General features: G+C 60.3%; 50 protein-coding genes, 1 tRNA gene, 3 pseudogenes and 1 riboswitch (1 of these 55 running past the window's edge). Of the genes and pseudogenes, 35 read left to right on the top strand and 19 right to left on the bottom strand.

Annotated elements, in window-relative coordinates:
• A protein-coding gene (gene aroA / locus AC0TOF_RS05245; protein WP_473767443.1) for a 3-phosphoshikimate 1-carboxyvinyltransferase crosses the window boundary here: on the bottom strand, positions 1-314 show its 5' end (the start). The gene continues 1,036 nt to the left of window position 1, outside the view; the window shows 314 of its 1,350 coding nt (coding positions 1-314); it begins with the start codon at positions 312-314; its stop codon lies beyond the left edge, outside the window.
• Between the two features lie 330 nt (positions 315-644).
• On the opposite strand from aroA, the gene AC0TOF_RS05240 reads away from it, so the two are divergent.
• From AC0TOF_RS05240 to AC0TOF_RS05230, 3 genes are all read left to right on the top strand, one after another.
• On the top strand, positions 645-1,034 hold the full coding sequence (locus AC0TOF_RS05240) for a TIGR02300 family protein (RefSeq protein ID WP_006471224.1): 390 nt from the start codon (positions 645-647) through the stop codon (positions 1,032-1,034).
• Between the two features lie 223 nt (positions 1,035-1,257).
• Positions 1,258-1,333: transfer RNA gene (locus tag AC0TOF_RS05235), tRNA-Ala, on the top strand.
• 186 nt (positions 1,334-1,519) lie between these two features.
• The gene (locus AC0TOF_RS05230) at positions 1,520-2,650 is read left to right on the top strand and encodes an acyltransferase family protein (RefSeq protein WP_473767442.1); all 1,131 of its coding nucleotides are present in this window, start codon (positions 1,520-1,522) and stop codon (positions 2,648-2,650) included.
• 18 nt (positions 2,651-2,668) lie between these two features.
• Here the strand turns inward: AC0TOF_RS05230 and AC0TOF_RS05225 are convergent, their stop codons facing one another.
• On the bottom strand, positions 2,669-3,580 hold the full coding sequence (locus AC0TOF_RS05225; RefSeq protein WP_473767441.1) for a DMT family transporter: 912 nt from the start codon (positions 3,578-3,580) through the stop codon (positions 2,669-2,671).
• Positions 3,581-3,675: 95 nt separating this feature from the next.
• Positions 3,676-3,827, bottom strand: a riboswitch (FMN riboswitch).
• 239 nt (positions 3,828-4,066) lie between these two features.
• Between AC0TOF_RS05225 and AC0TOF_RS05220 the strand changes: the two genes are divergently transcribed.
• The 7 genes from AC0TOF_RS05220 (at position 4,067) to AC0TOF_RS05190 (ending at position 14,202) form a co-directional block, all read left to right on the top strand.
• Positions 4,067-6,055, top strand: a complete 1,989-nt coding sequence (locus AC0TOF_RS05220; protein ID WP_473767440.1) for an acetoacetate--CoA ligase — start codon at positions 4,067-4,069, stop codon at positions 6,053-6,055.
• A 188-nt stretch (positions 6,056-6,243) separates the two neighbouring features.
• Positions 6,244-7,392, top strand: coding sequence for an isovaleryl-CoA dehydrogenase (locus tag AC0TOF_RS05215; protein WP_473767510.1), 1,149 nt, complete (start codon positions 6,244-6,246; stop codon positions 7,390-7,392).
• A complete protein-coding gene (locus AC0TOF_RS05210; protein WP_473767439.1) occupies positions 7,392-8,999 on the top strand; it encodes a carboxyl transferase domain-containing protein in 1,608 nt (535 codons plus the stop codon). Before AC0TOF_RS05215 ends, AC0TOF_RS05210 begins: the two co-directional genes overlap by 1 nt.
• Positions 9,000-9,062: 63 nt before the next feature.
• Positions 9,063-11,021 (top strand): acetyl/propionyl/methylcrotonyl-CoA carboxylase subunit alpha, encoded by a 1,959-nt coding sequence (locus AC0TOF_RS05205; RefSeq protein ID WP_473767509.1) that lies wholly within the window; start codon positions 9,063-9,065, stop codon positions 11,019-11,021.
• Position 11,022: 1 nt separating this feature from the next.
• Complete coding sequence (locus tag AC0TOF_RS05200) at positions 11,023-11,886, top strand: hydroxymethylglutaryl-CoA lyase (RefSeq protein WP_473767438.1); 864 nt, start codon at positions 11,023-11,025, stop codon at positions 11,884-11,886.
• Between the two features lie 8 nt (positions 11,887-11,894).
• A complete protein-coding gene (locus tag AC0TOF_RS05195; RefSeq protein ID WP_473767437.1) occupies positions 11,895-12,698 on the top strand; it encodes a crotonase/enoyl-CoA hydratase family protein in 804 nt (267 codons plus the stop codon).
• 397 nt (positions 12,699-13,095) lie between these two features.
• Positions 13,096-14,202 (top strand): branched-chain amino acid ABC transporter substrate-binding protein, encoded by a 1,107-nt coding sequence (locus tag AC0TOF_RS05190; RefSeq protein WP_122002955.1) that lies wholly within the window; start codon positions 13,096-13,098, stop codon positions 14,200-14,202.
• 122 nt (positions 14,203-14,324) lie between these two features.
• On the opposite strand, the gene AC0TOF_RS05185 is transcribed toward AC0TOF_RS05190, so the two are convergent.
• A complete protein-coding gene (locus tag AC0TOF_RS05185; protein WP_473767436.1) occupies positions 14,325-14,918 on the bottom strand; it encodes a tyrosine-protein phosphatase in 594 nt (197 codons plus the stop codon).
• Between the two features lie 301 nt (positions 14,919-15,219).
• Between AC0TOF_RS05185 and AC0TOF_RS05180 the strand changes: the two genes are divergently transcribed.
• The 3 genes and pseudogenes from AC0TOF_RS05180 to AC0TOF_RS05170 all read left to right on the top strand — a co-directional run.
• Positions 15,220-15,420, top strand: a complete 201-nt coding sequence (locus tag AC0TOF_RS05180; protein ID WP_151660294.1) for a hypothetical protein — start codon at positions 15,220-15,222, stop codon at positions 15,418-15,420.
• 375 nt (positions 15,421-15,795) lie between these two features.
• Positions 15,796-16,104 (top strand): Dabb family protein, encoded by a 309-nt coding sequence (locus AC0TOF_RS05175; RefSeq protein WP_122002958.1) that lies wholly within the window; start codon positions 15,796-15,798, stop codon positions 16,102-16,104.
• Positions 16,101-16,245: pseudogene (locus AC0TOF_RS05170) on the top strand (flagellar basal body P-ring protein FlgI); the annotation flags it as partial. The gene AC0TOF_RS05175 and the pseudogene AC0TOF_RS05170, both read left to right, overlap by 4 nt.
• A gap of 24 nt (positions 16,246-16,269) precedes the next feature.
• Here the strand turns inward: AC0TOF_RS05170 and AC0TOF_RS05165 are convergent.
• On the bottom strand, positions 16,270-17,229 hold the full coding sequence (locus AC0TOF_RS05165; RefSeq protein ID WP_473767435.1) for a molybdopterin-binding protein: 960 nt from the start codon (positions 17,227-17,229) through the stop codon (positions 16,270-16,272).
• A gap of 555 nt (positions 17,230-17,784) precedes the next feature.
• Between AC0TOF_RS05165 and cyoA the strand changes: the two genes are divergently transcribed.
• The 8 genes from cyoA to AC0TOF_RS05125 all read left to right on the top strand — a co-directional run bounded on the left by cyoA (position 17,785) and on the right by AC0TOF_RS05125 (position 31,058).
• Positions 17,785-18,792 (top strand): ubiquinol oxidase subunit II, encoded by a 1,008-nt coding sequence (gene cyoA / locus AC0TOF_RS05160; RefSeq protein WP_473767434.1) that lies wholly within the window; start codon positions 17,785-17,787, stop codon positions 18,790-18,792.
• A 127-nt stretch (positions 18,793-18,919) separates the two neighbouring features.
• Positions 18,920-20,899, top strand: a complete 1,980-nt coding sequence (gene cyoB / locus AC0TOF_RS05155) for a cytochrome o ubiquinol oxidase subunit I (RefSeq protein ID WP_122002961.1) — start codon at positions 18,920-18,922, stop codon at positions 20,897-20,899.
• A 5-nt stretch (positions 20,900-20,904) separates the two neighbouring features.
• Positions 20,905-21,546 (top strand): cytochrome o ubiquinol oxidase subunit III, encoded by a 642-nt coding sequence (gene cyoC, locus AC0TOF_RS05150; protein WP_122002962.1) that lies wholly within the window; start codon positions 20,905-20,907, stop codon positions 21,544-21,546.
• Positions 21,546-21,914, top strand: coding sequence for a cytochrome o ubiquinol oxidase subunit IV (locus AC0TOF_RS05145; RefSeq protein WP_122002963.1), 369 nt, complete (start codon positions 21,546-21,548; stop codon positions 21,912-21,914). The genes cyoC and AC0TOF_RS05145 overlap by 1 nt, the downstream gene beginning before the upstream one ends.
• A gap of 400 nt (positions 21,915-22,314) precedes the next feature.
• A complete protein-coding gene (locus AC0TOF_RS05140) occupies positions 22,315-23,004 on the top strand; it encodes an SH3 domain-containing protein (RefSeq protein ID WP_473767433.1) in 690 nt (229 codons plus the stop codon).
• Between the two features lie 322 nt (positions 23,005-23,326).
• A complete protein-coding gene (locus tag AC0TOF_RS05135) occupies positions 23,327-25,288 on the top strand; it encodes an autotransporter assembly complex protein TamA (RefSeq protein ID WP_473767432.1) in 1,962 nt (653 codons plus the stop codon).
• Positions 25,285-30,021 (top strand): translocation/assembly module TamB domain-containing protein, encoded by a 4,737-nt coding sequence (locus AC0TOF_RS05130; protein WP_473767431.1) that lies wholly within the window; start codon positions 25,285-25,287, stop codon positions 30,019-30,021. Before AC0TOF_RS05135 ends, AC0TOF_RS05130 begins: the two co-directional genes overlap by 4 nt.
• A 311-nt stretch (positions 30,022-30,332) precedes the next feature.
• On the top strand, positions 30,333-31,058 hold the full coding sequence (locus AC0TOF_RS05125; RefSeq protein WP_473767430.1) for a L,D-transpeptidase: 726 nt from the start codon (positions 30,333-30,335) through the stop codon (positions 31,056-31,058).
• Positions 31,059-31,131: 73 nt separating this feature from the next.
• Here the strand turns inward: AC0TOF_RS05125 and AC0TOF_RS05120 are convergent, their stop codons facing one another.
• From AC0TOF_RS05120 to AC0TOF_RS05090, 7 genes are all read right to left on the bottom strand, one after another.
• Positions 31,132-31,347, bottom strand: coding sequence for a hypothetical protein (locus tag AC0TOF_RS05120; protein ID WP_122002968.1), 216 nt, complete (start codon positions 31,345-31,347; stop codon positions 31,132-31,134).
• An 88-nt stretch (positions 31,348-31,435) separates the two neighbouring features.
• Entirely contained in the window at positions 31,436-31,945 is a 510-nt protein-coding gene (locus AC0TOF_RS05115) for a hypothetical protein (protein ID WP_473767429.1), read from the bottom strand.
• 480 nt (positions 31,946-32,425) lie between these two features.
• Positions 32,426-33,430, bottom strand: a complete 1,005-nt coding sequence (locus AC0TOF_RS05110; RefSeq protein ID WP_473767428.1) for a DUF1775 domain-containing protein — start codon at positions 33,428-33,430, stop codon at positions 32,426-32,428.
• Positions 33,431-33,527: 97 nt separating this feature from the next.
• Positions 33,528-33,926, bottom strand: coding sequence for a hypothetical protein (locus AC0TOF_RS05105; RefSeq protein WP_473767427.1), 399 nt, complete (start codon positions 33,924-33,926; stop codon positions 33,528-33,530).
• Positions 33,927-34,051: 125 nt separating this feature from the next.
• The gene (locus AC0TOF_RS05100) at positions 34,052-35,623 is read right to left on the bottom strand and encodes a GMC family oxidoreductase (RefSeq protein WP_473767426.1); all 1,572 of its coding nucleotides are present in this window, start codon (positions 35,621-35,623) and stop codon (positions 34,052-34,054) included.
• 94 nt (positions 35,624-35,717) lie between these two features.
• Entirely contained in the window at positions 35,718-36,272 is a 555-nt protein-coding gene (locus tag AC0TOF_RS05095; protein WP_473767425.1) for a gluconate 2-dehydrogenase subunit 3 family protein, read from the bottom strand.
• Between the two features lie 136 nt (positions 36,273-36,408).
• Positions 36,409-36,804, bottom strand: a complete 396-nt coding sequence (locus AC0TOF_RS05090) for a VOC family protein (RefSeq protein ID WP_122002972.1) — start codon at positions 36,802-36,804, stop codon at positions 36,409-36,411.
• A 142-nt stretch (positions 36,805-36,946) separates the two neighbouring features.
• Here AC0TOF_RS05090 and AC0TOF_RS05085 point away from each other — a divergent pair, with 142 nt between their 5' ends.
• Both AC0TOF_RS05085 and apbC read left to right on the top strand, forming a co-directional pair.
• Positions 36,947-37,240 (top strand): ribbon-helix-helix domain-containing protein, encoded by a 294-nt coding sequence (locus tag AC0TOF_RS05085; RefSeq protein ID WP_122002973.1) that lies wholly within the window; start codon positions 36,947-36,949, stop codon positions 37,238-37,240.
• A gap of 142 nt (positions 37,241-37,382) precedes the next feature.
• Positions 37,383-38,558: an iron-sulfur cluster carrier protein ApbC gene (gene apbC, locus AC0TOF_RS05080; protein ID WP_473767424.1), complete on the top strand. Its 1,176-nt coding sequence runs from the start codon at positions 37,383-37,385 to the stop codon at positions 38,556-38,558.
• Between the two features lie 161 nt (positions 38,559-38,719).
• Here apbC and AC0TOF_RS05075 read toward each other — a convergent pair whose 3' ends face one another.
• On the bottom strand, positions 38,720-40,351 hold the full coding sequence (locus AC0TOF_RS05075; protein WP_473767423.1) for an alpha-D-glucose phosphate-specific phosphoglucomutase: 1,632 nt from the start codon (positions 40,349-40,351) through the stop codon (positions 38,720-38,722).
• A gap of 223 nt (positions 40,352-40,574) precedes the next feature.
• Between AC0TOF_RS05075 and AC0TOF_RS05070 the strand changes: the two genes are divergently transcribed.
• Together AC0TOF_RS05070 and AC0TOF_RS05065 are read left to right on the top strand one after the other, a co-directional pair.
• On the top strand, positions 40,575-41,435 hold the full coding sequence (locus AC0TOF_RS05070; protein ID WP_473767422.1) for an AraC family transcriptional regulator: 861 nt from the start codon (positions 40,575-40,577) through the stop codon (positions 41,433-41,435).
• Positions 41,436-41,462: 27 nt separating this feature from the next.
• Positions 41,463-41,870 carry a DUF2000 family protein gene (locus AC0TOF_RS05065; protein ID WP_473767421.1) on the top strand — a complete coding sequence of 136 codons (408 nt, stop codon included), beginning with the start codon at positions 41,463-41,465 and terminating at the stop codon, positions 41,868-41,870.
• On the opposite strand, the pseudogene AC0TOF_RS05060 reads toward AC0TOF_RS05065, so the two are convergent.
• Positions 41,858-41,965: pseudogene (locus tag AC0TOF_RS05060) on the bottom strand (PaaI family thioesterase); the annotation flags it as partial. The gene AC0TOF_RS05065 and the pseudogene AC0TOF_RS05060 sit on opposite strands and share 13 nt — an antisense overlap.
• A 159-nt stretch (positions 41,966-42,124) precedes the next feature.
• A complete protein-coding gene (locus AC0TOF_RS05055) occupies positions 42,125-43,492 on the bottom strand; it encodes an ROK family transcriptional regulator (RefSeq protein ID WP_473767420.1) in 1,368 nt (455 codons plus the stop codon).
• A 313-nt stretch (positions 43,493-43,805) separates the two neighbouring features.
• On the opposite strand from AC0TOF_RS05055, the gene AC0TOF_RS05050 reads away from it, so the two are divergent.
• From AC0TOF_RS05050 to trhA, 10 genes are all read left to right on the top strand, one after another.
• Positions 43,806-44,837 carry a substrate-binding domain-containing protein gene (locus AC0TOF_RS05050; protein WP_473767419.1) on the top strand — a complete coding sequence of 344 codons (1,032 nt, stop codon included), beginning with the start codon at positions 43,806-43,808 and terminating at the stop codon, positions 44,835-44,837.
• 69 nt (positions 44,838-44,906) lie between these two features.
• On the top strand, positions 44,907-46,001 hold the full coding sequence (locus AC0TOF_RS05045) for an ABC transporter permease (RefSeq protein WP_122002979.1): 1,095 nt from the start codon (positions 44,907-44,909) through the stop codon (positions 45,999-46,001).
• Positions 45,998-46,777: an ATP-binding cassette domain-containing protein gene (locus AC0TOF_RS05040; protein ID WP_122002980.1), complete on the top strand. Its 780-nt coding sequence runs from the start codon at positions 45,998-46,000 to the stop codon at positions 46,775-46,777. Before AC0TOF_RS05045 ends, AC0TOF_RS05040 begins: the two co-directional genes overlap by 4 nt.
• A gap of 40 nt (positions 46,778-46,817) precedes the next feature.
• Positions 46,818-47,447, top strand: coding sequence for a nucleoside/nucleotide kinase family protein (locus AC0TOF_RS05035; RefSeq protein ID WP_473767418.1), 630 nt, complete (start codon positions 46,818-46,820; stop codon positions 47,445-47,447).
• Positions 47,448-47,538: 91 nt separating this feature from the next.
• Positions 47,539-48,228 (top strand): fumarylacetoacetate hydrolase family protein, encoded by a 690-nt coding sequence (locus AC0TOF_RS05030; RefSeq protein WP_473767417.1) that lies wholly within the window; start codon positions 47,539-47,541, stop codon positions 48,226-48,228.
• 18 nt (positions 48,229-48,246) lie between these two features.
• Complete coding sequence (locus AC0TOF_RS05025; protein WP_121981378.1) at positions 48,247-48,438, top strand: ribbon-helix-helix domain-containing protein; 192 nt, start codon at positions 48,247-48,249, stop codon at positions 48,436-48,438.
• Between the two features lie 18 nt (positions 48,439-48,456).
• Positions 48,457-48,669 (top strand): hypothetical protein, encoded by a 213-nt coding sequence (locus tag AC0TOF_RS05020; RefSeq protein ID WP_122002983.1) that lies wholly within the window; start codon positions 48,457-48,459, stop codon positions 48,667-48,669.
• 164 nt (positions 48,670-48,833) lie between these two features.
• A complete protein-coding gene (locus tag AC0TOF_RS05015) occupies positions 48,834-49,022 on the top strand; it encodes a hypothetical protein (protein WP_006472952.1) in 189 nt (62 codons plus the stop codon).
• 14 nt (positions 49,023-49,036) lie between these two features.
• Positions 49,037-49,933 (top strand): transglycosylase SLT domain-containing protein, encoded by an 897-nt coding sequence (locus AC0TOF_RS05010; protein ID WP_473767416.1) that lies wholly within the window; start codon positions 49,037-49,039, stop codon positions 49,931-49,933.
• A 180-nt stretch (positions 49,934-50,113) separates the two neighbouring features.
• Positions 50,114-50,770 (top strand): PAQR family membrane homeostasis protein TrhA, encoded by a 657-nt coding sequence (gene trhA / locus AC0TOF_RS05005; RefSeq protein WP_473767415.1) that lies wholly within the window; start codon positions 50,114-50,116, stop codon positions 50,768-50,770.
• 3 nt (positions 50,771-50,773) lie between these two features.
• Here trhA and AC0TOF_RS05000 read toward each other — a convergent pair whose 3' ends face one another.
• The 5 genes and pseudogenes from AC0TOF_RS05000 to AC0TOF_RS04980 all read right to left on the bottom strand — a co-directional run.
• Positions 50,774-54,007 (bottom strand): error-prone DNA polymerase, encoded by a 3,234-nt coding sequence (locus AC0TOF_RS05000; protein WP_473767508.1) that lies wholly within the window; start codon positions 54,005-54,007, stop codon positions 50,774-50,776.
• Positions 54,007-55,458, bottom strand: coding sequence for a Y-family DNA polymerase (locus AC0TOF_RS04995; RefSeq protein WP_473767507.1), 1,452 nt, complete (start codon positions 55,456-55,458; stop codon positions 54,007-54,009). Before AC0TOF_RS04995 ends, AC0TOF_RS05000 begins: the two co-directional genes overlap by 1 nt.
• A 25-nt stretch (positions 55,459-55,483) precedes the next feature.
• Positions 55,484-56,347 carry an ImuA family protein gene (locus tag AC0TOF_RS04990; protein ID WP_473767414.1) on the bottom strand — a complete coding sequence of 288 codons (864 nt, stop codon included), beginning with the start codon at positions 56,345-56,347 and terminating at the stop codon, positions 55,484-55,486.
• A gap of 234 nt (positions 56,348-56,581) precedes the next feature.
• Complete coding sequence (locus tag AC0TOF_RS04985) at positions 56,582-56,938, bottom strand: DUF6616 family protein (RefSeq protein ID WP_473767413.1); 357 nt, start codon at positions 56,936-56,938, stop codon at positions 56,582-56,584.
• Between the two features lie 11 nt (positions 56,939-56,949).
• Positions 56,950-57,057, bottom strand: a pseudogene (locus tag AC0TOF_RS04980) (PaaI family thioesterase); the annotation flags it as partial.
• Between the last annotated feature and the right edge of the window lie 32 nt (positions 57,058-57,089).

The raw sequence follows: 57,089 nt of genomic DNA, 5'->3' as shown, positions 1-57,089 counted from the left end.
AGGCGCGCGCCGGTTCCGGCATTGCCGAAATCGAGCGCGGCTTCTGGCTGCAGCAGGCAGCCATTGCCGACGCCATTGATGATCCAGACATCGCCCTCTTTACGGATTTTCGCGCCCATGGCCTGCATGGCGCGGCCGGTATTGATGACGTCTTCGCCTTCCAGAAGGCCGGTGATGCGGGTCTCACCCGAAGCCAGACCGCCGAACATGAAGGAGCGGTGCGAGATGGACTTGTCGCCCGGAATGCGGATTTCGCCCGTAAGTGCCTCCGAGCGGCGGGCGGTTGCTGGTTTCGGGGATGCAGAATGGGACATGGATTTTTCACAGTCACATTTTTGGCGCGGACACGCGCCGGGATTGAGAGATAAGCGGGGCTTCCCTAGCATAGTAATATTGTGCGGTCATCCGCGAATACGCGGCGCGGGCGACACGGAGGCGGAAGAGTCTGCGTATGCGCGTGCGTTTGGCTTTGACAAACGCGCCAAATTGCGTTTATGCACCGGACAACACTATAAACGCGCTTAAGACTTGCCCCTTGCCATATGGTTCAGTGAGCAGCATGGTGATGGGCTGTATGCTTCGAGGCAGGCATCCCGGCGCGATATTATGAATTTGTGTCCCCGTGCAAATTAACGAGGCTAGACGTGGCAAAAGCTGAACTTGGTACCAAGCGTATCGACCCGGAAACGGGCAAGAAATTTTACGATCTCAATCGTGATCCGATCGTTTCGCCTTACACCGGCATTTCCTATCCGCGTTCCTATTTCGATTCCACGCTTGAAAGCCGTGTCGTTGAAGAGGAAACCGAAGAGGAAGAACTGGATACGGCACTGGAAAAGCCGGATTTCGTCTCGCTCGAGGATGCTGACGACGAAACCAAGGGCGGCGGCGACGATCTGCCGGATATCGACGACGACGATGTCGATCTGGGCGATGACGATGACGACACCTTCCTCGAAGAAGAGGAAGACGAGGACGACGATATGTCGGGCATCCTCGGCGGTGGCGTCGGCGGCGACGACGAAGAAGGCTGATCCATTCAGCCGCTCCGGATATGATGCTTTTGCGAGGCGGCCTTCGGGCCGCCTCGTTTCGTTTGGGCGCGTCTCGCGTGGAAGACTGACGCGATCTGTGAATTATTTTTGGCAGATGTGAAAAGAGTTGCGATTTAGCTCTTGATCTTCTCGCGAACGCCATTTAATAAGCCGCCACACCGGGCAGCAAGTCCTGCCTGGCCCACCTCGAAAGAGGTCTGATGGGGCCATAGCTCAGCTGGGAGAGCGCCTGCATGGCATGCAGGAGGTCAGCGGTTCGATCCCGCTTGGCTCCACCAAATCCTTCCTGAAATTCCAGAAGACATACCCCTATCCATCGACGCGATATCTGTCCTCGGACAGACGTGTTCGTGCGTCAAAATGATCTCGGTGACATTTAACCGGGTTTTTCGGGCATATGCGCTCGACAAATCCCAAAAAGTTGGTAAGTGAATTTCCAAAGTATTTCAGCATGGCTATTTCGAATGAGCAGGCTTCCTGATTTCGATGGGCTGCGGTTTTTATTGTGTATCGGAATCGCCGTCTTTCATTTTTCTTTCCGCGTTCCGGTGAAGAATGAAGTGTTGACTGAATTTATATTAGCTTTTTCTTATTTTACCGATATCTTCTTTATCGTTTCCGGGCTTTTTCTGGCAAGACGGCGAAATTATCTCTGGAGCTGGCCCCGATATGTTGCCTTTGTCGGAAAGCGGCTGGCGCGGATTTATCCGCTGCATGTGGCTGCTTTCTCGTGTTTCGCGCTGCTGTCCGCCCTCACGGCAGCGGGAATCCTGCGTCCCCAGATTGAGCCCAGCATGAGCTGGCGCGATGGGCTGACCCAGCTCCTGCTGGTCCATAATTGGGGATTGGGACATACCTTGTCCTATAATTATGTCAGCTGGTCGCTGAGTGCTCTTTTCGCCATGTATCTGGCCTTTCCGCTGTTCGACCTGCTTTGCAGGCGGTTCGGAAGCTGGGTCCTTGTCGGCGTCATCGTTGCTGCTGTCGGTGGTGAATATCTGGCGCAAAGGCTTGGCGTGTTGTCGCTGACCCGCATTCAATTGTCCGATTTGGGCGTCTTCCGGGCCTTGCCTTCCTTTCTCTTCGGAATGTGGCTCGCCCGGCGGGAACACCCCGTAATGCCCGGCGCGGTCATCAAGACCTTGCTTGCCGTCTGCCTGATCGCCTTCCTGTTCTGTCATCCCGAAAATGGGCCGGGTGAACCCAATACGCTTGAAGGTCCATGGCGGCTCGCCTTCCTTTATGCGTGTATCTATGTACTTTATGCCGCGTCCAGTCAGGGCATCTACACCCCGCTGCAATGGCGAGGATTCACGAAGCTTTCCCGTTACAGCTTTGGCATATTCATTCTGCATCCGTTAGTGGGCATGATTTTCTTCAAGTTGACTGCGGATCGGTGGGGTGGCACGACGGCGGGCGCGGTTCTGGTCATTTGTGGGGCTGCTGTTGCCAGCGTATTGATTGCGGCCGCCGCCTATCACCTGTTCGAGAATCCGCTTCACCGCTGGCTGGTGAAAAGAATTGACACCTGGCTCGGCAGATACGAGCGCGGCTCTGCCGAAACCACGCAGGGCTGCCTGCCTGTCGTTCGATAGACAGCCCTGCAGGGTCGGTCAGGCGGTGCGCGTCGTGCCGCTATCCTGCCGCATCAGATAGAGCGATGCACCGACGATGAGGGCCGCTCCCGGCCAGAAGTTGATGCCGGGCGTGGCGGCAAACACGATCCAGCCGAAAACAACATTGATCGGCAGTCGCAGATCGTCGAACGGCTGCAGATAAACCGCATCCGCGATCGAATAGGCGGCAATCTGGAAATATTGCGCCAGGGCAGTGAAAGCGCCGATGACGATCAATATGGACCAGATCTCGACGCCGGGTGCGGTGATTGCCGACATGCTGAGGCCCGATGCCAGCCAGAGCGCCGCATTGATGGGGGTGAGCAGCACCAGCATATAGGCCGAAATGCTGGCGGGCTTTTCAAAACGGGTCAGATATTTGGTCATCACCGAATAGCCGGCCCAGAGCGCTGCGGCGAGGATCGGCAGCAGCGAGTAGACCGTATAGGAATCCGACCACGGCGCGATGATGATCAGCGCGCCGACAAATCCGGCGAAGGTGGTGAGCAGGCGCGCCGGTGTCACCTTTTCCCGCAGAAACAGCCGCGCGCACAGAATGACGAAGAAGGGTGATGTCATGGATAGCGCAACCACCTGCCAGATCGGCACGTGGGCCAGCGCGTAAATCCATACCTGCACGCCAGCGGCGGCCAGTGCGACACGCACGACGTGGAAGCCGAGGCGGCTGGTGCGCAAGGCCCTTGCGCCATCGCGAATGAGCAGGGGCAATGTCAGCACCAGGGCGATCACATATTGCCAGAAGGCAATGATGACCGATGGAATGCCGGTGCGCGTTCCAGCCCATTGGGTGGCGACATTGACTGCGGCATAGGCCGAACAGGCCGCGACCATCAGCGCCGCGCCGCGCACGGTGGGTTTCAAAGTTGGGGCAGAGGCAAGTTGGCTCAACGGTTTCTTCCCTTTTTCAAGCCTGCTACCTCAGGGTACGGGAAGAAAAACTGCAGGACGAAGACGGTAAGCCGTCCAGCCAGGCATGATTCCAACCTCGTTCTCTCTCATCCGGACTATGACCGTCGGCTTCGGATTTGCACCGAATCTGCTGACCCTGATACGTTTTCGTGTCAGGCGCTCGCGGGCTTCGGGTGTTTCACCCGTTACCGCCGGTGGGGAATTTCACCCCGCCCTGAGAACTGGATATTTCTTTTGCACCGGATGGCATGAAGTTGCATCCGATGCTGGCAATAAATAGGCCCCGTTTTTTCGCAAGGCAAGATACTCACTGCTCGTGCGGCAATGATGCGCCCTGATGCCTTTTGCTGCGCCCTTGAGTGCCATGCCATGGAAAAGCATGGACGGATCGGAAACTCTCTTTTAGAAATCCGTGACGGAGTTGATCGGGTGAGGGTCCGGCTCCGCCTGGTTCTGGGAGGAATGATGAGCACCAACGCAGTCCCCACGCAGTTTTCGCATGACCGCCCCCTGTGGCAGCCGGATGCGGGGCGCATCGCCGCCAGCAATCTGGAGCAGTTCCGCATTCGCGCCGAACAGCGGTCGGGCCTCAGCCTGCCGGATTATGCCGCGCTGCATCGCTGGTCGGTGGAGGATCGTGCCGGATTCTGGACGCTCATCTGGGATTTTTGCGACGTCATCGGCGACCGCGGCGGCAAGGCGCTGATCGATGAAGGTCATATGCGCGAGGCGCGGTTCTTTCCGCAGGCGAAGCTCAATTTCGCCGAGAATCTTTTGCGTTACAAAGGCGATGGCGAGGCGATTGTCTTTCGCGGAGAGGACAAGGTCGAGCGCCGCCTGACATGGGACGATCTCCACGCGCTGGTCTCCAAACTCCAGCAATTCATGCTGACCGAAGGCGTACAACCCGGCGACCGTGTAGCGGGCATGATGCCCAATATGCCGGAAGCGGTGGCGCTGATGCTGGCGGCAAGCTCGATTGGCGCGGTCTGGTCATCCTGTTCGCCGGATTTTGGTGTGCAAGGCGTGCTGGATCGTTTCGGCCAGATAGAGCCGAAGCTCTTCTTCGCCTGCGACGGCTACTGGTATAACGGCAAGCGCATCGACGTGGCCGACAAGGTTGCCGAAGTGACGGCAAAACTGCCGGGGTTGAAGCGGGCTGTCATCGTCACCTATCTGGGTGAAGCGGACGCTGTCGCCGACAAGGCGGAAAAGGCTATTGCGCTCGATGCGGCCCTTGAGCCGTTCCGGGCGAAAGACGTCGAGTTCACCCGACTGCCTTTCGATCACCCGCTCTATATCCTGTTTTCCTCGGGCACGACGGGCATTCCGAAATGCATCGTGCATCGGGCGGGCGGCGTGCTGTTGCAGCATTTGAAGGAACACAGCCTTCATGCGGACTTACGCGAGGGCGACCGTTTTTTCTATTTCACCACCTGCGGCTGGATGATGTGGAACTGGCTGGCGTCAGGCATTGCCTCCGGCGCAACGCTTTTGCTTTATGACGGTTCGCCCTTCTATCCCGATGGCAATGCGCTGTTCGACTATGCGCAGGCCGAAGGCATGACCTATTTCGGCACTTCGGCGAAATTCATCGATGCAGTGCTGAAAGCCGGGCTGAAACCGGGGCAGGTGCATGATCTGTCGGCGCTGCGCACGATTTCGTCCACCGGTTCGCCCTTGTCGCCGGAAGGTTTTGCTTTCGTTTACGAAGCGATCAAGCCGGATGTGCATCTCGCCTCGATTTCCGGCGGCACGGATATTGTCTCCTGCTTCGTTCTGGGCGTGCCGACCGAGCCGGTCTGGCAGGGCGAGATTCAAGGCGCGGGCCTTGGCATGGCCGTCGATGTCTGGGATGATGACGGCAAGCCGGTGCGCGGGCAAAAGGGCGAACTCGTCTGCACGAAGGCTTTCCCCTGCATGCCGTTGCAATTCTGGAACGATCCGGGCGACGCAAAATATCAGGCGGCTTATTTCGAGCGCTTCGACAATATCTGGTGCCATGGCGATTTTGCCGAATGGACCGGGCATGACGGCATCGTCATTCATGGGCGTTCGGATGCCACGCTCAATCCGGGCGGCGTGCGCATCGGCACGGCGGAGATCTACAATCAGGTCGAGCAGATGCCGGAAGTGGCCGAGGCGCTGTGCATCGGGCAGGATTGGGACAATGATGTGCGTGTGGTGCTGTTCGTGCGGCTTGCCGAAGGTGTCGCGCTGGACGATGATCTCAAGGCGCGCATCAAGGCCAAAATCCGCACCGGCGCGACGCCGCGTCATGTGCCTGCAAAGATCGTTGCCGTATCGGATATTCCGCGCACCAAGTCGGGAAAGATCGTGGAACTGGCCGTGCGCGACATTGTGCATGGACGCGAGGTGAAGAACCGCGAGGCGCTGGCCAACCCGCAAGCACTGGAGCTTTATCGCGATCTGGCAGAACTTCAGGAAAACTGATGCTCAAAACATCGCGAAATAAAATTTCGTCAAGCGGCAATAAATAGCCACAGAACGCCGCGCAACCCCATTGCCTATTTGACCGCCACGGGACACTCTGCCTTCAACATAAGCCATCTTGGTAAAAGATGGTCGCCGGGCAGAACTTGTGGAGGACGAGTATGTTTGCTTTGGGCCAAAATGGGGGCATAAACTTCGGTCTTGGCGAGGAGATCGAAGCCCTTCGCGATACGGTGCGCCGTTTCGCGGACGAGCGCATTGCGCCGCTTGCCGCCGAAACCGACCGCAATAACGCATTTCCCATGCATCTTTGGCGTGAACTGGGTGAGCTTGGCGTGCTCGGTATTACCGCGCCAGAAGACTATGGCGGTGCTGGCATGGGCTATCTGGCGCATTGCATCGCGATGGAGGAGATCAGCCGCGCTTCCGCCTCCATTGGGCTGAGCTATGGCGCGCATTCCAATCTCTGCGTCAATCAGATCACCCGCAATGGTTCGCCCGCACAGCGCGCAAAATATCTGCCGAAGCTTATTTCCGGCGAGCATGTCGGCGCGCTGGCCATGTCCGAGCCGGGGGCCGGTTCCGACGTCGTGTCGATGAAGCTTGAGGCGCAAAAGCGGGGCGACCGCTATGTTCTCAACGGCAACAAGATGTGGATCACCAATGGCCCCGATGCCGACGTACTGGTGGTCTATGCCAAGACCGATCCGGCGGCAGGCCCACGCGGCATCAGCGCCTTCATCGTCGAAAAAGGCTTCAAAGGGTTTTCGACCGCGCAAAAACTCGACAAGCTCGGCATGCGCGGCTCCAACACCTGTGAACTGGTGTTTCAGGATTGCGAAGTGCCAGCCGAAAACCTGCTTGGAACCGAGGGCAAGGGCGTCAATGTGCTGATGTCCGGCCTTGACTACGAGCGCGTGGTGCTGGCGGGCGGTCCGCTCGGCATCATGGCGGCCTGTCTCGATGTCGTGGTGCCCTATGTGCATGAGCGCAAGCAGTTCGATCAGCCTATTGGCGAGTTCCAGCTCATGCAGGGCAAGCTTGCCGACATGTATGTGATCTTCAACGCCTCGCGCGCCTATACCTATGCGGTAGCAGCAGCCTGCGACCGGGGCGAGACGACGCGCAAGGATGCGGCGGGCTGCATTCTCTATACGGCGGAAAACGCCACCCAGATGGCCTTGCAGGCGATACAGGCGCTGGGCGGCAATGGTTATATAAACGACTACCCGACCGGACGCCTGTTGCGTGACGCCAAGCTTTATGAAATCGGCGCAGGCACATCGGAAATCCGGCGCATGCTGATCGGACGGGAACTCTTTCAGGAGACCCGTTGATGGCGGTCCTGAAATCGGAAATCTCGACGCGCAGCGCCAGCTTCGAGGCCAACCGCAAGGCAATGCTGGCGGCTATCGACGTGGTGGGCGATGCTGCCCGTATTGCGCTGGATGGCGGCGGCGAGAAGGCGCGTGAACGCCATGTTTCGCGCGGAAAACTGCTGCCGCGTGAGCGTGTCTCGCAGTTGCTCGATCCGGGTTCGCCCTTTCTGGAAGTGGGGCTAACGGCCGGCCATGGCATGTATGGCGGGGCAGCACCGTCCGGCGGCATCATCACCGGCATCGGGCGCGTGTCGGGCCGCGATTGCATGATCGTCTGCAACGATGCGACGGTGAAGGGCGGCACCTATTATCCGGTCACGGTGAAAAAACACCTGCGCGCGCAGGAGATTGCAGGCGAAAATCGTCTGCCTTGCATCTATCTGGTCGATTCCGGTGGCGCGAACCTGCCCAATCAGGATGAGGTTTTCCCGGATCGCGACCATTTCGGGCGCATTTTTTACAATCAGGCGCAAATGTCGGCGGCGGGCATTCCGCAGGTCGCCGTGGTCATGGGATCGTGCACGGCAGGCGGCGCTTATGTGCCGGCCATGAGCGACGAAACGGTGATCGTACGCAATCAGGGCACCATCTTTCTGGCGGGGCCTCCTTTGGTGAAAGCCGCGACCGGCGAAGTGGTGAGCGCGGAGGATCTTGGCGGCGGCGATGTCCATACGCGGCTTTCGGGCGTCGCCGATCATCTGGCCAATGACGATGCTCATGCCTTGCAAATCGCGCGCGCGATTGCCGCCAATCTCAACAGCGAAAAACGTTCGTTTATCCCAAGAGGCGATGGCGCCGCGCCGCTTTACGACCCGGAAGAAATTCTGGGCGTTGTCTCGGCCGATACGCGCATTCCTTATGATGTGCGCGAGGTGATTGCGCGCCTTGTCGATGGTTCGGTTTTCGATGAGTTCAAGGCGCGGTTCGGCACCACCTTGGTCTGCGGTTTTGCCAGTGTCTACGGCATGCCAGTCGGCATCATCGCCAATAATGGGGTCTTGTTTTCGGAAGCGGCGCTGAAGGGCGCGCATTTCATCGAGCTTTGCTGCCAGCGCAACATTCCGCTGGTGTTTTTGCAGAACATCACCGGCTTCATGGTGGGGCGTAAATATGAGGCCGAAGGCATTGCCAAGCACGGCGCCAAGCTGGTGACGGCGGTGGCGACGGCCAATGTGCCGAAGATCACCATGTTGATCGGCGCATCCTATGGCGCGGGCAATTACGGCATGGCCGGGCGGGCGTACTCGCCGCGCTTCCTGTGGACATGGCCGAACAGCCGCATCGCCGTGATGGGCGGCGAGCAGGCGGCGGGTGTGCTGGCGACCGTCAAGCGCGATGGGATCGAGCGCACCGGCGGCACATGGTCGGCGGAAGAAGAGGCGGAATTCAAGCGCCCGACGCTCGAAATGTTCGAGCGCCAGAGCCACCCGCTCTATGCATCTGCAAGGCTGTGGGATGATGGCATTGTCGATCCGCGCAAGAGCCGCGAGGTGCTGGGCCTGTCGCTTTCCGCCACGCTGAACGCGCCGGTCGAGCCGACGCGTTTCGGCTTGTTTAGAATGTGAGGGGCGCGGGATGAGGAAAAGTGTGAAGCGGTTTTCCGCCCGCATCCCGCGAGGGCAGGAATGATGTTCAAAAAGATACTGATTGCCAATCGCGGAGAAATCGCCTGCCGGGTCATTCGGACGGCGCGCAAGCTCGGCATTGCCACGGTCGCGATTTATTCCGATGCGGATGCCCATGCGCTGCATATGGAGATGGCCGACGAGGCGGTGCGTGTCGGCCCGGCCATTTCGGCGCAAAGCTATCTGAATGTCGATGCGATCATCAAGGCTGCGAAGGAAACCGGCGCAGAGGCCATCCATCCGGGCTATGGCTTTCTCTCCGAAAATGCAGGCTTTGTGGATGCGGTGGAGGCCGCGGGACTTGTCTTCATCGGTCCATCGGCCAAAGCCATTCGCGCCATGGGGCTGAAGGATGCCGCCAAGGCGCTGATGGAAAAAGCAGGCGTGCCTGTCGTGCCGGGCTATCACGGTGACAATCAGGATGGCGCCTTTCTCAAAAGCGAGGCCGACCGGATCACCTATCCGGTGCTCATCAAGGCGCGGGCGGGCGGCGGCGGCAAGGGCATGCGCCGGGTCGATCAGGCTTCCGATTTCGCCGCAGCACTCGAAAGCGCGCGGCGCGAGGCGGAAGCCTCGTTTGGCGATGGCGCGGTGCTGGTCGAAAAATACATGGCGAAGCCGCGTCATATCGAGGTGCAGGTTTTTGGCGACAAGCACGGCAATGCCGTGCATCTTTTCGAGCGCGATTGCTCGCTGCAACGCCGCCATCAGAAGGTGATCGAGGAAGCGCCTGCGCCCGGTATGACGCCGGATATGCGCGCCGCCATGGGCGAGGCGGCGGTAAAGGCGGCGCTGGCGATTGGTTACTCCGGCGCGGGTACGGTGGAGTTCATCGCCGATGTGTCGGAAGGGCTGCGGTCCGACCGCTTCTTCTTCATGGAAATGAACACGCGCCTGCAAGTGGAGCATCCGGTGACGGAAGCGATCACCGGGCTCGATCTGGTCGAATGGCAATTGCGCGTGGCTACCGGCGAGGCGCTGCCGAAGCGCCAGGACGAACTTTCCATAAACGGCTGGGCGTTTGAGGCGCGGCTTTATGCGGAAGACCCGGTGCGGGATTTTTTGCCCGCGACCGGCAAGCTTGCGCTCTTTGCCCCGCCGGAAAATGCGCGCGTCGATTCCGGCGTGCGCACCGGCGACACGATCACGCCGTTCTACGATCCGATGATCGCCAAGATCATCAGCCATGGCGCAACGCGTGACGAGGCGCTGAACCGGCTCGATGCGGCGCTTGGCAAGACCCGCATTGCAGGGCTGGTCACCAACCGCCAGTTCCTGTCAGCGCTCTGCAATCTCGACGCTTTCCGCACCGGCGATGTCGATACCGGGCTGATCGGACGCGAGACGGCAGCGCTTTTCACCGAAAAGCAGCCTTCGGATATCGCTTTTGCGCTGGCCGCGCTTGGTGCGCTCGATCTCCTGAATGCGCCTGAAACAGGCGACCCATGGTCTGGCCTGCGCGGGTTCCGCCTGTGGGGCGAGGCATCGCGCTCGGTTCTGCTCGATCATCACGGCGAGCGTCACACGATAAACCTCGCGGCCAGGGGCGGCAACCGTTTCAGCTTTGCTTTCGGCGAACTGGAAATCCGTGCCCATGAAAACGGTCTCGTCCGTTTCGCCCTCGATGGTCGCGTATCAGAGGCGTCGGTCTCGCGCATCGGACATGATGTGACGGTGCAATTCGAAGGTCGCGACACCATATTTCATCATGTGCAGTCGATAGGCGCGGAGGAGGATGCCTCGAGCGAAAGCCGCATCCTGTCGCCGATGCCGGGGCTGGTGCGGCTGGTTTCCGTCGTGGAAGGTGCGAGCGTCGCCAAGGGCGATCCGCTGGTGACGATGGAAGCAATGAAGATGGAACTGTCACTGACGGCGCCGCGCGACGGCAAGGTCGCATCCGTAACCGTTACGGCGGGCGATCAGGTCAGTGAAGGCGCATTGCTGGTCGAGCTGGAGGAGTAACATGGCTGAACACGTTGAAATCGTCGAAATGGCAGCGCGTGACGGCCTGCAAAACGAAAAGCGTTTTGTGCCGACAGCCGACAAGATCGCATTGATCGACCGCCTGTCCGAGTGTGGCTATTCGCGCATCGAGGCAACGAGTTTCGTCAGCCCCAAATGGGTGCCGCAACTGGCGGATAGCCGGGAAGTCATGGCCGGGATCAGGCGCGCCGACAGCGTGCGTTATTCGGCTCTGGTACCCAATATGAAGGGCTATGAAGCCGCTGCTGCCGCCAATGTCGACGAAATAGCGGTTTTCATTTCCGCCTCGGAAGGCTTTTCCAAAGCCAATATCAATTGCACGATTGCCGAAAGCATCGAGCGCCTGTCGCCTGTCATCGGTGCCGCGATCAATGACGGCCTGGCCATTCGCGGCTATGTGAGCTGCGTGGTCGAATGCCCCTATGACGGGCCGGTTACCCCACAGGCAGTTGCCGATGTGACCGAGCAGCTGTTTTCGCTCGGCTGTCACGAGGTGAGCCTTGGCGATACCATCGGGCGCGGCACGCCGGACAAGGTTGCGGCCATGCTGGACGCGGTGCTGGCCATCGCCCCGGCGCACAGCCTTGCCGGTCATTATCATGACACTGGCGGGCGGGCGCTCGACAATATCCGCGTTAGTCTGGAGAAGGGCCTGCGCGTGTTCGATGCTTCCGTCGGCGGGCTTGGCGGCTGTCCATTCGCGCCGGGTGCGAAGGGCAATGTCGATACGGTGCTGGTCGCTGAAATGCTGCATGATCTTGGTTTCGAAACCGGTCTCGATATTCAAAAACTGAGATCGGCGGCACTTTTTGCGCAAGCGCTGCGTCAGGATAAGGCGGCCTAGGAGCAATTATGAGCGACTTCGAAACCATCCAGATTGCGGTCGACCCACGTGGCGTGGCCACGCTCACGCTGAACCGGCCCGAACAGCACAATGCGCTGTCGGGCTTGATGATCGATGAGCTAACCACCGCAGCGCTGCATCTGGGCGATAACGAAGCCATACGCATCGTGATCCTGACCGGCGCAGGCATGAGCTTTTGCGCGGGCGGCGATCTGGGCTGGATGCAGGAGCAGGTCAAGGCCACGCGTGAACGGCGCATTGAGGAAGCGCGCAAGCTTGCCCTCATGCTGAAAGCGCTGCGCGATCTGCCAAAGCCATTGATCGGGCGCATCAACGGGCAGGCCTATGGCGGCGGGGTCGGTCTCATCAGCGTGTGCGATGCGGCGATTGGCGTTTGCGATGCGCGTTTTGGCCTGACAGAGACAAGGCTCGGGCTTATTCCCGCAACCATCAGCCCCTATGTCGTGGCGCGTATCGGGCAGGCCAATGCGCTGCGCACATTCACCTCGGCGCGGCTGTTCGATGCCCGGGAGGGGCGGCGGATCGGCCTTTTGCATGATGTGGTCGAGGTGGAGCGTCTCGATGCGGCGGTGGAGGAGGAGATAAAACCTTACTTTTCCACCGCGCCCGCAGCCGTCGCCGCATCCAAGCGGCTGGTCCATGCGCTGGGCGCGCCGATAGACGAGGCGGTGATCGACATGACGCTCACCCGCCTTGCCGATACATGGGAGACACCGGAGGCCGCGGAAGGGATCGCGGCCTTTTTTGCGAAGCGATCACCGACATGGAAAAAAGAGGGAGGAACGACTTAGGAGGAGGCGGTTTTTCGTTGTAGTTGCGGGTACTTGGCGCTTGCAATCGAAAGCCGGAAATGCATTCTTATTATATCATGAAAGCGCGCTCCCGTTCTGGAGCATGATTCCGAAAGGGCGGATGCAATTTCGGATAATATTATGGCTCTGGCCTCTTCGAGGCGGCGGTGTGGTGTGCTTTTGAGCGCATCCCGAAACGTGTGAAACGGTTTTCGGGCAAGATGCGCATTGATGCATATGATTTGGAGCGTCTGGCGCTCTAAATCGACCCTTTGAGATCATGCGATGAACAAAAGGGAGGGCCCGGCAATTCGGCAGCGCAGATGCGCTGAGATTTGACCGGCATGGGTTGTCTCGGGGCCGTCGGAGGACGCCGCCCCACCAAAGGAGAAAAAGAATGAACCTGAAACTTCTTTCCAGCGTGGCTTTCGCAGCCACTCTCGGCTTTGCCAGCGCCGCTTATGCAGACATCACCATCGGCGTGGTTGCACCGCTGACGGGTCCTGTCGCCGCTTTCGGCGATCAGGTGAAGAAGGGCGCGGAAACCGCCGTGGAAGTCATCAACAAGGCGGGCGGCATCAAGGGCGAGAAAGTCGTCCTGAAATTTGCCGACGATGCCGGTGAGCCGAAGCAGGGCGTTTCCGCCGCCAACCAGATCGTTGGCGACGGCGTCAAGTTCGTCGTCGGCCCGGTCACGACCGGCGTCGCCATTCCGGTTTCCGACGTGTTTTCGGAAAACGGCGTGCTGATGGTCACCCCGACCGCCACCGGTCCTGATCTGACTGCTCGCAAGCTGGAAAACGTGTTCCGCACCTGCGGTCGCGACGACCAGCAGGCTGAAGTCATGGCCGATTACGTCCTGAAGAACTTCAAGGACAAGAAGGTTGCCGTGATCCACGACAAGGGTGCTTACGGCAAGGGTCTGGCCGACGCTTTCAAGGCGGCGCTCAACAAGGGCGGCGTCACGGAAGTCCATTATGATTCCGTCACGCCCGGCGACAAGGATTTTTCCGCGCTCGTCACCAAGCTGAAGTCTGCCGGTGCTGACATCGTCTATTTCGGCGGCTACCATGCCGAAGGCGGCCTGCTGTCGCGTCAGCTGCATGATGCCGGTCTCCAGGCCCTGGTTCTCGGCGGCGAAGGCCTGTCCAATACCGAATATTGGGCAATCGGCGGCACCAACGCGCAGGGCACACTCTTCACCAACGCCAAGGACGCCACCAAGAACCCGGCCTCCAAGGATGCCATCGAAGCCCTGAAGGCCAAGAACATCCCGGCTGAAGCCTTCACCATGAACGCCTATGCCGCCGTTGAAGTCATCAAGGCCGGCATTGAACGCGCCGGTTCCGCCGACGACTCGGCAGCCGTCGCCAAGGCGCTGCATGACGGCAAGCCGATCGAAACCGCCATCGGCACGCTGACCTACGGCGAAAACGGCGATCTCAGCTCGCCGAGCTTCGACATCTTCAAGTGGGATGGCGGCAAGATCGTCGGCCTCGAATAAGGTCGTTGCCTGATAGGGAGCGCATCCCGAAACGTGGAAAACGGTTTTCGGATAAGATGCGCGGTTCAAATAAACAGAAAAACGCCGGGGTTTGGCCCCGGCGTTTTGCGTTTGTGGTGTGGTCAGGACCCGGTAAAGCCGAGTTCGGCTTCGATAGCCTCAAATGTCTTGTCCATCGCGTAGGTGGGGCTCAGCGGAAAACCGAAATGCCCGTAGGCGATGGACAGCTGCCGTTCCGCTTTTCTTTCGCTGTCCTTGGCGATTGCCGCGACATAGAGCGCTGCGGCGAAGCCGGTGCGGTCGGCGCCGGATTTGCAATGGATGAGCACCGGCTTTTCCGCATTCTGCATGAGGGCAATCAGCTCTCTGGTTTGTGCAAGGTCCAGCGCCCGTCGCGATGACATGCCGAAATTGACGTGATTGATACCAAGTGTCGCTGCGGCTGCAATTTCTTCATCATACCATTTCGAACCGGGTTCGGCGCCGCGCAGATTGATGATGGTCTTGATGCCGTAAAGCTTCTGCAACGAAGCGATGCGCGCCGGGTCGGGCTGGTTGGAACGATAGGCCTGCCCGGCAACGACGGCGTGGACATTGCCCTTATATTGCAGCGTATAAAGATAACCGCCCATGACGCTTGCGCCGATAAGCAATCCAAGCGCGACAAGCCGGACACGAGTAAAGGACCAATCCATATATCTGCGAAAGAACGACATAGAGCCTCATTCGAATGAAATAATATAATAAAATAAACCGTCTGGAAATTTTCTACTTGGTTTTTGCGGGAAATATACTAAGAATTTGTCTTAATCTTGTCCGTGCAGACAAGAGTTTGATGTTTCTGTTTAAGTTATTTTTTAATTAGGGTCTCGCAGATGTGCGCGGGAAATTGTTGGAGCAAGCGTCTGTGCGGGTGTGGGCGTCGGTGGAACGGGCGGTTTTTCGTGGGCTTAAGCTTCGGTTAACCATGTCTGTTTAATCTGTGACCATGGATGGGGCAGTTAGCGGAGCAGGTTTATGCAGCGCTACAGATTTGACGATAAAAGAATTCTGATCGAGGCAATTGTCGAGTTGCTCAACCGGGGTGTTGAGCCTGACGAACTCGATCTCGTGCTGAGCCGGATCGGTCCAGTCGATCTCGATTTGATGCGGCAATGCCTGATCGAGGTATGGGACTACAATCATCCGGAACTGGCCGAAGCGCCGATGGCGGCCTGACGGCAAGTTCTGTGGGGCAGGCTTGAGGCATCGGACCGCCGAGCGGGATGGATGCCGAAGGAATTGGGCGCGACGCGGCGCTCACATGAGAATACGGCGGTTGCAGGCAACGGTTTGTGGGCCGAAACTGTCGGGGCAGGGCCGGGTTGAGCCGGTTTTGGAGCGATCTGGCCGCTGCCCGCAATGTCATATTCCTGAAACGTAGACAGATTATATCCATATGCGTATCGGGAATTCACTTGGGATCGTGACCACGGATGTACTGGCGCAACTCAGGTGAAAGCGGAAGGTCGGGTTCAGCCCGGCCTTTTTCGCGTTAGTGCCTGCCGCCATTTCCGGCGGCTGCGCGATCTTCTTCAATCACGGAAGACATCCATGATACGCCACATCGTTCTCATCAAATTCAGGCCAGAACTCGAAGCCGCGCAGATCGACGAGAGATTGCAGTCCGTCGTCGCGCTCAAGGACAAGATCGGCGGCATCCTGTCCATCACGGCTGGCGAAAACAACAGTCCTGAAAATCTCGAAAGGGGATTTCGCCACGGCTTCGTGGTGGATTTCACGGACGGCGCGGCGCGTGACGCCTATCTTCCGCATCCCGAACACGCGAAAGTCGGCAAAAGCCTCGTCGAAGCGGCCGATGGCGGCATAGAAGGCATACTGGTTTTCGACTACGCGATCTGAGAGCTTGTTCCAAAACTCGCCATGCCGGTCTTCAAATGGTGGCTTTCTGCGTTCCGGTGCTCACGTACCGTTAAGTACGCTCCGCTCCGGTACTCGAAGATCGCCATTTTCCACGCGGCCTGCCGCTTTTTGATTCAGGCTCCGGGATTGCTGCACCGATGCAGCCTACAATACCAGCCCACCCACGCCCATGCGGGAAAGATCATCGGCGGAAAGCGCAATTCCTGCCATCAGGCGATCCAGAACGTGGTCGAGGCTGTTTTCGCGGGCGCTGCGGGCCGATCCGGGCGCGGCGACGATATATTTTCCGCCGTGTCGTCCCAGGACCAGCAGGTTGCCGGGATCGACCGGCATGCCGATGCGCAGGATTTCGCCGCCCGAAATACGGATCGACTGCGGCACGACATCCGCTTCGTCGGCAACCGCCGAAGCGCTGAAAATCACGATGATGTCGCAGGCCTTGCCCACATCCGCGATTGCCGCAGCCAGCGCCGCCTGATCGTGCGCGACGCGCTTTTCGCAAACAAGCGTCCCGCCGTTCCGGGCCGCGCGCTTTTCCATCAGTTCGCGGGTCTTCTCCAGAACCGTCTCGCGGATCGAGGGGAGGCGCGACTGGATCAGGCCGACCCGCGCGCCATTGAAGGGATAGACATGCAGCGCGGGCCGCGCATCAAGGCTGATTTCATGCAGCAGGGTCTGCGGCACGGCAAAAGGAATGATCTTGACGGTGGCGATCATCTGCCCGGCTTCCACCCGCACATGGTCGCGCAGCGTCGCGATGGAAATGCGCGCATCATGCGCGTTGATGGCATCGATACGGCCTGCATCGGCTGAAAACACGCCATTCTTCCGGGCATGCAGGTTGACGCGCCCGGTGGTGGCATTGCCGATTTCCACATCAGCGGACGCGACTATGCGCGCGATGGCAAGTGCCGCCTCGTCCTCGCCGATATCACCCTGTTCCAGACGCGCGGCCAGAACCGAACTGACACCCGCCTCCCGCAGCAGGGCGAGGTTGAGCGCATCAAGAACCGTGCCCTTGCGCAAGGTGAGCGCACCCGCGGTCGTCGCATAGCCAAGGATTGCACCTTCGGCTTCATCGAGCGGCATTTCGGCAAATATCATCTCTACCCCCAATTCCCTCGCGAATATCCAATAAAACATAAACCGGGTAGAGCGAACCCCGGACGATCAGGATTATGCATTGGAGGGCGCCTGTTAAACCCGCGTTGCGATTGAGCATTTTCAAGAATTCGGTGAGAAACACGTAGGGGCCCGTCTGCGGCGGATTCGGTAAAATCCCATCACAATCCCGTTTATTCAACGGAAAAACAGTGGTTTTCACCTTGCAAACCCCGTGCGTTGGGCCTATTGGCACCGCGCATCCGATGGCCAGCGCCCCAGCCGGCCGATCCGTCGGAACATCGGTCCCTGATCGGGAGATCGATCATTGCACCAGACATTGCCTGACAAGTGGCGCGCATCAGCGTCAGCCTCGATTATTCATACAAAATGCCCGTTTTTGGGCGCGACATTACGATCCAGCACAATTTTCGTCAGACACGTGACAAACGCGGTTATTCGTTATAACGGTACTTTTGGAAATTTCAGAATTTACCGAAAACTAGGAAATGACGCATGCGCCGGAGATGACACTCTGCGCGCAGGATGGAAAGACAAATGAAACACGGCACCCCCCGGACGATCGTTTCGTTCGCCGTCATGGCCCTCACGGCGTTTCTCGCAGGCTGCGAGAACCAGGTCCTGCTTTCTCCGAAAGGGGAAATAGGCATGGCAGAACGCGATCTCATCTTCTTTGCGACCGGCATCATGCTGCTTGTCGTGCTTCCCGTCATCTTCATGACGCTTTACTTCGCATGGAAGTACCGCGCCTCGAATGAAAAGGCGGATTACCAGCCCGACTGGCATCACTCGACCAAGATCGAGCTTGCCGTCTGGCTCATCCCGATGGCGATCATTGTCGTTCTGGGCACGGTCACCTGGATCAGCACGCACAAGCTCGACCCGTATCGTCCGCTGGAATCGAACGCGAAGCCGATCAATGTCGAGGTCGTCGCGCTCGACTGGAAATGGCTTTTCATCTATCCCGATCAGGGCATAGCCACCGTCAACGAAATGGCAATGCCGGTCGATGTGCCGGTCAACTTCAAGCTGACCTCCAGCAACATCATGAATTCCTTCTTCATTCCGCAGCTCGGCAGCCAGGTCTACACCATGCCGAGCATGCAGACGAAGCTGCATCTGGTTGCCAATCATGAAGGCGAATTCGACGGCATCTCGGCCAATTACAGCGGCCAGGGCTTTGCCCAGATGCGCTTCAAGGCGCATGCCTACAATCAGGCCGACTTCGACAAGTGGGTTGCCGACGTGAAGGCCAAGGCAAACGGCGAGGAACTGAACGGCACGCGCTACGGTTCGCTGGTGCAGCCGAGCGAAAAGCATCCGGTGCAGTTCTTCACCTATAATGACAAGGCGCTGTTCCACAACATCGTCAACCGCTGCTGGGACGGCAAGTCCGTCTGCCTCGACGATGAAATGCATCGCCAGCAGATGATCCGCGAAGCGCGCGCCAATCTGCGCAAGTCTTCGCCTGTCGATTTCAGCCAGTGGGCGAACGACATCATCTGCGCCGTGCAGCCGCAGCGCCTGTCGCAGCTAGCAAACTGATTTGCCGATGGCGCCGTGACCCCGCAGGGGTCGCGGCCATCCGCATTCAATCCCTTGTTTCACGCGGTTCCGGAAAGATGGCGCTCTTGCGCCGCCCCGGAATTGCTCCAATCGAAGCGTGATAAAAATGTTCGGAAAACTTACGCTCGAAGCGATACCCTATCACGAGCCAATCATCATGGTCACTTTGGCCGCGGTGGCTGGCGGGGGGCTCGCTCTTCTTGCAGCCATAACCTACTACCGCAAATGGGCGCCGCTCTGGAACGACTGGCTCACCTCCGTCGACCACAAGCGCATTGGCGTGATGTATATCATTCTGGCGCTGGTGATGCTGTTCCGCGGCTTCTCGGATGCGGTGATGATGCGCGCCCAGCAGGCGCTTGCCTCCGGCGCCAATGAAGGCTTCCTGCCGCCGCACCACTACGACCAGATCTTCACCGCCCATGGCGTGATCATGATCTTCTTCGTGGCGATGCCCTTCATCGTCGGCCTGATGAACTTTGCCGTGCCGCTTCAGATCGGCGCGCGCGACGTGGCTTTCCCCTACCTCAACTCGCTCAGCTTCTGGCTGACGGTTGCCGGTGCGATCCTCATCAACATCTCGCTCGGCGTCGGCGAATTCGCCAAGACCGGCTGGCTGGCCTATCCGCCGCTTTCCGGCAAGGAGTTCAGCCCGGATGTCGGGGTGGATTACTATATCTGGGCCTTGCAGATTTCCGGCATGGGCACGCTGCTTTCCGGCGTCAACCTCATCACCACCATCATCAAGATGCGCGCGCCCGGCATGGGCATGATGCAGGTTCCGGTCTTCACCTGGACCGCGCTTTGCTCCAACGTGCTGATCGTTGCGGCCTTCCCGATCCTCACCGTCACGCTGGCGCTTCTGTCGCTCGACCGCTATCTGGATTTCCACTTCTTCACCAATGATGCCGGTGGCAATCCGATGATGTATGTGAACCTCATCTGGATCTGGGGCCACCCGGAAGTCTATATTCTGGTTCTGCCGTGCTTCGGCATCTTCTCGGAAATCGTGGCAACCTTCTCCGGCAAGCGCCTGTTCGGTTACAAGTCGATGGTTTACGCCACCGTTGCCATCACCATCCTGTCGTTCCTGGTCTGGGTCCACCACTTCTTCACCATGGGTGGCGGCGCCAATGTCAACGCCTTCTTCGGCGTGGCAACCATGATCATCTCCATCCCGACAGGGGCGAAGGTCTTCAACTGGCTCTTCACCATGTATAAGGGCCGCGTGCGCATGGAAACGCCGATCATGTGGACCATCGGCTTCATGTGCACCTTCGTCGTCGGCGGCATGACGGGCGTTCTGCTCGCTGTTCCTCCGGCAGACTTCGTGCTGCACAACTCGGTGTTCCTGATCGCCCACTTCCACAATGTGATCATTTCGGGCGTCCTGTTCGGCTGTTTTGCCGGTGTCGTCTACTGGTGGCCGAAGGCTTTCGGCTTCAAGCTGAACGAACGTCTGGGCAAGAACGCCTTCTGGTGCTGGCTCGTCGGCTTCATCCTTGCCTTCATGCCGCTCTACGTGCTCGGCCTGATGGGCATGACCCGTCGTCTGAACCACACCGAAAACCCGGCATGGCACATCTACCTCATCGTTGCCGCCGTCGGCGTTGCGATCATCCTTTGCGGCATCGTGTTCCAGGTTCTGCAGATCGCCATTTCGATCCGCGACCGCGAAAAGCTGCGCGATACCAATGGCGACAGCTGGGGCACGGGCCGCACGCTGGAATGGTCGCTGGCTTCGCCGCCTGCCTTCTACAACTTCGCCGAAGTTCCGCATGTGCGCGATCACGACAGCTGGTGGGATATGAAGCAGAACGGCTATGTGCGCCGCACCGAAAAGTTCGCGCGCATTCATATGCCGAAGAACACCGGCACCGGCTTCATCATCGGCATGCTGAACATTCCGCTCGGCTTTGCCCTGGTCTGGCACATCTGGTGGCTGGCAATCGCCTCCGCCCTCGCTGTGCTGGCCGTTGCCATCGCTCACTCCTTCAATAATGACAGGGACTTTTACGTCTCGGCCGAAGAGGTGCAGGAAGTCGAAGACCTCCGTACCCGGCAACTGACTGCTCAGGAGGCCTGATTCCGATGAGCGCAAGCATTTCAACCGCCGCTCCCTCCGTTGCTCCGTTCAGGGGCGGAAACGAGCACCCCGCTCACGAGGATCATCACGATGCAGGGTCGACCACGCTGGTCGGCTTCTGGATCTACCTGATGAGCGACTGCGTCCTGTTCTCGGGGCTGTTTGCAACCTATGCCGTTCTGGCGCATCAGTTCGCGGGCGGCCCGACCGGCCGTGAACTGTTCGATCTGAACTTCGTTCTGATCGAAACCATGCTGCTCCTGGTGTCGTCGCTGACCTATGGTCTGGCCACGCTGTCGATGTTCAAGAAGAACCGCGCTGGCCTTCTGTTCTGGCTGGGCGTGACCTTCCTGCTCGGCGCTGCCTTCCTCGCGATGGAAGTCTATGAGTTCAATCACCTGATCCACGAAGGTGCCGGACCGGGCCGCAGCGCGTTCCTCTCCGCCTTCTTCGCGCTGGTGGGAACCCATGGTCTTCACATCACGTCGGGCCTCATCTGGATCCTGGTGCTTTCCGGCCAGCTTCTGCGTGATGGCCTGACCGAAAAGAACCAGACGCGCGTGATGTGCCTCAGCCTCTTCTGGCACTTCCTGGACATCATCTGGATCGGCGTCTTTACTCTTGTCTATCTGCTGGGTGTACTGTGATGAGCTCTGCACACGAAACACACGACCACGGCGCAAGCCACGGCAGCCTGAAGTCCTATCTGATCGGCTTCGTGCTGGCGGTCGCCCTTACCGTCGTTCCATTCATGATGGCCATGAATGGCTACTTCACGCCGGGAACCACCGCTGCCATCGTGCTCGGTCTCGCCGTCGTCCAGATCCTGGTGCATCTGGTCTACTTCCTGCACCTCGATCCGAGGTCGGAAGGTGGCTGGAACATTCTGGCGCTCATCTTCACGGTCATCATTCTGGCCATCGTGCTTGCCGGCTCCATCTGGGTCATGCATCACCTCGATACCAATATGATGCCGATGTACATGTCGCCGGAAGACGTGCGCAACCTGCCATAAGCTTCGTCAAGGGCATTCCCTGCATCGCAACGCCTGCGGGGAATGCTTCTGTGAGCTTCGTGAAACAACTGGCCTGACGGCCCGTGATCGCGGCTTTATCCTCCCTCTCTCCCCCCAAAGCCGCGTGGCGCCCCGGTTCATTCCGGGGCGCTTTTCTTTGTGCGGTGGGGTGCCGGAATGCATTCGATAAAATTTTAGTAAAATTTATGTAAAATAGATTGGTAAACCGGTAGGTCTAAGTCTAGATGGCGCTAATTAAAGTGTAGAAAATGATAATATAAGGCCTAAATTTACCATCGCAGGCACAGTAATTTGCATTTTGTGCTAGATTATATATATTCGCTATTGTGTTTGATACTTTAATGCGTCTCTGGTTGTTCGCAAATCTGGAGTATATGCGATGTCGTTATTTAAGAGAGTGCTTACTAAAAATCGTTTTCTCGGCGTCGCTGTTGCGGCGGCGTTTCTGGTCGCGCCCGCTGTTTCTTCCGCGGCCACGGCCTATGTTTCGGCTGCGGTGAATGTCCGTTCGGGGCCGGGCGCCAATTATGCCCGTGTTGCCGCACTTCCCGCCGGGGCGAGCGTGAATGCCGGTTCCTGCCGCAATGGCTGGTGCCAGATTTATAGTGGCGGCAGCGTCGGCTTTGTGTCGGCACGCTATGTCCGTTTCGGTTCCTATGCTGCGCCGTCCACCGCTGTCATCGTCGATAATGGCTACTATGATGGCTGGGCGCCGGGCTTTGGCGCCGGTCTCGGCATCGGCTGGGCAACCGGCGGCTATTGGGGGCCCGGCTATCGGGGATATGGCTATCGGGGATATGGCTGGCGCGGCGGTCCGAACTATTACAACGGCTGCATCGGCCGCAACTGCCAGTCCTGGCGCGGCGGTCGCAATCACTGGAACCCGCACTGGGGCGTCGGCCCCGCATGGCGGACCCGACAGGCTGGCCACTATTGGGGGCCGGGGCCGGTAAGGCCGCGCTTCAACGGCGGCGGCTTCAATCGGCCCGCATATAACCGGCCTGCATTCAATCACGGCTTTGGCGGCGGCCATTTCGGCGATATGCGCCCGATCCACTCCGGCCGCTGACAGCCGGAACACTTCGTCAGGTCATCCTCCTCCCTCCTCCCGTGACCTGATGGGCGGCCCGCCGACACCCCGCCGGCGGGCCGCGCTTTTGGGGAATTTTCGATAATCATCAGAAAATGCATGGGCGCGCTCCGCTCAACCTGCGCGAGCGACCGGGAGAGTGTGGTAACGTTAATACTCCGTTGACTGAAATGGTCCATATCTAGCGTTGTCGCTTGGAGTTCCGCTCTCCCCATGGTAATCCCTGAATCGTCCTGGGCTGGGGATGATGATCGGGACGCTGCCAGGCGACCGCATAGACAGAAACCGGACAGTAACGCGTATGACTTGGAGTAACAGGACGATACAGGGAAGAAGCATCGCCGTGCTTTTGCTGGCGGCGCATTTTTCCTCGTTCACGGTGTCGCCTGCGCTGGCATTCGAGTTGTTCGGAATCCATCTGTGGGGCGAAGCCAAGAAGGAAGACCCGGATATCATCGACCCGAAGACCTATACGGTCGAGGTCACGACCACGGGCGACCGCAAGAATGCGGACGGCACGGAAGCCGACCTGAAATCCACCATTGAAGGCGCGTCGGGCCTCGTCACCGATCAGGAGAAGCCTGCCTCGGGCTCCGCTGGCCTGCTGGCCAAGGCGCGCGGCGATTATCGCCGCATTCTGGCGGCACTTTATGGCGAGGGCCGTTATGGCGGCACCATATCCATCCTTGTCGATGGCCGCGAGGCGAACGACATTCCGCCGGACGCGGACATTCCCGACAATGCGAAGGTCGCGATCACTGTCGATCCCGGCCCGCAATTCCTGTTTTCCCGCACCGCGATTTCCAATATCGCGCCGCCGCCGGCCGACAAGCGCGATCACGTGCAGTCGCCGGAAGACGCCGGTTTCGCGCCGGGACAGGTGGCGCGTTCGGGCACGGTCATCAAGGCCGAGCGTCTTGCCGTCGAGGCATGGCGCCAGCAGGGTTATGCCAAGGCGCGTGTGACTGGCGAGGACATCGTCGCCGATCATGACGGTAACCGCGTTTCCGCCGACGTGTCGCTGGATCCCGGCCAGAAGGCGCATTACGGCCCGGTCAGCGTGCTTGGTACGGCGCGCATGGACCCGCAATTCGTTGCCTGGATGACTGGTCTTAAAGAAGGCCAGGAATACGACCCCGACGATATCGAAAAGGCCAAGAAGCGTCTTGGCCGCATGGAAGTGTTCCGGGCGATGAGCTTCGAGGAAGCCGAAAAGATCGAGCCGGACGGCAGCTTGCCGATGACGCTCAACGTGCAGGAGCGCAAGCCGCGCCGATTCGGCTTCGGTGCCGAATATTCGACCATCGACGGCTTCGGCCTCACCGGCTACTGGATGCACCGCAACCTGTTCGGGCGCGGCGAGCGCCTGCGTTTCGACGCCAAGGTCAGCGGCATTGGCGGCACGCAGGACAATTCCTTCGATCCGCAGAACTTCACCTATCTTCTGGGCACCAGCTTCACCAAGCCCGGCGTCTATACGCCGGATACGGATTTTGTAGCTTCCCTTGATGCCAAGCGTGAGGTGCTGGACGCCTATACCGAAACGTCGGTCAATGCGAAGACCGGCTTCACGCAGATATTCAGCGACGAACTGTCGGGCGCGCTTTACGCGAAGGCCAGCCATGGCCGCTTCAACGACGACGTGTTCGGCGACCGCACTTTCACCACGGCGGGTCTTGAGGGCAACCTTCTCTATGACAGCCGCAACAACAAGCCGGACCCGAGTTCGGGCTTCTATCTGGAAGGCAATATCCAGCCCTTCTATGAATTCCAGTACGGCAATTTCGCCACCCGCTTCACCGCCGAAGGCCGCACCTATTACGGCTTGGGCGAAAAGGACCGGGTGATTCTCGCGGGCCGCCTGAAGGTCGGTTCGATAGTCGGCGCGTCCATCGAGGACCTGCCGCCGAGCCAGCTCTTCCTCGCGGGCGGCGGCGGCTCGGTTCGCGGTTACGGCTATCGCAATATCGGCGTCAGCGCCGGCAATGGCGAGATCGTCGGCGGGCGTTCGCTCGTCGAGGCCAATGGCGAAGTGCGCGCCCGCATCACCGATTCCATCGGCGCGGTGGCGTTCGTCGACGCCGGTTATGTCGGCGAAAAATCATTTCCCGATTTCTCGGAACAGATGCGTGTCGGTGTCGGTGGCGGTCTGCGCTACCTGACCGGCCTCGGGCCGATCCGCCTTGATGTCGCCGTTCCGCTCAACCGCCGCTCGGGCGATCCGAGCTATGGCTTGTACGTAGGTATAGGACAGGCGTTTTGACCAGATTTCTCGCAATTATCGCCTTCATCGCTTTCGCCGCCACGGCAGTCATCTTCGGCTGGCCGGAGCGGGAGACGCCGGTGCTGGCCCCAGCGCAGGCAAATGCTCAGGCTAACGCGCAAGCGCAACAGCCTGACAGCGCGCAGGCAGAGCCGGAAGAAGAGAAGTCCTATTTCCTGTCCTTCGTGGAAAGCCAGCTTTCCGCGCCCAACCGCCGCATCTCCATTTCAGGCATCAGCGGCGTTCTGTCTTCGGAAGCAACCGTCGGCTCGATCACCATCGCCGACCGCGAAGGCGTGTGGCTGCGCATCGAGAATGCCAAGCTGAACTGGAGCCGCACCGCCCTTCTGGTCGGGCGTCTCAGCATCCAGTCGCTGGCCGCCGAGCGCATCGACGTCATTCGCAAGCCATTGCCGGACAACAGCCTGCCATCGCCGGAATCGTCCAGCTTCAGCCTGCCGGAACTGCCGATTTCGATCAATCTCGACCAGCTTGCCATAGCGCGCCTGCATTTCGGGCCTGACATTTTCGGCCTCGAATCGGAAGTGTCGGCCAATGGCCGCCTGTCGCTTGCCGATGGCTCGCTGGATTCCAGTTTCGACATCAAGCGCCTCGACGGTCCGGGCGGCACTTTCGCGCTTCGCGCGGCCTATGCCAATGCCGACCAGAAGGTCGATCTCGACCTGAAAGTCTCCGAACCGGCCAATGGCATCGTCGCCAACCTGTTGAACATTGACGGTCATCCGCCGGTCGATCTCACCTTGACCGGCGCCGGTCCGCTCGACGGATTGAAGGTTGATCTGGCGCTCGACACCAATGGCAGCCGCACGCTGACGGGCGAGTTTACCCTGAACCGGCAAGGTCAGGCGCCCGATGGCGGCCGCGTTTTCTCCGCCCGTTTCAACGGTCCGATTGCGGTTCTGGTGCCGCCGGTATTCCGCGATTTCTTCGGTGCCGAAACGGTGCTCTCCGCCGATGGCTTCCTCAAGGATGCAGGGGGGGTCCGCCTCGACGATCTGGCGCTGAACAGCGCCGCCTTGAAGCTCAAGGCTTCCGCCGAAACCGGCAATGACCGCTTCCTGAACAGGCTGCGTGTTGACGCTTCTATTGCCGATGAAAGTAAGGGCCGCGTTCTCCTGCCGGTCAAGGGCGCTGAAACCTATATCGACAACGCAAAATTCCAGATCGCCTACGGTGATCGCCCGACCAATGACTGGACGGGTACGCTTGCCGTTGCCGGTCTCAAGAACGCAACGATTTCTGCCCGCAACATCGCGCTCGACATGGGCGGCGTTGCCGAGAACCTGAACGATGCCGCCAATCGCCATATCACCTTCAAGGTCAATGGCGGGATGGATGGCATTTCGGCGGAACGCGCCGAAATCGCCGAGGCGCTCGGAAACAGGATCGCACTCGCTGTCGACGGCGCATGGCGCGCCGGTTCGCCGGTCGAGCTTGCACAGGCCAATATTTCCGGCAATGGCCTCAGCCTCGATCTCAAGGGCAATATTGACGACTTCGCCTTCAATGGCGACATCGCCGCCAAGGTAGCAAGCCTTGCGCCTTTCGGCGCTCTGGCTGGCCGTGACCTCGCGGGCAGCATCGATGTCAACGCGAAGGGCATCGTGCGCCCGATCAGCGGCGCTTTCCAGCTTGACCTCAATGGCACGGCGCAGAACATGCGCACCGGCACGCAAGCCGTCGACCGCATTCTCGACGGTGCGGTTACGCTGGGCGGCGCGCTTGGCCGCAGCAGCGAAGGGTTTTCGGCGCGTGATTTCCGCATCGGCAACGAGTTGAGCGAAATCACCGCAAACGGTTCCTTTGCGTCCGACAAGGCCAATTTCGATTTCGGCGTCATGCTGTCCGATCTCAAGCTTCTCTCCGATCAGGCATCGGGCCGGATGACGGTCAAGGGCAGCGCGCGCGGCGACGACAAGCTGATCGCGCTGGCGCTTCGCGCCGACGCGCCGCAGGGCACATTGGCCGGGCGCAAGCTTTCCGAAGGCGGTCTCGACTTCAACGCCATGCTCGACGGCAATGCAACGACAGGGGCTGCCCTTTCCGGCAAGCTTGCCGGCAGCGCATTCCTCAATGGTCAGCGCATCGATATGGGGACCGTGATCGATATCGTCAATGACGAGAAGCGCCTGACCGACCTCGTCTTCAATGCGGGCGGCGCGCATCTTTCCGGCAATGTCACCCAGAGCGCGAAGGGCCTTTTCACCGGCGCGCTGAAACTGGATGCGCCGGATATTTCCACGGCCGCGGCCCTGGCGCTTGCGCAAGCAACCGGCGCGGCCAATGCCGATATCACGCTCGACGCCAGCGACGGTCGCCAGAATGCATCGGTCACCGCCAATGCCAAGGGCATCAAGGTCAATGGCAACCACATCACCTCGGCGGATATTGCTCTGACGGCAAGGGATCTGTTCGGTGTGCCGGTGGTCGACGGCAATGCCGCGGCGCGCGACATTCTTGTCGGCACGTTCGGCATCGACAGTTTTGACGCCAAGGCCAATGCGACCGGGTCGAAGACCGATTTCACGGCCAATACCAAATTGAAGATCGGCACGGTTGCCAGCGCTGCCGGTTCGCTTGAGCCGAAGGATGGCGGTTTTGAACTGGGTCTCGCCTCGGCCAATGTGAAGCAGGGCACGCTCAGCGCCAATCTGGCCGCGCCGGCCACCATTTCCATGAAGGGCGAGGAAATCTCCTTCGGCGATATCATCGTCAATACGGGCGCGGATGCCAGCGCGGGTCAGGTCAAGGTCAACGGTGTCGTCGATGGCCGTCTCGATCTTTCAGTCGCGCTTTCCAATCTGCCGCTGGCGCTCGCCAATACGTTCAAGCCGGAACTGGGGCTTGGCGGTACGGTCAACGGCACGGCCCGCATCACCGGCACGAAAGATGCGCCCAATGTCGCCTTCGACATGGCGGCGCGCGGCGTGACGGCAGCCGAGCTCAAGAAGCAGGGCATCGCCGCCCTCAACGCCGATGCCAAGGGGACTTCCGCCAATAACCGGCTCAATGTCGATGCGCATGTCACGGGAGGGGGCGGCATTGATGTTCGCGCCAATGGCGGCGTGCCGCTTGGCAAAGGTGATCTGGCGGTCGATGTCAATCTCGCCAATCTTCCGCTGACGGCGCTGAACGGTGCGGTCAAGGGACAGGGCCTCGCTGGCAATGTCACCGGCACGGCGCGTGTCACCGGGCCGCTCACCAATCCGGCCGCGACCTTCAACCTGCGTGGCACCGGCCTTGCGGCCAAGCCGCTGCGCGACAACGGGCTCGCGCCGCTCACCTTGCAGGCTGCGGGCAGCTATGCAGCCATGGCCATCGACTTTTCGTCGGTGACCGTCGATGGTCCGCGCGGCCTCAATGTCACCGCCAATGGCAAGGTGCCGTTTTCGGGGCAGGGGCTTGGCGTCAATGTCAACGGCAGCGTTCCGCTGGCGCTCGCCAACCGCTTCCTGGCTGATCGCGGCGCACAGGCAAACGGCACGCTGACGCTGACGGCCAGCATTTCGGGCGGCTTCAACCGTCCGCAATTGCGCGGCATGTTCTCCACCAATGGGGCAACCTTTGTCGATCCCGATACGAATGTCCGCCTGAACAATATCAATGTCATGGGCAGCATGGATGGGGAAACCATCACGCTGCGCCAGGTCAATGCCGCGCTTGGCAGCGGTGGAGCAGTTTCCGCCAGCGGCACGATTTCGACCAATGCCGAGGCGAATTTCCCGGCCAATATCGAAATCAAGCTGGATCGCGCCCGCTATGCCGATGGCAAGCTGGTGGTGGCGACGGTTAATGGCGGGATCACGATCAATGGGCCGCTGATGCGCGACCCGCTGATTTCAGGCCGGATCGACGTCGACCGGGCCGAAATCTCGGTGCCGGAAAATCTTGGCGGCGGCGCGGCCTATGTGCCGGTGCAGCACAAGAATACGCCGAAAAACGTTCAGGCCACGCTTGATCGCGCCAAGGTCGAAACGCGCAAGAGCAAGGTGCCGACACCAACGTCGCGCCCGACCGTGCCGCGCCTTGATGTTCTTATCAGCGCACCCAACCAGATTTTCGTGCGCGGTCGCGGCCTTGACACGGAACTGGGCGGACGCCTTCGCCTGACCGGACCTGTGACCGACATCAAGCCGGTCGGCTCCTTCGACATGATCCGTGGCCGCATCGGCATTCTCGGCCAGCGCATCACCTTCGACGAGGGCCATGTCACGCTGGTGGGCGATCTCAACCCGCAGCTCAATTTCGTTGCCCGTTCCGAAGGCAATGAAATCACCGCAATCGTGACGGTGACGGGCACGGTCGATAATCTCGACATCAAGTTCTCCTCGACGCCGGAACTGCCGCAGGATGAAGTGCTGGCGCAGCTGATCTTCAAGCGCTCCATCGGTGAATTGTCGGCATTCCAGATCGCGCAGCTTGCCGCCGCAGCAGCCGAACTTGCGGGCGGTTCCAACAACTCGCTGATGAACAAGCTGCGCGCCGGGACAGGTCTCGACGATCTCGATGTGGTGACGGATGAAAAGGGCCAGACGGCAGTTCGCGCCGGACGCTATATCCGCGACAATATTTATCTCGGCGTGGAAGCAGGGTCGGGCGGCTCGACCAAGGGCACCATCAATCTCGACATTACCCGCAACCTGAAAGCCAAGGGCGCCCTTGGTGCGGAAGGCGATTCCAGCGGCGGCATCTTCTACGAAAAAGATTATTGACCGCCGCAAACAATGAGCGACAAAGGCCGGGTTTTGCGACCCGGCCTTTGTCATCGCAATACAATCAAAAATAGCAAAAATCATAATTTTGCCATGAAAAGGCCGTTAATGACACATCTTCGCCGCATCTGCCTTGATTTTTAAATCGATTTAATGCGGATCATTGCTGCAATTTTAGCTTTAAACTGCAATTTTCAGACACGTTCGCGCGAGTTGTTTAACCGTTCTTCAACCATAAGAACGCAAATTGCTGTCATGTATTGGCGGTCGCTTGACGGCTGTGTTTCAACCCTTGAGTCCGGGTAATCTGCATGACCAAGTTCACTGACGATCTGAGCCGCCGCCATTTCCTTTTCGGCACCGGAGCCATCCTCCTCACCGGTGCCGCCGGGTGCAGTCAGACGATGGACATGTCGGCCTTCCAGATGAATGTCGACCCGATGTCGACGGGCGGGATCACGCCGATGCGTCCGCAGATCAGCGTCGACCGCGATATCACCACGCCGGATGTGATGTATGCCGCCGTGCAGGAAGGGCCGTATTCGCTGCCGGCAATTCCCTATCAGAAAGTGCCGAAGGAGTTCCGCCGCCAGATCGTGCCGGACCCGACGGGACAGGCGCCGGGAACGATTGTCGTCAGCCTCAAGGATCATTTGCTCTATTACGTCCTGCCGGGCGGCGAGGCGCTGCGTTATGGCATCGGCATCGGCAAGGCGGGCTTTGAATGGTCGGGGCGTGCCAATGTCCAGTACAAGAAGCAATGGCCGGTCTGGACGCCGCCGCCGGAAATGATCCAGCGCAAGCCGGAACTGGCAAAATACCGCAACGGTCAGGAACCCGGTCCGCAAAACCCGCTGGGCGCGCGCGCGCTCTATATTTTCCAGAATGGGCGCGACACCGGCTATCGCATCCACGGCTCGCCGGAATGGTGGTCGATCGGCCAGTCCATGTCATCGGGCTGTATCCGCCTGATGAATCAGGACATTATCGATCTTTACAACCGTGTGCAGGGTAAGGCGCCGATCATCGTAGCGTAAGTATTTGGTTTACCGGAACGAAAAAGGCCGCGCCAGATCAGGCGCGGCCTTTTCTATTTCAGTCCCAGCACGATTATTCGAAGCGCACCGACTTCGGCATGGCCTCGCCAAGCTCGACGAAATGGCGCAGCTCGGCGCGCAGGATTTCAGCCGAAGCCATATGAATCTGGTGCTGCGGCGCGCTGTCGTTCTGCGCGATCTGGGTGGATACGCCCGGCATGACGAACGCTCCTGCGGTCAGGACGAGGGCGGCGGCAATGCCGAGACGTCGTTCGGTTCTGGCCTGCATTTCTATCTCCTTGCGCCGATGGGCGGCGACTAAAATCTCGAATCACGTTCATTCGCAAGACGCTGGCACTTTTCCGGCCCGTGTCGGGTCAATGAAAAGTCGCGCGCTGCGTAAAATTCAAAGCGCTGTCGATGGCATGAATCGGTATTGGCAACAAAGTCTGGCCGAAATCAGCCAGCGTATCGGCAAAATTGCGGGCAGCCCCTGCCACATCGTCGCAGCGGCGCTGGCAGGCAATCGCCTCAAGACAGGTTTCGAGCAGCAGCGCATCCTGATTCTGGATGCCGGAAATCAGCCCCAGCGTCAGGCATTCCTCGCGGCAGACATGGTGCGAATCGAAAGGAAACGCCCGCAACGGGCAACTGGCGCAATGGCGCAGAACGCGGATGAAATGCGACAGCTCGCCCACGGCGCGCTTTGCTTCCGAAGGCCCAAGCACTTCCGAATAGAGGCCCCAGGTCATTTCCCACGGAATGATCGAACCCGTCTCGAAACCCGCGGTCCAGCGGCGATAACCTTCCAGCACCAGCTTTTCCGGCAGGCGGTCGAAATAGCCTGCGCTGTTGGCGCCGTTCAGTTGGGATATGCGCATGTTCATGTCTGCCTCCCGAAGAAGCGGGGGCATGACGTGATGCGCGGGCCGGACCTGTCCGAGAAACGTTCCGTTTCTGTCCGCACATTGCAATATCCGGTCGGCAAGAGACGAAGCTGCCAGGGCAGGCCGTCAACATTTGCGGACCGGCATTCGCCGAGACCAATCATAGGGTCCTCCAATCGAAAGGGTTCAAGGCCCAGACATCAAAGGGTGAAAATCTGCATGTTCATAAAAGCCTGAAAATCCAACTGGAGTCAATTACTCATCTTTAAAATCATATTAGATTTCAATTGTTTGGAATTATTCTAGACTTTAATGGTCATGTTTATATCATTGCTGGAGGAACGCAACCGCTGCGGGGGTTCAGCGGTTGCGGCAAACGGGCGCATGATGCGCGGAGGGAGAGGGGGATCGCATATCACACGCCCGCTGCTGGGGGATCGTGCTCCTTCAACATTGGGTTCGCAAAGGGTGATATGCCGGTCAGTGCCCGGAATGTTCGTCCTTTTTCCCGTTCTGCGCGGTTACCGGGAAATCGATCGTGACCTTGCCGGCCTTTTCGAATTCGAGGGTCACCGGCACGGTCTCGCCTTCCTTGTATGGCTTCTCCGGCTGGATGAACATGAGGTGATATCCGCCTGACTTCAGCTCGACCTTTTCGCCTGCCGGAATGTCCAGTCCGCCTTCCAGCGGGCGCATCTTCATCACATCGTTCTGCATCGACATTTCATGGATTTCGACGCGCTTCACGCCATCGGTGGTGACGGCAACCAGCTTGTCGGCGTCCTTGCCGTCATTGGCGATGGTGAGAAACCCGCCCGCGACCTTGGCGCCGGGAACCATGGCGCGCACCGAGGGGCCGGTGATGGACAGGTCGCCGAGTTTCGTCGGCATGTCCATCGCCGCATGGTCCATCTTGCCCGTCTTGTCATGTTGGCCATGCTCGCCATGGCCGTCAGCATCAGCGGCCTTCACCAGCACCTGCGGCGCGGGATGCTCAAGATCATGCGGGTTCTGGCCTTCCTTGGCCACTTCCGTCCAGGCGACCGAAGCTGCACTTCCGCAAAGCTGCGTCACCGGGAAGGAGAGGGTGGTGTCCTTGTCGAATTTGGCGAGCTGGCCGACGACGGTGAACTCGTCATAGAAATCGTTCGGCAGATCGCCGCCGGTAAAGCGGACTTCCTTCACGCCCGAGGTCACGTCCTTGCCGTGCACCTTGTAGCTCTGGGCATAATCGCCCTTGACGGTTTCGATCTTCCAGCCGGGCTTCACCTGCGGCTGCGCCGAGAGGAAGCCTTCCGGCAGTTCCACCCGAACCTCGGTCGTGGCCATGCCGTCGCAGCCATGCGGCACGCGGAAGGTCGCCTTGTAGAAGCTGCCTGCCCTGGCTTCGCTTTGGTCGAGCGAGGAATGGGCCTGGGCCAGACCTGCGGAAGCGCACAGCGCGGCAAGCGAAATTGCGGAGGCGAAAAGACGATGGTTTTTCATTGTTTCAAACCTGAATAATCATTGCTAGGCACGCCGAAACAGGGTTCGGGCGCGTTCATTCCGGAATGCGGGGGTGCATTCGCTCAAACGATCATATTCAGGCGAGAGGCGGCGCTTGCGGCGGGGCCGATGGCGGGTAGGTGCTGTGCCGCAGGACGGGCTGCGGCGGCACGATGCCGTTTGCCATGGCGATATGCGGGGCGGCGCCGGTGGAACCGGCTGGCGCAGGGCACAGGAAGGCTGACGAAATCCGGCAGGCTTCGCAACTATTGTTGCTAAAATGCTTGTCATGATCCTGCTGGCTCGGATCGGAGCCATGGTCGCCGATGCACAGCACCGGATAGCTGCCGTCCGGCAACTGGTACTGGGCCAGCAGGTAGCTGTCGGGCGCATTGAGGTCGACGGGCTTGTGCGCAAAGGCGACGAACATCAGGGCGAATACGCTGAGGATGCGTATCGCCAGAGACATCCGATATTGGCCGATGCTCGTTTTCACTCAAAGCTTCTCCATGCAAGCCGAGTTTACCTAGCCCATGCGAGCCGTCTTTGCCAAGCATCAAACAGAACCGGCGCGAATTGGTCGCGCCGGTTCCTTTCCCGGTCGGGCAGAAACGGGGCGGATCAGATCGCCCGCTTCTTCATCTGTTCGGCGATATAGTCTGCCTGACGGATGGCGAGCGCCACGATGGTGAGCGTCGGGTTTTCCGCCCCACCGGTGGTGAACTGGCTGCCGTCGGAAACGAACAGGTTCTTGATGTCGTGCGTCTGCCCGTGCTTGTTCACCACGCCATCCTGCGGCTTTGCGCTCATCCGGTTGGTGCCCAGATTATGCGTTGAGGGATAGGGCGGCGTCGGGAAGGTGCGGATCGCGCCGACAGCCTCATAAAGCGCCTTGCCCTGCGCATAGGCGTGGTTGCGCATGGCGATATCGTTCGCATGGTCGTCATAATAGACATCGGGAACCGGCAGGCCGTGTTCGTCCTTTACGTCCTTGCTGAGCGTGATGCGGTTTTTCTCCTGCGGCATGTCTTCGCCGACGATCCACAGGCCCGCCATGTTGACATAATCGTCAAGCGCCGAGGTGAAGCCGCGCCCCCAGCCGCCCGGATTGAGGAAGGCAGCCATGAAGGGCAGGCCGAGCGAGATGGTTTCCATCTCATAGCCGCCGACGAAACCGCGTTTCGGATTATGGGCGGCCTCGTCGCGGATGATGCCTGCCATCGTCGTGCCGCGATACATGTGCACCGGCTTTTCAAACGAGGCATAGACCGAGCCGGTGGTGTGGCGCATATAGTTGCGCCCCACCTGTCCCGATGAATTGGCAAGGCCTTCCGGGAATTTCGACGAGGCCGAGTTGAGCAGCAGGCGCGGGCTTTCGATCGAATTGCCCGCCACGCAGACCACGCGCGCCTTCTGGAAATGCTGCTTGCCGTCCTTGTCGGCATAGAGCACGCCCGTCACCTTGCCCGCCGCATTGTGCTCGATCTTCAGCGCCGTGCATTCGGGGCGAACTTCCAGCCTGCCGGTTTCCTCGCCCTTCGGGATTTCCGTATAGAGCGTCGACCATTTCGCGCCCCATTTGCAGCCCTGGAAGCAGAAGCCGGTCTGCTGGCAGCCCATGCGGTCGTCGCGCGGCGCGGAGTTGATCGCCATGCGGCCCGTATGGCATTCCTTGTAGCCGAGCTTGTCGGCACCGGCCTTCAGGACCTTGAAATTATTGTTGCCGGGCAGGCCCTCGATCCCGTTGGTGCGGGTGACGCCCATCTTGTCCTCGGCCCTGGCGTAATAGGGCTCCAGATCGGCGAGCGTGATCGGCCAGTCGAGCAGGTTCGCCCCCTCGATCTTGCCGTAATGGGTGAGCGTCTGGAACTCGTAATCCTGAAAGCGCAGCGATGCGCCCGCCCAGTGCGTGGTGGTGCCGCCAACCGCCTTCACGATCCAGGCGGGCAGGCTGGGAAAATCGTGCGACACGCGCCAGCTTCCCGACGTGGTGCGCTTGTCGAGCCAGGCGAGCTGCGCGAAACTGTCCCATTCGTCATTGATGAAGTCTTCGAATTCGTGGCGTTTTCCCGCTTCCAGAATAACGACATCGATGCCTTTCTGGGCCAGTTCGTTGCCGAGCGTGCCGCCGCCAGCGCCCGAGCCGATGATGACGACGACCTTGTCGTCCTTGAGATCATATGGAGCAGCCATTGTTTCCTCCCAATGCTTTCCCGTTTCCGCAAGCAAGGTGCTTGCAGGAGGGGGATGCCGCTTTGTAACTGGTGTATTTTTAGCGCCGGGGCGCTTACAGCCATTCGATATCGTCGAAGCCGCGCTGGATGTAGCCGCCCTTGGTATAGGCCTCGCCCTCGTAGCCGAAGAGCGGCCAGATTTCCTTCTGGTTATAAAGGCCGGTCACAAGCCCGCTGCGCACCTTCTGGAAGAAGGGGCTTTTCTCGATATCGCGCAGGATGGTGACGCGCTCTTCCTCCCAGCCAAGCCCCAGATAGCCTCCGGCTCCGGCCCGCTTGTCCAGATCGGCAACACCGTCCTCGATCAGCTTCTTCAGCGTCTCGTCCTTGGCGGAATCCGCGTCATAGGGTTTGACGGCGATGGCGTAGAAACGGTCGGGCAGCTTGTCGTGCGGGTAGATGTCGCGTGCGAGCTGGATCAGGGTCGCCATGGTTTCGGGCTTGAGCGTGGTGGTCTCAAGCGCCCATGCGAATTGCGGGCAGATAACGGCATTGCCGCTGACGACCAGCATGGCGCCGAGGCTGAGCCCCGCGCCGCGCTTGAGAATGTCGCGGCGCGACAGCGTCTTTTTCTCCCGGCTGGAAAGACCGTCGAAAACGGTTGTCATTCGGTTCTCCTCCATTGCTTGCCCGTCCGGAATGGGCGGGCTGGCTGTGCGTTCCCGGAGATTTTCACCACCGGGAGCGCTGGCATTTGCGTCCACCACGGCCTCTCCTCCAGGCCGTGGAGACGATCGGGCGGGCCTACTGGTAGCGGCCGCCGCGCTGCAGAACTTCGATCTTGTAGCCGTCCGGATCTTCCGCGAAGAAGAAGCGGGCAAGCTGCACGCCGTTGTTCTTGAAATCGACGAGCTTGCCGACCTTGAAGCCGAGTTCCGTGAAGCGGGCATGTTCGGCATCGACGTCATCGACCACGACGGCGAGATGGCCGTAGCCGTCGCCCAGATTGTAAGGCTCGGTGCGGCCCTTGTTGACGGTCAGCTCGACTTCGAAATCGACTTCGGCATTGCGCAGATAGATCAGCGTGAAGGTTTCGAAATCGATGCGCTCGGCGATATCGAGGCCAAAAGCCTGTTTGTAGAAGGAAACGGATTTTTCCTCGTCGAGAACACGGATCATCGAATGAATGGCTTTGGCCACAGGCTACTCCTGTTTCTTTGCCGCTTCGTCAAAAGCGGCTTGCGATTGTCTTGCTGGTTGTCGATTATGGTAGAAAAAACTGCGGCGTGGTGGCAATCGGCTACCACAGCCAAGTTCGTGCTCTTAAAGAACGGAGGAGCCCATGTGCAAGGTTTTCGCCGAGCAGGACCCGGAAGGCTACCGGCAGATCAATCGCTCCGTGCGCATAGGCGGCCATTCCACCAGCATTCAGCTGGAGGCCACCTTCTGGCGCCTGCTGGACGAGATCGCGGCCAGCCAGAACCTGACGACACCCCGCTTCATATCCACGCTTTACGATGAAGCGCTGGAGGCCAATGGCGCGATCCCCAACTTCGCCTCCATGCTGCGCACGACCTGCGCGCTTTACCTCATGGGCCATCGCCCCGAGGCTGCCGTCTGCGAGAAGGCCGCTTGAAACGAGCCCGAGTGGGCATTGGCCTTTTGATGAAAAGGGCATAAGGAATAGGGGAATAGGGCAATAAGGCAGTAGGGCAATATGTTCCATACATACTCCCTTACTCCCCTATTCCCTTACTGCCTTCATTAAAGGAATCGAAATGGCAAGCGTAACACGCGAACAGGTTCAGGAGCGGCTGAGGGCCGTGACGGGACCGGATTTCGAAAGCGATGTTGTGTCGCTCGGTCTGGTGTCGGATATCTTCATTGCCGACGGCAAGGTCTTCTTCTCCATCACGGTTCCTGCCGAGCGCGCCGACGCGCTGGAACCGATGCGGCTTGCCGCTGAAAAGGCCGTGAAGGAAATTCCGGGCGTCACTGGCGCGCTAGTCACGCTCACGGCGGAAAAGAAGGGCGGGCGCACCAGCGACGATGCGCCGCCGCCGCCAAAGCCGCAATCGGCACCTCGCCCCGTCGCGGTTTCGGGACAGGGCAAGCATGGACATGCACCCCAGCCGCGCCCGGCTGCAAAACCCGGTATTCCGGGCGTCGGCGCGATCATCGCCGTCGCATCCGGCAAGGGCGGCGTCGGCAAATCCACCACGGCGGTCAATCTGGCGCTCGGCCTTGCCGCCAACGGGCTGAAGGTCGGCATTCTCGACGCCGATATTTACGGGCCGTCCATGCCGCGACTGCTCGGGCTTTCCGGCCGTCCGGAAACGATCGAGGGCCGCACGCTGAGGCCGATGGAAAACTACGGCGTCAAGGTCATGTCCATGGGCTTCATGGTCGATGAGGAAACGCCGATGATCTGGCGCGGGCCGATGGTCATGTCGGCGCTGACGCAGATGCTGCGCGAAGTGGCATGGGGCGAGCTCGACGTTCTGGTGGTCGACATGCCGCCCGGCACCGGCGACGCGCAGCTTACCATGGCGCAGCAGGTGCCGCTGGCAGGCGCGGTCGTGGTTTCGACACCGCAGGACCTGGCGCTGATCGATGCGCGCAAGGGCTTGAACATGTTCCGCAAGGTGGATGTGCCGCTTCTCGGCATCGTCGAGAATATGAGCTATTTCATCGCGCCCGACACCGGCGCCCGCTACGATATTTTCGGCAATGGCGGCGCCCGCCGGGAGGCAGAACGGCTGAACGTGCCGTTCCTCGGCGAAGTGCCGCTGCATATGGATGTGCGCGCCTATTCGGACGCGGGAACGCCGATCACCGTCAAGGACCCGGAGAGCGAACACGCGAAAATCTATCGCGATATCGCCCGGAAGGTCTGGGAAAACATGAAGGGCGGCAAGGGCGCTCGTGCAGCGCCGGCGATTGTTTTTGAGTAAGGGGGTTAAGGCAGTAGGGCAGTAAGGCAGTATGTTAAGGGAATAGGGGAGTAAGGGAGTAGGGGAATATGTTTTGATTGCGCATGACCGCGCCAACCATATCCTTCTCTGCCCTACTGCCCTACTGCCCTACTGCCCTACTGCCCTACTGCCCTACTGCCCTAGGTAATGACCGACGGCGCGTCACGCCCGCTGCGCTTTTTCACTTCCGCGATCTGTTCTGCCGCTTCGATGTAGGGAGCCAGCGTTTCCTGCGTGTCGAGATTGTGCTTCGCGGCATCCGCCTCATAGCGCTCGATATAGATGCGGATGGTTGCGCCGGACGTACCCGTGCCGGACAGGCGCAGCACCACGCGGCCACCTTCGGGGAAATAGATGCGGATGCCCTGATGTTCGCTCACCGAGCCGTCGACCGGGTCGCGATAGGCGAAGTCGTCGGCCTTCTCGATCGTGAGGCCGTTGACGGTCGTGCCGGGCAGGGCGGCAAGCTTGCCGCGCAGATCGGCAACAAGCTGCTTTGCGATATCCGAATCGACCGCTTCATAGTCGTGGCGGGTGTAATAGTTGCGCCCGAAGCGCGCCCAATGTTCCTCGACGATATCCTTCACGCTCTGCTTGCGCACCGCCAGGATATTGAGCCAGAGCAGCACGGCCCACAGGCCGTCCTTTTCGCGCACATGGTCGGAGCCGGTGCCGGAGCTTTCCTCGCCGCAGATCGTCACCTTGCCATTGTCGAGCAGATTGCCGAAGAACTTCCAGCCGGTCGGCGTTTCAAACATGCCGATGCCCAGCTTTTCCGCCACGCGGTCGGCGGCTGCACTTGTCGGCATGGAGCGCGCAATGCCCTTGATGCCGTCCTTGTAGCCCGGCGCCAGATGCGCATTGGCGGCAAGCATGGCAAGCGAATCGGATGGCGTGACGAAGATGCCGCGCCCGATGATGAGATTGCGGTCGCCGTCGCCATCGGAAGCCGCGCCGAAATCCGGCGCATTCTCGGACATCAGCAGATCGTAGAGGTCCTTGGCGTAAACGAGGTTCGGGTCCGGGTGATGACCGCCGAAATCCGGCAGCGGTACGAAATTGACCACGCTGCCCTCCGGCGCGCCAAGCCGCTTCTCGAAGATTTCCTTGGCATAAGGCCCGGTCACGGCATGCATCGCGTCGAACTTCATGCGGAACCCGCCCTTGATCATGGCGCGGATGGCATCGAAGTCGAACAGGCTTTCCATCAGTTCGGCATAGTCGGTGACGGGATCAAAAATGACGACCTCGGTATCGCCGATGCGGGTGGTGCCGATCCTGTCGATATCGACGTCCGCCACATCGGCAATTTTATATTGGTCGATCACTTTTGAGCGGGCGAAGATCGCCTCGGTGATCTTTTCCGGCGCAGGCCCGCCATTGCCGATATTGTACTTGATGCCGAAATCTTCATTCGGACCGCCGGGATTGTGGCTAGCCGAAAGCACCATGCCGCCGAAAGCCTTGTATTTGCGGATCATGTTGGAGGCGGCAGGCGTGGAAAGAATGCCGCCCTGACCCACCATGATGCGGCCAAAACCGTTGGCGGCGGCGATCTTGATGAGCTTCTGGATCACTTCGCGATTGTAATAGCGTCCGTCGCCGCCGACCACGAGCGTCTTGCCGGCAAAGCCTTCCAGCACATCGAAAACCGACTGGATGAAGTTTTCAGCATAGTTCTGCTGCTGGAACACCGGAACCTTCTTGCGCAGGCCCGAAGTGCCCGGCTGCTGGTCCTGGTATGGCGTGGTCGCGATTGTCGTTACGGTCATGTTTTTCCCGGTTGATTCAATCAGTTGGTACAATACACCTTGTCGGCATTTGCGGTCATTGCAAGACAACATAGGCAGTTTCAGGAAAAGTGCGAAGCGGTTTTCCGTGCGAAACTGCGTGGAAACAAACAGATAGAGCGGTTTTAAGACCGTTCTATATCAAACTTATTGATTGAAAATAACAAAGCGTGTGTTTGTCGCTCGCCATGCTACAAATTCCGTCATGACCGACAATGCTCGCCCCATCAATGGCCCGCGCGATCAGATGCGGCTGAAACGCGACGACGCTACCGGCCTCGAAGCCGTTGCCGCGCGCTTTCACAGCCACGCCTATGACATGCATTTCCATGACGAATGGCTCGTCGGCGTGACCCATGCGGGCGTGCAGGATTTTTTCTGCCGGGGCAGGCGGCGGCAAAGCACGCCGGGGCGGGTGATTCTCATCGAGCCCGGCGAACGCCATGACGGGCAGGCGGTCGCGGCGGACGGCTTTGCCTATAACATGCTCTATATGCCGCAATCGCTGATCCGCGATGCGATGGGCGGCAGTGATGCCCATATCGGCTTTCGCCAGACGCTGGCCGATGACGAAGAACTGTTCCGTGCGGTCGCCCGCGCCTGCGAGGCTATCTTCCTCGAAGCGCCGCGCCTGATGATCGAGGACAGCCGCGATCAGGTGACGAGCCATCTTTCTCGGCATCTTGGGCAGGACGCGGCAGAAAAAGGGGTGGCTCCGCATCCGGTCGCAGCACGCACGATGGAGTATCTGCGGGCGCGTTTCGACGAGGAATTCGGCCTCGATGAGCTGGCGGAAGCTGTGGGAGCCACCGACCGTTTCCAGCTTTCACGCGGGTTCCGGCGCGCATACGGCACCTCGCCCCATGCCTGTCTGGTGCAGTTGCGCCTTGCCGAAGCCCGTCGCCTGCTGCGCGAAAAAGTGCCGCCGGCGGAGGCCGCGGCACTCAGCGGCTTTGCCGACCAGAGCCATATGGGGCGCTGGTTCCGCCGCGCCTATGGCATGACGCCCGCTGCCTATCGCCGGGGGCGCACAAACGTTCCAGAAATTGCAGCCGCAAAGGGCTAGTTCTGTCCTCGAACAGAGGAAGAACCGATGATTTTCAATACCAAAGTAGCCATTCTTGTCCTGCACGATCTGCCTGTGTGGCAGAAGCTGAACGTGACCGCCTTCATCGCGACCGGCATATCCGGCGCTGTTCCGCACGCCATGGGCGACCCTTATGAGGATGCGGCAGGCCGCCGGCATGCGCCTCTGCTCGGCCAGCCGATGCTGATCTTCTCGGCCACGCCGGAGGTGCTGCAACGGGCTTGGCAGCAGTCGATCCAGCGCGATCTCATCCGTGCGCCCTATGTGCGCGCCATGTTCGATACCGGGCATGACGCCGCCAACCGTGCCGTGTTCAAGGCCGAAAATGCCGACGCGCCCGATCTGGTCGGCCTTGCGCTTTATGGTCCAAAGAAGGATATCGACAAGGCGATCAAGGGAGTGAGGCTACAATGACGAATTAGCTTGAGGTTCGGCGTGAGGGTATTTTCCTGCTGAACAGGAGAAGCGACCGCATGGAGTTGTTCCTCCATAAGGGAGTTTCGACGCATTCAGCGGGAAAATACACCACGTCGCTTCGCGATATGACGAAAATGCTCCATCTCTGCGTCGCGATACCTCGATGGGGGAATAACCCCATCTTCGGTTCCGCTCCTAAAGCTGAACCATTTTCGTCCATACCGAACCATAAGTTAATTCGTCATTGTAGCCTAACCTGCATCCTTGAACAGCACGCTCTGGTCGAACAGATAGCGGTTGGAAAGCGGCAGGCTTGCCGCGCCCATCGCCTTGGCATGGACGCCAACCTTGCCCTCGATGATCTCCGGCGCCCGCAGCCCCTGCAAGTCGAGGCATGAAAGCTCGACGCGGGTCGCTTCCACGATGCGGTGGCGCACATTGCCCGGCAGCCAGCCGTCGATGACGGCGGCGGGAAAGTCGATGACGGAGGCGGCGGCCACCGCAGCATGGGCCAGCCCGCGCGCGGCAAGCGCCACCCATTCGTCGAGCGGCGTGCCGAAATTGCGCCAGTTTTCCGGCGAAAGCCACAGATCATCGGACGGCAGGTTGCGCTCCTGCAACATGCGTTCGAGGACGAACAGCGAGGCCGTGTCGATAAGCTGCAAGGTCTCGCCGCGCTCCCACGTGCCGCGCATGCGCATCGGCATGGAGCCGAGCGCGCCCGCATTGCCGGTGCGTCCGGGATAGAGCGTGTTGTTCAGCACCACGCCGCCGCCGATGAACGAGCCGATGAAGAAATAGACGAAATCGGTGAATTCGGGTCCGCGGCCAAAGGTCAGTTCCGCGCCGCAAGCCGCCGTTCCGTCATTCTGGATGAACACCGGAAACGAGAATGCATGGGCGAAATCGCTGACCAGATCGGCGCCGAGCCAGGCATCCAGGTCTTCGGCTGGCGCGCCCACTTCCTCGACCCAGTTCCACAATTCGAAGGGCAGGGCGACGCCAAGCCCGGCGATGCGGTCGCGCTTGGCCGGTTCGAGCGCGGCAATGAAGGCGTTGACGCTATCAATGGTGAAGCTGCGGATTTCATCGGGCACCGGCCAGCGATAGGTGATGTGCCGCCGCTCGCGGATCGCCCCCAGAAAATCCATCAGGATGATTTCCGCGCTGCGCCGCCCGATCTTGAGGCCGAAGGAGAAAACCCCGTCGGCGGCAAGGCGCATCGGCATGGAAGGCTGGCCGACACGGCCGCGCACCCGTTCGCCCTGCGTGATGAGGCCGTCTTTTTCCAGCGCGCGGATGATGACGGAAACCGTCTGTGCCGAAAGCCCGGTCAAGCGGGCAATGTCGGCGCGGGCGAGCGCGCCGTGCCTGCGCACCAGCGCCAGAACAAGCCGCTCATTATAGGCGCGCACACCGATCTGGTTGGAACCGCGATTGACGCTCGCGCCCGGCCCGGCGAATTGCAGCATGGCGGGACCCGGAGTGCCTGAAAGCGTACCGGAAAGCGTGCCGGAAACTGTACCGGGAACTGTACCGGAAAGAGCGCCGGAAACTGTACCGGGAACGGTATCGGCTGATCCGCTGTCCGGCTCGCGTTCAACTTTATGCCTGACCATAGCCTCTCCCAGATTCCGGCCCATGGAGTGCAATCGGAATGCGGCCATGGCGTGCGCGGGAATTCCTAAACCAAACTTCGAAGGAGAAAAACCCCTATTGTGCCGTACATCAAATAAAAACAATCGCTTAAGATAGATCCGGGATGAAGTGACAGCCTGTCGCCTGCCTCCTCGATCCTCTCTCCTCTGCCTGTCAGAGTGACACAGCATATTAATAAATCAAGTGGATTTATTAATTGACTCTGTTTTAAAGCCGTGTTTTGCTTCACCCATGCCGGGGGAACAGGAACCGGTTTCAATCTGGGAGGAGTCCATGAAGAAGACAGTTCTGTCGGCAGCCTTTGCTGCCTTCGCGCTTGGCGCTGCCGCCATTCCATTGAGCGCGGCCAATGCCGCCGATGTCGGCGCGTGCCTCATCACCAAGACCGACACCAACCCGTTCTTCGTCAAGATGAAGGAAGGCGCCATCGCCAAGGCCAAGGAGCTGGGCGTCAATCTCAAGACCTATGCGGGCAAGATCGACGGCGATTCCGAAAGCCAGGTCGCGGCCATTGAAACCTGCATCGCCGATGGCGCCAAGGGTATTCTGATCACCGCTTCCGACACCAAGGGCATCGTGCCGTCGCTGCAAAAGGCGCGTGAGGCGGGCATGCTTATCATCGCGCTCGACACGCCGCTTGAGCCTGCCGATGCGGCGGACGCAACCTTTGCCACCGACAATTTCCTGGCTGGTGAGCTGGTCGGCAAATGGGCGGCGGCGACGCTTGGCGACAAGGCCAAGGACGCGCATGTGGCCTTCCTCAACCTCACCGCATCGCAACCAAGCGTCGACGTTCTGCGCGACCAGGGCTTTGCCACCGGCTTCGGCATCGATCCGAAGGACAAGACCAAGCTGGGCGACGAGGACGATCCGCGCATTGCCGGTCGCGACCTGACCGACGGCAATGAGGAAGGCGGACGCCGCGCGATGGAAAACCTTCTCCAGAAGGACCCGAACATCAATGTCGTCCACACCATCAACGAACCGGCTGCCGCCGGTGCCTATGAGGCGCTGAAGGCCGTGGGCCGCGAAAAGGACGTGCTGATCGTTTCCATCGATGGCGGCTGCCCCGGCGTGAAGAATGTCGAGGCTGGCGTGATCGGCGCGACCTCGCAGCAATATCCGTTGCAGATGGCCGCACTCGGCATCGAGGCGATCAAGAAGTTCGCCGACACCGGCGAAAAGCCGAAGCCGACCGAAGGCAAGGATTTTGTCGATACGGGCGTGTCGCTTGTCACCGACAAGCCGGTCGAAGGCGTTCCGTCCATCGACACCAAGACCGCGCTCGACAAGTGCTGGGGCTGATAGGCTCTTTGGGTTCAGGTCCGGCAGATCGCAAGATTTGCCGGTCCTTTCTGCGGGCAGGAGACAGAGATGAGTGAGCCACAGGCGGCTTCCGCTGCACAAAAACCGTCCATGCAGGACTATGAAAAGACGCTGTCGCAGAGCGCGGCGGAAGTTGCCTCCTTCGATGCGGGCGACCGGTCGCTGCTTTACCGGATACGCAGTTTCCTGCATCACAATCCCGCTGCCGTGCCGCTGATCGTGCTCGTCCTGTCGCTGCTGATCTTCGGCGTCACGTTGGGCGGCAAGTTCTTCTCCGCCTTCGCGCTGACGCTTATCTTGCAGCAGGTCGCCATCACCGGCATTGTCGCGGCGGCGCAGACGCTCGTGATCCTCACCGCCGGCATCGACCTTTCGGTCGGCGCCATCATGGTGCTGTCCTCGGTGGTGATGGGCCAGTTCACCTTCCGCTACGGACTTCCCGCCGAGCTTGCCGTTCTCTGCGGCTTTGCCACCGGCGCGCTCTGCGGCTTCATCAACGGCTTTCTGGTGGCCTATGTGCGCCTGCCGCCCTTCATCGTGACGCTCGGCATGTGGCAGGTGATCCTCGCCACCAACTTCCTTTATTCGGCCAATGAGACCATTCGCGCGCAGGAAATCACGGCCGAAGCGCCGATCCTGCAATTTTTCGGCGAGAGCATCCGCATCGGCGGCGCGGTCTTCACCTATGGCGTCATCGCCATGGTGCTTCTGGTCCTGCTGCTCTGGTATGTGCTGAACCACACCGCCTGGGGACGGCATGTCTATGCCATCGGCGACGATCCGGAAGCGGCGCAGCTTTCCGGCGTGTCGGTCAAGCCTATCCTCATGTCGGTCTATGTGCTGGCCGGTATCATCTGCGCGCTTGCAGGCTGGGCGATGATCGGCCGCCTTGGTTCTGTTTCACCCACGGCGGGCCAATTCGCCAATATCGAATCCATCACCGCCGTGGTGATCGGCGGCATATCGCTCTTTGGCGGGCGCGGCTCCATCCTTGGCACCATGTTCGGCGCGCTGATCGTCGGCGTGTTTTCGCTGGGCCTGCGCCTGTGGGGCACCGACCCGCAATGGACCTATCTCCTCATCGGCGTTCTCATCATTGCCGCCGTCGCCATCGACCAGTGGATCAGAAAGGCTGCCGCATGAAAACGAACACCACGCCTGTTCTGTCGGCCAAGGGGCTGGTCAAGCGCTACGGCCGCGTTACCGCACTCGATCATGCCGATTTCGACCTCTATCCCGGCGAAATCCTCGCGGTCATCGGCGACAATGGCGCGGGCAAGTCCTCGCTCATCAAGGCGCTGTCCGGCGCGATCAGGCCGGACGAGGGAGAAATCCTGCTCGACGGAAAGCCCGTCAGCTTCCATTCGCCGATGGAAGCGCGGCAGGCGGGCATCGAGACGGTCTACCAGAACCTTGCTCTTTCACCTGCGCTTTCCATCGCCGACAATCTGTTTCTGGGGCGCGAAATCCGCCGCAAGGGACCGCTCGGCTCGCTTTTCCGCATGCTGGATCGCGGCGCGATGGAAAAGATCGCGCGCGAAAAACTGTCCGAGCTTGGCCTGATGACCATCCAGAACATCGGCCAGGCGGTGGAAACCCTTTCGGGCGGCCAGCGTCAGGGCGTCGCGGTGGCGCGCGCCGCCGCCTTCGGCTCCAAGGTGGTCATCATGGACGAGCCGACGGCGGCGCTCGGCGTCAAGGAATCGCGCCGCGTGCTGGAGCTCATTCTGGACGTGAAGCGGCGCGGCATGCCCATCGTGCTCATTTCGCACAACATGCCGCATGTGTTCGAGGTCGCCGACCGCATCCATATTCACCGGCTCGGACGCCGCCTGACCGTCATCGACCCGAAGGAATATTCCATGTCGGACGCGGTCGCCCTGATGACCGGCGCGATGAGGCCGAAGGAAGCGGCTTGAGTTTCTGATAGGCTGACAGGACGAATCACGGAAACCGGACATGACGCCTATCGAGCGCGAAGCCCTGCCTTCGGAAATTCTTGCGCGACTGGCGCAAACCGGCGACCGCCTGATCGTGGCCATTGCAGGCCCGCCGGGAGCCGGAAAATCCACCCTGTCCGACTATCTGCTCCATGCCATCAACAAGGGCGGCGAAACGCCGTCCATCGTCGTGCCCATGGACGGGTTTCACCTCGATGACGCCATTCTCGACAAGCGCGGATTGCTGAGCCGCAAGGGCTCGCCGCCGACCTTCGACTGCGCCGGGTTCGCGGCGTTGCTGCAACGGCTGAAACAGGCGGATGGCGAAGTCTTCATCCCGGTTTTCGACCGCTCGCTGGAGCTTTCCCGCGCCGCCGCATCCGCGGTCGGCCCGGAGCATCGCGTGCTTCTGGTCGAAGGCAATTACCTGCTGCTCGACCGGGAGCCGTGGGCGCAGCTTGCGCCGTTTTTCGACATGACGGTCTATCTGGACGTGCCTTTCGACGAGCTGGAGCGCCGCCTGACCGATCGCTGGCTCAGCTTCGGCTTCGATGCCGAAACGGCCCGGAACCGCGCCCTTTCCAACGATATTCCCAATGCCGAACTGGTGGTGGCCCAGTCGCGCACGGCGGATTTTGTCGTTAGATAGGGAATTGCGCCTTTCAAGGGTTGCGGCGATGCGCCTGCGTCTGCATGATGGCAGAAATCGCTTCATCAGTTTCCGACCGGAATAGTTCCCCATGACGACTTATGTTTTCGCGCCGCCCCCGCAGCCTTTTCTGCCTGTGAAGGGAACGGATGCGCGCTTTCCCGTGCACCGCATCTATTGCGTGGGCCAGAACTACGCCGATCACGCCATCGAAATGGGCGGAGACCCGACCCGCAATCCGCCTTTCTTCTTCCAGAAGAACCCCGACAATCTGGTGATCGAAGGCGGCGATTTCCCCTATCCGCCGAAGACCGAGGACGTGCATCACGAGATCGAGCTGGTGGTGGCGCTGAAGGCTGGCGGCACCGACATTGCGCTCGAAAAGGCGCTGGACCATGTTTACGGCTATGCCGTCGGCATCGACATGACGCGCCGCGATTTGCAGGCGGTGGCCAAGAAGGCCGGTCGCCCATGGGAAGTGGCGAAGGCGTTCGAGAACTCCGCGCCCTGTTCGGCCATCGTGCCGGTGTCGGAAATCGGCCACCCGCAAAACGCCGCGATTTCGCTTTCCATCAATGGCGAGACGCGCCAGTCGGGCGACCTCAACCAGATGATCTGGAAAGTGGCGGAAACCATTGCCTACCTGTCGTCGCTCTTTGAGCTGCGCCCCGGCGATCTTATCTTTACGGGTACGCCTGCGGGCGTCGGCCCGGTGAAGCGCGGCGACCGTCTGGAAGGCAAGGTGGATGGCGTGGGGGAACTGTCCGTAACAGTCGTTTGAACAGCCGGAGGAGTATGAATGAGCATCTATCTTCCCGAGGACGTGCACGACGCTTTGGAGCGTTTCGTCGCTGAAAAACATCCCGGCCTGAACCAGACCGAGGCCGTGACGCTTATCCTGCGCAAATGGCTGGTGCGCGAGGGCTACCTCGCGGCGGAGCCGGAACACGGCACCCCGCCGGATGAACTGAACGCCACCAATGACGATTGAACAAGGCAGCAAGTGACTATGGCCAAACAGCCGCCGGAAGGAGCGGGCCGCAAGGCCGCGCTCGGGCGACGCCTTTTGATTCTGATGATTCTGGCAATTTTGCTCGTGATCGCGCTCGTCTGGACGAGCATTTATCTCTTCGATCCGAATGGCGGGCTGGACTTCGATGATCTTGCTATTTTTGCCTTGAATTTCAATGCAGTAGATATGGTGCTGCACCGCATCCTGTGAGTGCGTTAATATTTTTGTTACCATTTGAAATATTCATTTTGACCGCGCCCTGACGTTTAGCGCTTCCGTTTGCCGTCTTTTGCATGGTACATGATCCTCATCGACCGAAAGAATATTGACTGAAACGGGCGCTTTTCGACGCCTGTAAAGCCAAGAGGATCTGGATGGCATTCGAGGACATCAAGGCGGAAATTGCGCTGCTTTTCGAGCAAATGGTGAATCAGCCGCAAGACGCTCATGAAATCCGCGAAACGGTTCGCGAGAAGCTCAATGCGCTGCGCGCAAGCGGCTTGCCTCTGCCCGCCGATCTGGTCGAGCTTGAAAAACGCATCGAACAAGATTTCGATTCCTGAGAACGGGTCCGGTCATGCGTCTCCAGCTTTCTTCTTCCGCTGCTATGGTCCGCAAGGGCATTCTGCTTCTGGGTTGCGCCGTGGCGCTCAGCGCCTGCAACACCACCGATAATGGCAAGCCGGTGAAAACCGCGCTGATCACGCAGACCGATACATCCGGCAAGACCGTCGCCGCCGCAGGCAGCGCCGCTGGCGCCACGGCAGATGCGGCCGCAGGCACGGCGACAGCCGATGCGGGCGCTGCTGCTGCCGCCGGAACGCAGACCGTCGCGGCTGTGACCGATCCTTCCGATCCGGTGCTGCCCGCCGTCGTTCCCATCCCCGGCATTCGCGGCCAGTCTGAACCGATGATGGCCTATGCAGGCGCACAGGCCGCAGCTTCGCCTGCTTCCGTTGCCGCCAATATGGCTTTCGAGACGCCGGACAGCGCGCCCAAGAATCTGGACTCGCTCATCACCAAATATTCCGTCGCCTATGATGTGCCCGAGCGTCTGGTGCGCCGGGTCGTGCACCGCGAAAGCCGGTTCAATCCGGGCGCGCGCAACGGGCCCTATTGGGGCCTGATGCAGATCAGCCATCCCACCGCGCGCGGCATGGGCTATACGGGCGCGCCCAAGGGCCTGCTCGATGCGGAAACCAACCTGAAATATGCGGTTCGTTATCTGTCCGGCGCCTACAAGGTGGCGGGCGGCGACGAGAGCCAGGCGGTCCGCTATTATGCGCGCGGCTATTATTACGACGCCAAGCGCAAGGGATTGCTGCAGGAAACCGGCCTTGACGGCAGCTGGAAGCGCAGCGGCCCGACCCGTGAGGCAGCCGCTTCCATCGAACCCGCTTCCTTGCCGGAAGGTGCCGCCGCACCGCTTCCGGGCGTGTCACCCATCCAGGCTTCCTACACGCCAGCGCAGTAAACCTGCTTGAACGAACTGTCATCTTGACGCTGCAATGTAATGGCAGTTTCCTGTTGAGAGCGCATCCCGAAAAGTGTGAAACGGTTTTCGGAAAAGATGCGTGTTAAAACAAAGGACCAGAGCGCCGATCTGATTCAATCAGATCAAAACGCGCTCTGGAACCGACGACAGGGAAATTTCATGAATGTAAGACTGCCGCACCCCATCAAGTGGAAATATGACCGGGCCGAATTGTGGGCCGATGGCATCATCCATGTTCTGGGTGTGGGGCTGGCGCTTGGCGGTGCCATTGCCATGCTGGTCTATTTCCTGCCGAACATGCCGGCAGCGACCTCGATTTCATCCGGCGTCTACCTCGCGAGCCTTCTGGCGGCGCTCGGAATTTCGGCTGTCTACAATATCTGGCCGGTTTCCCCGACCAAATGGTTTTTGCGCCGTTTCGACCATTCGGCGATCTACCTCCTGATTGCCGGAACCTACACGCCTTTTGCCATGCATATGGGCGACCGCGCGCTGCCGCTGCTGCTGTTCGTGTGGGGCGTGGCTTTCGTCGGCATCACATTGAAACTGTTCATGCCGGGGCGTTTCGACCGGCTGTCGATCCTGCTTTATCTGGCGCTCGGCTGGAGCGGCGTCATGGTCTATGACACCATGGTGCAGTCGCTGCCGCCTGCGGTCTTCTGGCTGATTGCGGCCGGTGGCATGGTCTATTCGCTGGGCGTGATCTTCCATGTATGGGAGCGGCTGCGGTTCCAGAACGCCATCTGGCATGGCTTTGTCGTGGTTGGCGCAGCGCTGCATTATTGTGCGGTGTTTTTTGTCGGCGCATGGAACTGAATCCTAATGGAAGTCGCGTGAGTTCGGCATGATTTTTACATTTCGCGGATGATGCGCCATCTGCGACGGCGCGACGAGGCGCTGGGCTTCGCGTCCGCTCATTTCGATCAAGGCCGCCGAACGGTCCTGCAATTTTGCCGCCACCAGATGCACCACCCCTTCCGGGCTGCGCTGGATGCGCCCTTCGATATGGATCAGCCGCGCGCCCATCACTTCGCGGCGAAAGGCCTTCATGATCTTCGGCCAGACGACAATATTGGCGATGCCGGTTTCATCCTCGATGGTGAGGAACACCACGCCCTTGGCGCTGCCGGGGCGCTGGCGCACGGTGACGACACCCGCCACCTTCATGCGGCGTCCGTCCGCACCTTCCTGCACGGCACGGCAGGTGGAAACGCCTTCCGCTGCCAGCCCCTCGCGCAGATATTGCAGCGGATGCCCTTTCAGCGAAAGCCGCGTGGTCTCGTAATCGGCAATCACATGCTCGGATGCCGCCATTTCAGGCAGTTTCGCGCGCGGCTCCTCCGCCAGTTCGCTGGTCGCGGCGGCGCGGAACAGCGGCAGCGTCTCGTCATTGGGCAGGCGGCGCACGGCCCAGAGTGCTGCGCGGCGGTCGATATCGAGCGAGCCGAAAGCATCGGCATCGGCCAGAAGCGTGAAGGCGCGCCGGTCGAGCCGCAGCCGCCGATGCATGTCCTCGATGGTGCGGTAAGGCTCTTGCCGATCGGCAATCAGAAGCTCGGCGTCCCGCTTGGCAAAGCCGTCGATCTGGCGAAAGCCGAGCCGCAGCGCCGGTCGGATATCGAGCGTATCCTCCAGAATATTGTCCCAGTGACTGAAGTTCACATCGACGGGCAGCACCGTCACGCCATGGTCGCGGGCATCGCGCACGATCTGGGCGGGCGCGTAAAAACCCATGGGCTGGGAGTTGAGGAGGGCAGCGGCGAACACTTCCGGGTGATGACACTTGATCCAGGCGGAAATATAGACCAGATGCGCGAAGCTGGCCGCATGGCTTTCAGGAAAGCCATATTCGCCGAACCCCTTGATCTGGTTGAAGCAATTTTCGGCAAAGGTCCGCTCATAGCCGCGCCTGACCATGCCTTCGATCATCTTTGTCTCCATCGTATGGATGGTGCCCATCTTGCGGAAGGTAGCCATGGCGCGGCGCAGCTGGTTGGCTTCCTCGGGCGTGAATTTTGCAGCCTCCATGGCAATACGCATGGCCTGTTCCTGAAACAGCGGCACGCCTTTGGTCTTGCCGAGAATCTGCTGCAATTCGTCCGGCGGGCCGTGCTCCGGCGAAGGCGAGGGCAGGGTGGAGGGTTCCTGTCCGCTTCGCCGCCTGAGATAAGGATGCACCATGTCGCCCTGAATGGGACCGGGGCGCACGATGGCGACCTCGATGACGAGATCGTAGAACTCCTGTGGGCGCAGGCGCGGCAGCATGTTCATCTGGGCGCGGCTTTCCACCTGAAACACGCCGAGCGAATCGCCCGTGCACAGCATGTCGTAGACGCGCTTGTCTTCGCGCGGCAGATTGGCCAGCGTTAGCTTTTCACCCCCATAAAGCTGCGGCTTGTGCTGGTGAATGAGGTCGAAAGCCTTGCGGATGCAGGTGAGCATGCCGAGCGACAGCACATCGACCTTCATCAGTCCCACCTCGTCGATATCGTCCTTGTCCCATTCGATGAAGGAGCGGTCCTTCATCGCCGCCGGGCCGATGGGCACGGTTTCGTCCAGCCGGTCGCGGGTGAGCACGAAGCCGCCGACATGCTGCGACAGGTGGCGCGGAAAGCCGATCAGCGTGATGGCGAGTTCCACCGCGCGCCGGATGATCGGGTTGTCGGGATCGAGACCCGCCTGCCTGATATGCTGCTTGTCGATGCCGCCGCCCGATATGCCCCACACCGTATTGGCGAGCGCCGCCGTCACGTCCTCGGTCAGCCCCAGAGCCTTGCCGACGTCGCGAATGGCGCTGCGCGAGCGATAGCTGATGACGGTCGCGACAATGGCCGCGCGGTCCCTTGAGTAGCGATCATAGACATATTGCATCACCTGTTCGCGGCGCTCATGCTCGAAATCGACGTCGATATCCGGCGGTTCCTGGCGCTCAGCGGAGATGAAACGCTCGAACAGGAGATCTACTTCCGTCGGGTTCACGCCGGTAATGCCGAGGCAGAAGCAGACAACGGAATTGGCCGCCGAACCGCGCCCCTGGCACAGAATGTTCTCTTTGCGGGCATAGTTCACAATGTCATAGACGGTGAGGAAATAGGGCTCGTATTGAAGCTGGGCGATCAGCGCCAGTTCCTTGTTGATCAGCGCCTGCACCTTCTCCGGAATCGTGTCCGCGCCGTAATGGCGCGCCGCCCCTTCCCAGGTGAGATCATGGAGGTGCTGGCGTGCTGTCTTGCCGGGCGGGATGGGTTCATCGGGATAGGCATATTTCAGCTCATCGAGCCGGAAGGTGATGGGCGCGGCGAAATCAGCGGTCGCCGCGATGGCTTCAGGATAATCGCGAAACAACCGCAGCATTTCCTTCGGCGGCTTCAGGTGGCGCTCGGCATTCTTTTCCAGAAGCCGCCCGGCATCGAAAACGGTCGTGTGGTGGCGCGTGGCTGTCAGCACGTCCTGAAGCGGGCGGCGGTCCGGGTGATGATAGAGCACGTCATTGGTGGCGATAAGCGGCACATTGGCTGCGGCTGCGAAACGGGCGGTGCGTTCCGCGCGGCGTCCGTCCTGCCCCTGATGCGGCAGGGCGAGCGCCAGCCAGACCGAGCCGGGGGCGGCCTTGGCGATATCCGCCAGCCGCGTGGCAAAGTCTGGCTGGTCTTCCTCGGGAGGAAAAACCGCGATCTGGAATTGCCGCGCGCGAAACAGGAGGTCGCCCCATTCGAGGTGGCATTCGCCCTTGATGGCGGCGCGGGTCTTGCCCTCGCTCAGCAGGCGGCACAATTGGCCATAGGCGGCGCGGTCACGCGGATAGACGACCATCTCCGGCGTGCCGTCGATGAAGGACAGGCGGCAGCCGATGAACAGCCGGAAATCGCTCTTGTCGCGAAATTCCTTCCATTCCGCATGGGCGCGCACCACACCGGCCAGCGTGTTGCGGTCGGCAATGCCGATGCCGGACAGGCCAAGCTCATGCGCGCGTTCTACCAGTTCCTGCGGGTGCGAAGCACCGCAAAGGAAGGAGAAATTGCTGGCGGCAGCCATTTCAAAATAAGGAACCATCACGCAAACAACCCATGCAGAAACCAGCGCGGATGATTGGCGCCGTCAAAAAGCCCCTCGCGAAAAATCCAGAAGCGCTGGCCGTTTTCGTCCTCCACCCGGTAATAATCGCGCAGTTCCGGCACGTCCTGCCCGATTGCGCGCCACCATTCCGGCTCGATCCGCTCCGGCCCTTCGGCAAGGCGCACCTGATGGCGCACCCGCCGCCACAGGAAGAACGAGGGCGGGCTGTCAGGCACTTCCGCCACGCTGTCGATCGGCTGCGGCGGGCGAAACAGTTTTATGGGACGCGCGGGCGGATCGCCCGGCAGTTCCGCCTGGCTGCGATATCCGGCTTCGGTTTTCCGCGATCGATGCAGGGCAGGGACAAGGCCGAATGCGCGCTCCGGCATATGGGTGTCGCGTGCAAAGGAAACGAGAACCCGGTCCTGTCCAAGCCGCGCCGAGAGCCGGTCGACAAGCTGGCTGAAACCGGCTTCATCCTCTTCATGCTGGTCAAGTCCGGTCTGGCGATGGGCTATCGCGCCGCTGCGCAGTGCGGCCAGCCGGATCATATCGAAGCCGAACCCGGCGTCGAGTGGGTCGGTCAAGGCGTTGAGCCTTTCGCGCGCAAGACGCAGGAAAACCCTGTCGTCGCGCAGCGGCTGGCCGGTTTCGACATGGACATGGCGCACCTCGCCATCGACCCGGAAGAAGGAAGCTTCGACCAGAAGCGCCCCTTTGCCTTCTATTTCCAGCCTTGTGAACAGTTCCTGCGCCAGTTCCAGCAAGATATGCTCCACCAGCTCCATTCCCGTCACCGGCTCCGACAGGCGGCGCTCGGCGATACTGAGCGGCATGATGCGCAAGGGGGAAATCGGCGCGCGCTCCTGCCGCGCCAGCCGGTCGAGCTTTGTGGCAAGATCGGTGCCGAAACGGGCGGTGAGAGCGGCGCGCGGAAGCCCCATCACATCGCCGATCCGTTTCAGCCCGGCGCGCTTGAGGCCGGTTTCCGCCGCTTGCGTCAGTTCAAGCGCGGAAAGCGGCAGGCGGGGAAGGTAGCGGTCGGCCTCCGCCTTGCTGAACACGCCGCCCTTCGTTCCCCGCGCCAGAAGCCGCGCGGCAAAACTGTTGTCGGCAATCGCCGCCTGCACTTTCAGCCCGGCGCGTTCAATGCGGCGGATGGCGTCGGCGCGCATGGCGGCAAGCCCGCCGAACAGATGCGCGCAGCCGGTTATATCGAGCATCAGGCCATGCGGCTCATCCAGGGCGACGAGCGGCGTATAGCGCTCGCACCAATGGGCAAGGCGCTTGAGCAATGCCGCGTCGTGTTGCGGCGCGGCGGTCGCCACGTCCAGCCTTTCCACGCGGGCGCGCGCATCGGTCAGCGCCATGCCGGGGAAAAGGCCGAGCCTTGCCGCCGCCGCATCCACCGCCGTCAGGCGCAATGCATTGGCCGTGCGCTCGGTCACCACCAGGGGCAGGCGCTCCCTGCCGTCATGCGGAACGGCGCGGCGAAGCCGGTCGGTCGGCAGAAACGGAAACCACAGGGCGAGAAACAAGCGTTCTGCCGTCCCGTTCTCTTGTGCCAAATTCAAGGGTTTCATTGTTCCATTCCATGATCCATTGCCCGCATGTGCCGTGGCGGTTGCGCTCCAGCACGGCGGAAAAGGCCGGTTTTCCCGGCGCGTTCGCTCCGCTGGAGCACGATGGCGCGGGCGCCACCCGCCAGCGGCTGACGGCAGCACTTTGCACCGCCGTCCGGTGGCTCCTGAGCAGGATGACCGGCAGTTGCGCGGTCTCGCTCGCCAGAAGCAGGCGGCGCGATGCGGTGAGGTCGAGACATTTCGGCTGGCCGGTCACCGAGGCGACGACGCCGGAAACCAGATGCGAGGCCTTGCCGCCGCTGCCTGCCTCCAGCGCATCGTTCGCCGCCTTCAGCACATCCTGCGCGCTGGGGCAGCGCACGATCAGAAGCCGCGACGGATCGATCCCGAAGGCGTGAAGCCCCGGCGGATAAAGCCCGCCATATTCGCTCGCCGCACTTTCCTCCTCGATCCAGATGATAGGCCTGCCATCCTGCGTCGCCCGCAGCACCAGCGCCAGCGCAAAGCCGGTCGCAGCCATATGCGCGCCCGGATTTTCGGCAAAAACCTCATGCAGCGCATCGCCCGCCAGACCATGCGGAAAGGCGGCATCGGCCCCGGCAAGGCCAAGCGTGAAACTACGTGCGCGACCGAAGCCTGCTTCCGTCCCGCTTCCTGTCCTGCTTTCTGTTCTGCGGGCAAAACTGCCTTGCGGATCATTGCCTGCAATGGCCGTAACCATGCGCCGCAACGCCGCGATGTCGATGCCGCTCACGTTCGTTTCCTGTCAAATTGTTCTCTATTTGTTCTAGTATTGAATCGAGCGAGGCAAGAGTCAAGCGGGATCAGCCGCGCGCATGTGTGGACAGAAAAATTCCCCTGAAGAAGCGCTTCCCGAAAAGTGTGAAACGGTTTTCGGGAGGCGCGTAAAAACGAATGGATAGAGCCGTTCCAACGATTCCGTTAAAACAGGAACCGTTCTGGAATGGGGGAATACGCTCCGGCGGCTTCAGGGGGCTTCCCGGAAAGGCACGCCTGCCAATTGCGCCAGATGGCCGGGAAGGTCGGTGCCAGCGCCAGCCGCATTGATCGTGTCGAAATAATCATGCCAGCCGGTGGCGGTGATTCCGGCAATCAGCATGTCGAGGGCCGCTTCGTCCGGGAAGCGCCAGATGGCGAAGAAATTCTGATCGGGCGCAAAAGGCTTTGTCGCGTCGACGGGTCCCAATGCCAAAGCCTCGATACCAAGCGCTGCAAGTCCGCCCATGCCCGCGCCGACTTTCTCAAAGAAGGCCTGCCTGCCTTCAGCATCGAGTGCGTGCCAGCCAGCTTTCGGGGAATAAAGCTCGGCGAGGTAATAGGTCATGTCATATCCCTTAGGCTGTAGTGACGAATTAACTTACGGTTCGGCGTTGGTGTATTTTTCTGCTGAACAGGAGAAACGACCGCATGGAGTTGTTCCTCCATAAGGGAGTTTCGACGCATTCAGAGGGAAAATACACCACGTCGCTTCGCGA

Source organism: Ochrobactrum sp. PL_is501 (genome assembly GCF_055816895.1).
This window is presented reverse-complemented; position numbering and strand designations above follow the sequence as displayed.

What these genes read in the sequence shown, in the direction of transcription:
- cyoA (WP_473767434.1), top strand. Translation starts at nt 17,785, where the DNA reads ATGAAACACGGCACCCCCCGGACGATCGTTTCGTTCGCCGTCATGGCC.
- AC0TOF_RS05100 (WP_473767426.1), bottom strand. Translation starts at nt 35,623, where the DNA reads ATGGCTGCTCCATATGATCTCAAGGACGACAAGGTCGTCGTCATCATC.
- AC0TOF_RS05125 (WP_473767430.1), top strand. Translation starts at nt 30,333, where the DNA reads ATGACCAAGTTCACTGACGATCTGAGCCGCCGCCATTTCCTTTTCGGC.
- apbC (WP_473767424.1), top strand. Translation starts at nt 37,383, where the DNA reads ATGGCAAGCGTAACACGCGAACAGGTTCAGGAGCGGCTGAGGGCCGTG.
- AC0TOF_RS05190 (WP_122002955.1), top strand. Translation starts at nt 13,096, where the DNA reads ATGAACCTGAAACTTCTTTCCAGCGTGGCTTTCGCAGCCACTCTCGGC.
- AC0TOF_RS05065 (WP_473767421.1), top strand. Translation starts at nt 41,463, where the DNA reads ATGATTTTCAATACCAAAGTAGCCATTCTTGTCCTGCACGATCTGCCT.
- AC0TOF_RS05115 (WP_473767429.1), bottom strand. Translation starts at nt 31,945, where the DNA reads ATGAACATGCGCATATCCCAACTGAACGGCGCCAACAGCGCAGGCTAT.
- AC0TOF_RS05095 (WP_473767425.1), bottom strand. Translation starts at nt 36,272, where the DNA reads ATGACAACCGTTTTCGACGGTCTTTCCAGCCGGGAGAAAAAGACGCTG.
- AC0TOF_RS05035 (WP_473767418.1), top strand. Translation starts at nt 46,818, where the DNA reads ATGACGCCTATCGAGCGCGAAGCCCTGCCTTCGGAAATTCTTGCGCGA.
- AC0TOF_RS05000 (WP_473767508.1), bottom strand. Translation starts at nt 54,007, where the DNA reads ATGGTTCCTTATTTTGAAATGGCTGCCGCCAGCAATTTCTCCTTCCTT.
- AC0TOF_RS05085 (WP_122002973.1), top strand. Translation starts at nt 36,947, where the DNA reads ATGTGCAAGGTTTTCGCCGAGCAGGACCCGGAAGGCTACCGGCAGATC.
- AC0TOF_RS05230 (WP_473767442.1), top strand. Translation starts at nt 1,520, where the DNA reads ATGAGCAGGCTTCCTGATTTCGATGGGCTGCGGTTTTTATTGTGTATC.
- AC0TOF_RS05030 (WP_473767417.1), top strand. Translation starts at nt 47,539, where the DNA reads ATGACGACTTATGTTTTCGCGCCGCCCCCGCAGCCTTTTCTGCCTGTG.
- AC0TOF_RS05020 (WP_122002983.1), top strand. Translation starts at nt 48,457, where the DNA reads ATGGCCAAACAGCCGCCGGAAGGAGCGGGCCGCAAGGCCGCGCTCGGG.
- AC0TOF_RS05050 (WP_473767419.1), top strand. Translation starts at nt 43,806, where the DNA reads ATGAAGAAGACAGTTCTGTCGGCAGCCTTTGCTGCCTTCGCGCTTGGC.
- trhA (WP_473767415.1), top strand. Translation starts at nt 50,114, where the DNA reads ATGAATGTAAGACTGCCGCACCCCATCAAGTGGAAATATGACCGGGCC.
- AC0TOF_RS05210 (WP_473767439.1), top strand. Translation starts at nt 7,392, where the DNA reads ATGGCGGTCCTGAAATCGGAAATCTCGACGCGCAGCGCCAGCTTCGAG.
- AC0TOF_RS05145 (WP_122002963.1), top strand. Translation starts at nt 21,546, where the DNA reads ATGAGCTCTGCACACGAAACACACGACCACGGCGCAAGCCACGGCAGC.
- AC0TOF_RS05195 (WP_473767437.1), top strand. Translation starts at nt 11,895, where the DNA reads ATGAGCGACTTCGAAACCATCCAGATTGCGGTCGACCCACGTGGCGTG.
- AC0TOF_RS05055 (WP_473767420.1), bottom strand. Translation starts at nt 43,492, where the DNA reads ATGGTCAGGCATAAAGTTGAACGCGAGCCGGACAGCGGATCAGCCGAT.
- AC0TOF_RS04985 (WP_473767413.1), bottom strand. Translation starts at nt 56,938, where the DNA reads ATGACCTATTACCTCGCCGAGCTTTATTCCCCGAAAGCTGGCTGGCAC.
- AC0TOF_RS05185 (WP_473767436.1), bottom strand. Translation starts at nt 14,918, where the DNA reads ATGTCGTTCTTTCGCAGATATATGGATTGGTCCTTTACTCGTGTCCGG.
- AC0TOF_RS05135 (WP_473767432.1), top strand. Translation starts at nt 23,327, where the DNA reads ATGACTTGGAGTAACAGGACGATACAGGGAAGAAGCATCGCCGTGCTT.
- AC0TOF_RS05175 (WP_122002958.1), top strand. Translation starts at nt 15,796, where the DNA reads ATGATACGCCACATCGTTCTCATCAAATTCAGGCCAGAACTCGAAGCC.
- AC0TOF_RS05220 (WP_473767440.1), top strand. Translation starts at nt 4,067, where the DNA reads ATGAGCACCAACGCAGTCCCCACGCAGTTTTCGCATGACCGCCCCCTG.
- AC0TOF_RS05205 (WP_473767509.1), top strand. Translation starts at nt 9,063, where the DNA reads ATGTTCAAAAAGATACTGATTGCCAATCGCGGAGAAATCGCCTGCCGG.
- cyoB (WP_122002961.1), top strand. Translation starts at nt 18,920, where the DNA reads ATGTTCGGAAAACTTACGCTCGAAGCGATACCCTATCACGAGCCAATC.
- AC0TOF_RS05140 (WP_473767433.1), top strand. Translation starts at nt 22,315, where the DNA reads ATGTCGTTATTTAAGAGAGTGCTTACTAAAAATCGTTTTCTCGGCGTC.
- AC0TOF_RS05110 (WP_473767428.1), bottom strand. Translation starts at nt 33,430, where the DNA reads ATGAAAAACCATCGTCTTTTCGCCTCCGCAATTTCGCTTGCCGCGCTG.
- AC0TOF_RS05015 (WP_006472952.1), top strand. Translation starts at nt 48,834, where the DNA reads ATGGCATTCGAGGACATCAAGGCGGAAATTGCGCTGCTTTTCGAGCAA.
- cyoC (WP_122002962.1), top strand. Translation starts at nt 20,905, where the DNA reads ATGAGCGCAAGCATTTCAACCGCCGCTCCCTCCGTTGCTCCGTTCAGG.
- AC0TOF_RS05045 (WP_122002979.1), top strand. Translation starts at nt 44,907, where the DNA reads ATGAGTGAGCCACAGGCGGCTTCCGCTGCACAAAAACCGTCCATGCAG.
- AC0TOF_RS05025 (WP_121981378.1), top strand. Translation starts at nt 48,247, where the DNA reads ATGAGCATCTATCTTCCCGAGGACGTGCACGACGCTTTGGAGCGTTTC.
- AC0TOF_RS05040 (WP_122002980.1), top strand. Translation starts at nt 45,998, where the DNA reads ATGAAAACGAACACCACGCCTGTTCTGTCGGCCAAGGGGCTGGTCAAG.
- AC0TOF_RS05070 (WP_473767422.1), top strand. Translation starts at nt 40,575, where the DNA reads ATGACCGACAATGCTCGCCCCATCAATGGCCCGCGCGATCAGATGCGG.
- AC0TOF_RS05120 (WP_122002968.1), bottom strand. Translation starts at nt 31,347, where the DNA reads ATGCAGGCCAGAACCGAACGACGTCTCGGCATTGCCGCCGCCCTCGTC.
- AC0TOF_RS05180 (WP_151660294.1), top strand. Translation starts at nt 15,220, where the DNA reads ATGCAGCGCTACAGATTTGACGATAAAAGAATTCTGATCGAGGCAATT.
- AC0TOF_RS05165 (WP_473767435.1), bottom strand. Translation starts at nt 17,229, where the DNA reads ATGATATTTGCCGAAATGCCGCTCGATGAAGCCGAAGGTGCAATCCTT.
- AC0TOF_RS05200 (WP_473767438.1), top strand. Translation starts at nt 11,023, where the DNA reads ATGGCTGAACACGTTGAAATCGTCGAAATGGCAGCGCGTGACGGCCTG.
- AC0TOF_RS05075 (WP_473767423.1), bottom strand. Translation starts at nt 40,351, where the DNA reads ATGACCGTAACGACAATCGCGACCACGCCATACCAGGACCAGCAGCCG.
- AC0TOF_RS05010 (WP_473767416.1), top strand. Translation starts at nt 49,037, where the DNA reads ATGCGTCTCCAGCTTTCTTCTTCCGCTGCTATGGTCCGCAAGGGCATT.